Source organism: Shewanella sedimentimangrovi, from assembly GCF_017354965.1.
In the GTDB taxonomy this organism is placed as follows: domain Bacteria; phylum Pseudomonadota; class Gammaproteobacteria; order Enterobacterales; family Shewanellaceae; genus Shewanella; species Shewanella cyperi.
In genome coordinates this window covers 165343-223013 of record NZ_CP071502.1, presented here as the reverse complement: position 1 = coordinate 223013, position 57671 = coordinate 165343, and the positions used below count along the sequence as shown (strand labels likewise).

Below are 57671 nucleotides of genomic sequence, written 5' to 3'. Positions count from 1 at the left end.
CTCCAGTGTGGGTTACCCCTTCACCTTCAACGGCTTACAGAACGCTCCTCTACCGCGTACACGTTATCGTGCACACCCGTAGCTTCGGTGAATTGCTTAGCCCCGTTACATCTTCCGCGCAGGCCGACTCGACTAGTGAGCTATTACGCTTTCTTTAAATGATGGCTGCTTCTAAGCCAACATCCTAGCTGTCTAAGCCTTCCCACATCGTTTCCCACTTAGCAATTACTTTGGGACCTTAGCTGACGGTCTGGGTTGTTTCCCTTTTGACGACGGACGTTAGCACCCGCCGTCTGTCTCCCGGATAGCACTCTTTGGTATTCGGAGTTTGCAAAGGGTTGGTAAGTCGGGATGACCCCCTAGCCTTAACAGTGCTCTACCCCCAAAGGTGTTCGTCCGAGGCGCTACCTAAATAGCTTTCGAGGAGAACCAGATATCTCCCGGTTTGATTGGCCTTTCACCCCCAGCCACAAGTCATCCGCTAATTTTTCAACATTAGTCGGTTCGGTCCTCCAGTTGATGTTACTCAACCTTCAACCTGCCCATGGCTAGATCACCGGGTTTCGGGTCTACACCTAGCAACTAAACGCGCAGTTAACACTCGGTTTCCCTACGGCTCCGCTATTCGCTTAACCTCGCTACTAAATGTAAGTCGCTGACCCATTATACAAAAGGTACGCAGTCACGGTCTCAAGAACCGCTCCCACTGCTTGTACGTATACGGTTTCAGGTTCTATTTCACTCCCCTCACAGGGGTTCTTTTCGCCTTTCCCTCACGGTACTGGTTCACTATCGGTCAGTCAGGAGTATTTAGCCTTGGAGGATGGTCCCCCCATGTTCAGACAACATATCACGTGTGCCGCCTTACTCGTTTTCATCTCTGGTTAGTTGTCGTGTACGGGACTATCACCCTGTACCGTTGCGCTTTCCAACGCATTCCACTAACACCCCAGAGACTTAAGGGCTAATCCCCGTTCGCTCGCCGCTACTTAGGGAATCTCGGTTGATTTCTTTTCCTAAGGGTACTTAGATGTTTCAGTTCCCCTCGTTCGCCTCACTACACTATGTATTCATGTAGTGATGACAGCTTATGCTGCCGGGTTCCCCCATTCGGACATCGCTGGCTATAACGGTTGTTACTACCTCACCAACGCTTTTCGCAAGTTACTACGTCCTTCATCGCCTCTGACTGCCAAGGCATCCACCGTATACGCTTAGTCGCTTAACCATACAACCCAAATGAGTTTCACTTGAGCTGTTGCGACCAGCTGGTTTTACTTGGTCTCATTTCCAGGGTAGGAAATGGACCCGCCTTGAAGAATACCCAAAACACTTGATTGAAGTGTTTGAGAACTCAATTTTTGTATTAACTGAATCCATCTCTAAGAGAGGGTCCAGTTTCTACTATCAGCTTTCCAAATTGTTAAAGAGCGGGCTTAAAAAAGCCAAAGATAAATTCAATACTTATCTTTGGCGTCTCTATTCCTGAGACTGTCGCTGTGGCAGCGAAGTGGTGGAGCTATGCGGGATCGAACCGCAGACCTCCTGCGTGCAAGGCAGGCGCTCTCCCAGCTGAGCTATAGCCCCATTTCAGACAGCATCCGCCGTCATCACAGTCTGAAACAATGCGGGATGATTAATCTCATTCAGGCAAGGCGGGAACGGCGGAAGTTTACTGAAGTAAACGACGACGAGCCCAACGCAGCATCAATGAGATTGGTGGGTCTGAGTAGACTCGAACTACCGACCTCTCGCTTATCAGGCGAACGCTCTAACCACCTGAGCTACAGACCCTCACGCATTTGTCTCTTTTCATCTATCAAGCAATCTGTGTGAACACTCAACAGTGCGACGCATCGCTTAGGTAAGGAGGTGATCCAGCCCCAGGTTCCCCTAGGGCTACCTTGTTACGACTTCACCCCAGTCATGAACCACAAAGTGGTGAGCGCCCCCCCGAAGGTTAAGCTACCCACTTCTTTTGCAGCCCACTCCCATGGTGTGACGGGCGGTGTGTACAAGGCCCGGGAACGTATTCACCGTGGCATTCTGATCCACGATTACTAGCGATTCCGACTTCATGGAGTCGAGTTGCAGACTCCAATCCGGACTACGACCAGCTTTATGGGATTAGCTCCACCTCGCGGCTTCGCAACCCTCTGTACTGACCATTGTAGCACGTGTGTAGCCCTACTCGTAAGGGCCATGATGACTTGACGTCGTCCCCACCTTCCTCCGGTTTATCACCGGCAGTCTCCCTAAAGTTCCCGGCATGACCCGCTGGCAAGTAAGGATAAGGGTTGCGCTCGTTGCGGGACTTAACCCAACATTTCACAACACGAGCTGACGACAGCCATGCAGCACCTGTCTCAGAGTTCCCGAAGGCACCAAGGCATCTCTGCCAAGTTCTCTGGATGTCAAGAGTAGGTAAGGTTCTTCGCGTTGCATCGAATTAAACCACATGCTCCACCGCTTGTGCGGGCCCCCGTCAATTCATTTGAGTTTTAACCTTGCGGCCGTACTCCCCAGGCGGTCTACTTAATGCGTTAGCTTGAGAGCCCAGTGTTCAAGACACCAAACTCCGAGTAGACATCGTTTACGGCGTGGACTACCAGGGTATCTAATCCTGTTTGCTCCCCACGCTTTCGTGCCTGAGCGTCAGTCTTTGTCCAGGGGGCCGCCTTCGCCACCGGTATTCCTCCAGATCTCTACGCATTTCACCGCTACACCTGGAATTCTACCCCCCTCTACAAGACTCTAGTTTGCCAGTTCGAAATGCAATTCCCAGGTTGAGCCCGGGGCTTTCACATCTCGCTTAACAAACCGCCTGCGCACGCTTTACGCCCAGTAATTCCGATTAACGCTTGCACCCTCCGTATTACCGCGGCTGCTGGCACGGAGTTAGCCGGTGCTTCTTCTGTGGGTAACGTCACAGCTATAGGGTATTAACCTACAACCTTTCCTCCCCACTGAAAGTGCTTTACAACCCGAAGGCCTTCTTCACACACGCGGCATGGCTGGATCAGGCTTGCGCCCATTGTCCAATATTCCCCACTGCTGCCTCCCGTAGGAGTCTGGGCCGTGTCTCAGTCCCAGTGTGGCTGATCATCCTCTCAGAACAGCTAGGGATCGTCGCCTTGGTGAGCCTTTACCTCACCAACTAGCTAATCCCACCTGGGCCTATCCATTCGCGCAAGGACCGAAGTTCCCCTGCTTTCCCCCGTAGGGCGTATGCGGTATTAGCAGTCGTTTCCAACTGTTATCCCCCTCGAATGGGCAAGTTCCCAGGCATTACTCACCCGTCCGCCGCTCGTCACCTCAGGAGCAAGCTCCCTTGTGTTACCGCTCGACTTGCATGTGTTAGGCCTGCCGCCAGCGTTCAATCTGAGCCATGATCAAACTCTTCAATTAAAAGTTTTGGTGTTTGGCTTACGCCAAACTGCTCAATGAATTCTGTCGATTTTGCAACTGTTAAACAGTCGCAAACTGCATGTTTGCATGGACATCATTCACTGATGAATATCGTTGTCGATGTCATCAGCTCTGCGAGTGTCCACACAGATTGCTTGATAAATTGTTAAAGAACGTTGACCATTTCTCTTCTGGTCAGGGCTGCGTATTCTACGCTTCACCCATGTTGCGTCAAGCATTTTTTCTTCGCCTGACGCTGACTGGCTAAATTTTAGCTCAGCTGCTGTTGCGAACAACAGCGTCCCCGATTCAAGTATTTGCCCAACAGGCCCTTGTCTCCGGAACGAGGCGCATTATAGGGGGGAATAACGAGTCGGCAAGCACTAATCCGGTCTTTGGAGATCAACTGCTGATGTTTACGGCAAATTGCGGATAAAAGACGCGAATTGGCTGATTTTCACACCAGCAGGCTCTTCACACCGAAAATAAACTCAAATATTGCGACCTGACACGCTCATTTTTTCTCCACTCCGCTGGTTTAACCCCTGAGAATTCATTACCATATACCGGTTGTTAACAGTTATTTATCATTTTCATTTGATTAGAGACCAACTTTTTATGCAGAAATCATTTCTTATTGTTTTGATTGTTGCTGCGCTGGGAGCTTTTGCTATCTATCAGTTTATGCCGACCCTGCCGGCATACATAGCATTCGCGGCGGGCGCAATTATTGCCGGCGTGGTATTTATCTTGTTGCCGGATGCACAGGCGCAAGCAACCGAAACCGAGTACACAGGACCAACCATGACACTCTATGTAGGCAACCTGCCCTACCGGGTGCATGAAGGTGAAGTTAAAATCCTGTTTGGTGAATTCGGCCCGGTCAACTCGGTCCGTTTGGTGCGGGATCGCAAGACCGGCCGCCGTAAAGGCTTCGGTTTTGTGGAGATGTCTGAAGCTGGCGCCAAAAAAGCCATGACCAAGCTGAATGACTTTACCTTTCAGGAGCGCACCCTGAAGGTAAGGGAAGCCAAGACTCAAGACGGCGAAGGACAGGAAAAGGGCGACGAATAAGCCCTTTGGTCAGCGTCCTTCTATGCGATAAGGCGAGATAGCGTTAAAACCTAACGCCCAGAGGGACGTTGACAGACCTTCACTGATGGCATCTGTGGTATGCCAGGCGGTCAATTTACCCGGACCTGTTATTATGGCAGCCTCCCCGAGAAGGTGGACCACCCGCCTGGCGATTGCCTCCCCCGAATCCACCAGCCTGATTGTTTCCCCCAAAACCTGACTCAGCTCTTCGGCGAGCAAGGGGAAATGGGTGCAGCCCAATACCAGCACATCTATCTCTGTTTCCTTCACCGGCGCCAGTATTTTGCTTAACAGGGAAAGATCTACCGGCTGGCCCGCCATTTTGGCCTCTGCCATCATCACCAGCTCTGAGCTGCCAAAGAGATGTACCTGGCTATCTTTGGCATGACTGGCTATCAGTTCATGGGTATAAGCCCGCCTCACCGTCCCCGGGGTTGCCAATAGTCCTATATGTCCTGAGTGTGACATGGCCGCAGCGGGTTTAATCGCCGGCACCACCCCAACAACTGGAATACTCAACCGGGATCGCAAGGCCGGCAGCACCAAGGTACTGGCGGTATTGCAGGCTATGACCACCACAGCCGCACCACAACGGGCAACCATATCTTCAATCAGGCAAACACAACCGGAGATGAGCTCCTGCTCACTCAGCTCGCCGTAGGGCAGGCGGGCATTGTCAAACAGATAGCAGTATTCGTGCTCCGGCAAACGGGCACGGATTTCCTGCAGCACAGACAGGCCACCTATACCCGAATCGAATACCAAGATACTGTTACCCAAAGCTTATACACTCCAGCGCCATTGCGAGGCCGTCATTTTCCCACACCGCTCACGCCTCTGCCAGTATTGCCGATTGCCCAGAAAGCTGGACATCAACGTCATCTGGTATAAAATTTGCGCCCCCAAACAAGGCCAAGGTAAGTAACAATGAATTTAGCAGCAATGGATCCCCGGCAGTATGATGCCCAGTTGGCGGACAAGAGCCAGTCACTGATAGAGGCCTTTGCCGAATTCACACCTCCGGCATTGGAAGTCTTCGCCTCTGAACCGGCCCACTATCGGATGCGCAGTGAATTCCGGGTATGGCACGATGGAGACGATCTCTACTATTACATGTTCGATAATGCCCTGCAGCAAAAGGTTCGCTGTGACCAATATCTGCCGGCCGGCACGCTCATCAACCAGATGATGCTGGAGTTAATGACACATCTGCGACCCAATCCCGTGCTGCGCCACAAGCTGTTCCAGGTGGATTTTCTGTCCACGCTCTCAGGGGAAATTCTGGTCAGCCTGCTCTACCACAGGCAGCTTGGGGATGATTGGCTGGAGCAAGCCAAAGCCCTGAAAGCTGCGCTGTCTGACCGGTTCAAGGTTGACATTATAGGCCGCGCCAGAAAACAGAAACTGATACTGGACCGGGATTTTGTGGTTGAGACTCTGGATGTCAATGGTCGCCAATACCATTACAAACAGATAGAAAACAGCTTTACCCAACCCAATGCCAAGGTGGCGGTCAAAATGCTGGAATGGGCCATTGATGCCACCCAAAACAGTCAGGGCGATCTGCTGGAACTCTATTGCGGTAACGGCAATTTCTCCATTGCCCTGGCGCAGAATTTTCAGCGGGTATTGGCGACCGAACTGGCCAAACCGTCTGTGGATGCGGCCCAGTACAACATCGCCATCAACAACATAGCCAATCTGGATATAATCCGCATGTCAGCGGAAGACTTCACCCTGGCAATGCAGGGTGGTAAAAGCTTTAAGCGCCTTGAGGGTATCGATCTGCAAAGCTATGACTGCAACACCATCTTTGTGGACCCACCCAGAGCGGGTTTGGATGCGGAGACGGTCAAACTGGTGCAGGGCTATGAGCGCATTCTCTATATCTCCTGCAATCCTGAGACTCTGAAGGACAACCTGGCAGTGCTCAGCCAAACCCACGAGATCACTCGCTTTGCCCTGTTCGATCAGTTCCCTTATACCCATCACACCGAAGCGGGTGTGTTGCTGGAGCGTCGTAAATAAGCTCCTTCAAAACAAAACGGAGCCTTAAGGCTCCGTTTTGTTATTGATTGCAGACCTACCTGTTATCCAATTTGTGCTGCAATACTTCGGCGCCGGTCGCCACCATGCGCAGCTGCATCACCAACTGATCCGCCAGCACCTTGCGATCCGCCTTTTTCATGTCCAGGGCCGCAGCGCCGGCGTTGAATACCAGAGTCACCAGCGCTTCTGCCTGGGCCCTTGCCAAAGCGGGACTGCGATGGGCCGTCTCCTCTGTGTAATGGGCCAGCTCGGAAATAAAGTGTTCAATCTCACGGGCAACCGCCGCGCGAAAGGCGGCCGAGGTGCCGGAGCGCTCGTGGAGCAAGATGCGGAACACGTTGGGATTGGAGTCCAGCACTTCCATAAAGGTATCCACGGAAATGCGGATCACGCTGCCACCGGCCTCGGCCCTTTGGCGGCCCTTGCGCATCATCTGCCTCAAGGTCAGGCCGCCTTCATCGACCATGGTCAGGCCAAGCTCGTTCATATCTTTGAAATGACGATAGAAAGAGGTCGGCGCAATATTGGCTTCCCGGGCGACTTCCCTCAGGCTCAAACTGGAAAAACTGCGCTCGGCACTGAGCTGATTGAAGGCCGCATCCACCAGCGCACGGCGGGTTTTTTCTTTCTGCTGTGCCCGAATCCCGATACTCATGTCCTGTTCCATCCAAACCTATGATGTTGCAGATAATAACCCGTTTGCCGCAGAAACACAGCCCCGGCCGGCTTGACCCCATGGGGTCCTTGCAGGTAAATTAGCTTACAGTTGTACGCTTAAACGCGATTTGGAAACCGATAATGAACAAACCCCCAATCATCTGGCTCAATCTGATGCTGTTTCTGCTGACCTTCACCGGCGCCGCAGTGCTCATCCCCTGGCGCGCATGGTCCCATGGCATAGACGCCATAGAATGGCTGACCTTTGTGGTACTGGCCTTCTATAGCGGTATGTCTATCACCGCCGGCTACCACAGGCTCTGGTCCCATAAAGCCTATAAGGCCAATGGGGCGGTAAGGTGGCTGTATGCACTGGGTGGCGCCCTGGCACTGCAAAACAGTGCCCTGCACTGGTCTTCCGATCACAGGGTGCACCACAAGCATGTGGACGATAACGACAAAGATCCCTATTCAGCGAACATGGGTTTCTGGTACAGCCATATCGGCTGGATGCTGCGTGAATACCAGGCCCATCGCTATCACGACTATAACAACGTCCGCGACCTGCAGAACGATCCCATAGTCATGTGGCAGCATAAACATTATCTGGCGTTGGTGTTGGTGATGAACATAGGGCTGCCGGCATTGCTGGGTTGGTTCAACGGCGATGTCTGGACCATGTTGTTGGTGGCCGGTTTGCTGCGTCTGGTAGTGGTGCATCACTGCACCTTCTTTATCAACTCCCTGGCCCATATCTGGGGCAACCAACCCTACACCGACAGGAATACTGCCCGCGACAACGGTGTATTGGCTTTGCTGACCTATGGTGAGGGCTACCACAACTTCCACCATATTTTCGAAAACGACTACCGCAACGGCATACGTTGGTGGCATTACGATCCCACCAAGTGGCTGATCAAACTACTTTCCTGGTTGGGTATGGCCAGCGACTTGCGCAAGGTGCCCCAGGAACGCATCGAGGCCGCCAAATTGCAGATGCAACTCAAGCGCACCCAGCAGCGGATCACGCACAGGCAGGATTATGAAGAATTGTGGCAAACACTGCAGGGCGAATACGAGACGCTGAAACAGCAGCTACTTGAGTTCTATCAGGTAAAGAAAGAGCTGTTGGAGGCCAAGCGCCACAAGCTATGCCTTGAGGAGCTGCGCCCCAGATTCAACGAACTCAAGTCGCGCCTCAAGCTGCAACAGGCCAATTGGAACAGTCTGAACGCCGCCTATCGTTAGTCCTGTGACCACGGCCGCCTTGCATGGCGGCCGTAAGGTATTATCATGTTGGCCACTATCGTTAAAGCGGGCAACCTGAAATGTCACCATCACCCATCAAACTCACCGAATACAGCCATGGCGCCGGCTGCGGCTGCAAGATTTCTCCCAAGGTGCTGAGTACCATACTCGCATCCCAGTTGCCTGTCTTCGACGATCCCAAGCTGCTGGTCGGCAATGCCAGCCGCGATGATGCCGCCGTATACAAACTCAATGACACCACGGGCATCATCAGTACGACCGACTTCTTCATGCCCATAGTGGACGACCCCTTCACCTTTGGCCGTATCGCTGCCACCAACGCCATCAGCGATATTTACGCCATGGGTGGCACTCCGATAATGGCCATAGCCATTCTGGGTTGGCCCATCAACAAACTGCCGGCAGAAGTCGCCCAACAAGTGGTTGATGGTGGCCGTCAGGCCTGTGCCGATGCCGGCATTATGCTCGCCGGTGGTCACAGCATAGATGCCCCCGAACCCATTTTCGGCCTGGCGGTCACGGGGCAAATTGCGCTGGAACATCTGAAACAAAACAATACCGCCAAGGCCGGTGACAGACTCTTTCTCACCAAACCCATAGGCATTGGCATACTGACCACGGCCCAAAAGCAAAAGAAACTGGCCCTCGAGGATGAACACATAGCCCCCGAGGCCATGTGTCAGCTGAATAAAATCGGCGCCGACATTGCCAGGCTGCCAGGTGTCAACGCCCTGACCGATGTGACCGGCTTCGGACTTGCCGGTCATTTGCTGGAAGTGTGCCAGGGTGCCGGGCTGGATGCAGAAGTCGCAATAGACAAGATCCCGCTGCTGGCCAAGGCTGAACATTACCTTGGCCTGGGCTGCATTCCCGGTGGCACCCACAGAAATTACGACAGCTACGGTGAGCACCTGCCGACACTCAACGAGCGTGAAAAAGCACTGCTGTGCGATCCCCAAACCAGTGGCGGGCTCTTGGTCGCCGTCTCTGCCGAAGGGGAAGCCGGGCTAATGGCGCTGCTGCAACAACAGGGAATAGAAGCTGTGTGCATTGGCCAGCTCAAGGCCGGTAACGGCAAATTGGAGTTACGCAAATGACGCTCAAGCGTATCCCCAGGGAGCAATACCGGCAGATCTTCACCTCCGGCCATCCGATGATGGACGTACGCGCCCCGATTGAATTCGACAAGGGTGCCTTTCCCTCTGCCACCAATCTGCCGCTGATGAATGACAATGAGCGGCAAAAGGTGGGCACCTGCTACAAACAACAGGGACAAGAGGCTGCCATCGCACTGGGGCATTCACTGGTATGCGGTAAGGTCAAGGAAGCCAGGGTTGCGGCCTGGTTGGACTTCTTCCAGCGTCATCCCGAAGGCTACCTCTACTGTTTTCGCGGCGGCCTGCGCTCCCAGCTGACCCAGCAATGGCTCAAAGAAGCCGGAATTGAAGTACCTTTTATCGATGGCGGTTACAAAGCCATGCGTCAGTTCCTGTTGGATACCATAGAAATGGCACCCGCCAAGGGGCAGATGCAGATCCTCAGCGGCATCACGGGCTCGGGTAAAACCGAATTCATACAGAGCCGCAGCGAAGCGGTGGATTTGGAAGGCATTGCCAACCACAGGGGTTCAAGCTTCGGCAAAAACCACGAGGGTCAACCCAGCCAAATCAACTTTGAAAATAACCTCGCCATTGCGTTGCTGCATCATGAGGACAGAGCCGAGCCAAGCCTGTTGTTGGAAGATGAAAGCTTTTTGATTGGGCGCTCGGCCATTCCCAAGAGTTTCTACGACAAAATGCAAGCAGCCCCCGTATTGGTACTGGAAGAGTCCCTTGAGGACAGGCTGCCGAGGTTGTTGGACGACTATGTGCACAAGATGCATGCGGGCTACATCAGCAGACTGGGTGAAGAACAGGGCTTCAACGCCTTCAGCGACTATCTGTTCGCCAGCCTGAAAGGCATCTACAAACGCCTTGGGGGCAAGGTGCATGACGAAGTCAAAGCGCTGATGACCGATGCCCTGGCCACGCAAATCAGCAGCAACGATACAAGGGCGCACCTCAGCTGGATCACCCTGCTGCTGGAGGTGTATTACGACCCCATGTACCGCTTCCAGCTAAGTAAAAAGGAAGAACGCGTCATCTTCAGTGGCAGCCATCAGGCGATGGCAGAGTATCTGGATCAGCAAAAGCAGAACCGCCTCGGCTGAGGCGGCTCAGTGACAATTCAACACTGATTGCACTGTCCCAAACGTCCGGGCCAGTGCAATTGCCAATTTATGCCTCAGTCGGGCGATGCAAGCAATGCCGCCACTCGCTCTCTAAGCTGATGCCTGTCGGGCGCCACACCATCCAGGGCCGGAGCTATATCGATCCCAACCTTTGACCAAAATCGTTTGGGTCGGGTGGTGAGGGCGTGGCCATCCTTGTGGCTGAAATAGGATCCCCACAGGCCTTTCAGCGCCATGGGGATAACAGGTACGGGGCGACGGTTGAGGATCTGCTCCACACCAGGGCGAAATTCACCCAGTTCACCATCCGGTGACAGACGGCCCTCGGGGAAAATACACACCAGATCTCCCTGCGCCAGGGCCGCATCTATGCGCTCAAAGGCTTTCTCATAGGTTTGCGCACATTGTTTGGGTGAGCAGATGGGAATAACGCCGGCATGGCGGAACAGATACCTGAGCAGAGGCATTTCGCTGATGCTTTTGTCCATCACAAAACGGATCGGTCGGGTGGAGGCACCCAAAATCAGCAGCGCATCCACATAGCTGACATGGTTACACACGATCAGTCCGGCGCCTTCTTTGGGAATATTCGGCCTGCCCCGTACCGTGACCCGGTACAGCAGGTGGCTCAGCAAATAACTGACAAACCTTTGGGTAAACTCAGGCACCTGACGATAAACGTAGAAGGCGACCAGGGCATTCGTCAGCGCCAACATTAGAAACAGCTGCACTATGCTGAGGCCGACTACCCCCAACAGCACCATGGACAACAGGGCCGATACCACCATAAACAGGGCATTGACTATGTTGTTGGCGGCAATGGCGCGGGCGCACTCGCCCTTGGCGGCTCGGGACTGGATAAAGGCATACAGAGGGACAATAAACAGGCCGCCGCTGACACCCACCATAAACAGGTCGAACATCAACCTGTGATGAGCGGATTGGGCGACAAACTCCCGGGCGCCGTAAAGGGTTTCCGGTAATGTGCCGGGATCCGGCAGGGCCAACAACATATCGACACCAAACACAGTCAGCCCCAAGACACCAAAGGGCAACACCCCCAGCTCCACATGACCAAAGGAGAGTCGCTCACACAGGAAAGACCCGACAGCGATACCTATGGAAAACAGCGCCAGCAGCAGTGACACCACTGTGGCCCCCGAATGCAGGTGCATCTTGGCAAAATTGGGGAACTGGGTCAGATACGTGGCCCCCAGAAACCAAAACCAACTGATGGCCAGAATCGCCATCCAGATCGAAGGAGTGCGTTTCACCCTGCGGATACTTCCCCAGGCGCCGGAAAGGGGCCGAAAGTGAATTTGGCGAATTTTCCCTTGGGGAGGCAAGGCCGGAATAGCGCGGCTGGCCAAATAGCCCGCCAAGGCCAACATGAACACCACCAGGGCTGCCGTCCCGGCGGCATGCTCGCTCGACACTATGAGTCCCGCACTCAAGGTGCCCACCAGTATCGACAGAAAGGTGCCCATTTCCACCCAGGCATTACCAGTCACCAACTCGCTTTCCGCCAACGCCAGGGGCAACAGGGAGTATTTTACCGGGCCAAAGTAGGCCGACTGGCTGCCGGTAAGGAACAACAGCAGCAACATCATCAAATAGTTGTGACTGAGAATGGCCAACACGGCACAGCTCATGATCAGCAACTCCAGCATTTTCAGTCTGCGGATCAACAGTGCCTTGTCGATATTGTCAGCCACCACGCCGGCATGGGCCGAAAACAGGAAAAACGGCAAGATGAACACGCCGGCCGCCAGGTTGACGAACAGATCCACGCCAATAGGCAAACTGTCCACCTGGCTGTAGGTCACCAACAGCAGCAACACGTTCTTGTAAATATTGTCATTGAGGGCACCCAGGCACTGGGTGACAAAGTAAGGTAAAAAGCGGCGGCTGAAAAACATCAGGCGTTCCTCCCCGATTCAAATCCGGCGATCAGGGTTCGTACCTGTTGGCAGACCAGGCTGCCAAGGGTGTGTTCCCCACCAAAAAGCTTGTCTGTTAACGCCAGGCTGACCAATCCGTGAATCGCGCCCCACAGTAAGCGCGCCTCTGTGACCAGGGTATCGGCGTCACGGCGCAGCTGTGATGCCAGATGGGGCAAGGGCAAGGACAACAGCTGCTCGATCAGGGCACTGTGATGTTCCGGCAGGGGCTCTGCTATCGACAACTGCAATTCAAACAGCAATCTGAACCTGTCGGGAGCAGCAAGGGCGAACTCGGCATAGCGGCGGGCCATCTGTTCCAGTGCCGTCAAGGGGCTCGGGGGGGAGTCGCAAACCAGGTTGCCGAGCAGTTGTTGCAGGCTGGTTTCTGATACAGCCAACAGCAGGTAGTTATAACTGCCGAAGATGTTGATAAGGGTGCTGGGGGCGTAGCCTATTTGAGTGGCAATCCGGCGCAAACTGAGCTGGTCGCCTTCCCCTCTGGCCAATGCTTCTTGTACCTCGGCGATCGCCATTTGGCGAATTTCGTCGTGACTGTGTTCCTTGCGTCTTGCCATGTCTCGGTCTCCTCGACTGGAATGACCAAGAGGCTAACATTCGGCCAAATAAAAAACAATGTTCATAATAATGCTTTTCAGGGATCAGTCGGCATCAAGGCACAACAAAAGCCGGGGCTCGCCTGGGCCAAAGTAATCGCTCTCCTCTCCCGTGCGGATAAATCCCAGGCCAAGATAGAGCGCCAATACCGGATTATCCGGTGCCACAGTGAGCTTAAGACTGCTGTAGCGCTGCTGGTTCAACAAGTTTTGCATCAAGGCCTTGCCGGCACCGCGACCGCGGGCCTCTGGGATCACAGCCAAGGACATGATCCAACCGCAACCGGCCTCTTCAGCGCTGCTGCACAGGCAATATCCCAGCAGGAACCCAGCGTCATCAAAAGCGCCGAGTAACCCCAAGGGCCAGGCGTCGAGGGCCTGACGAAAGAAAAAATCCGGAAAACAGTGGTCGCCGAAACAGGCCTGCTCCACACGGAACACGGCCGCCATATCGGCTTTCTGGAGAGGGCGAATGGTCAGCAATTAATCTCCCACCAATATCTTGTCCCACGCCAGATTGGGTGAGCCCACCACGATAAAATTGGGGTTTTCGAAGGTCTCACGCTCGTTGTAACTCAGGGGTTGCAGCTCAATGTCCATCAGCTGACCACCGGCTTCTTCAATGATGATCTGCGCGGCGCCCGTATCCCACTCTCCCGTCGGTCCGACCCGCACATAGCAATCGGCACGGCCTTCGGCCACCAGGCAACTCTTGAGTGCAGCACCGCCCATCACCACCAACTCGCAATGCTTGGGTTGATGGAACAGCTTGAGGACTGATTGGGGATCCTGGCGCCGACTGACCGCCAATCGCAGCGGAATCTTGGCATCTGTAGCTATCTGCCTGCTGGTTATCCTGACTTCCATGCCGCCGCTGCGCTTGTAGGCCCCAAGACCGGCAATGGCGTAATAGCAGACCCCGGTCATGGGCACGTACACTATGCCCATCACGGGCCGGTTGTGCTCCACCAGGGCGATGATCACTGAGAAGTCGTAGCTGCCGGCGATAAACTCGCCGGTGCCATCCAAAGGATCCACCAACCAGTAAGCCGGCCAATGTGCGCGGTCCACCAGAGGAATGTCGGCCGACTCTTCCGACAGCACGGGAATATCCGGTGTCAGCGCCTTGAGTTGGTCCACTATGATCTGATTGGCTGCCAGATCGGCGGAGGTAACAGGGGTGTTGTCGGATTTCACTTCACGCTCGAAGCTGCCGGTCAAATAGATTTCCCGGATCTTCTCCCCTGCTGCCATGGCGATGTCGATGGCAGCTTCTATGAGTTGCTCTGGCTTCATAACCACTCCCGATGATGGCACGCCAGGGTACCATCACGAATACTGAAACTACTTTAGGTTAAGGTGTTTTTGCGCCAAAAACAAAGCGCTGACGCTGCGGGATTCCGAAAAATCAGCCAAATCCAGCAATTCCTGCCATTGTGCAAGCGGCCAGGGGATCACTTCTATGGGTTCGGGCTCGTCGCCTTCCAGGCGGCTTTCGTAGAGATCTTCGGCCAGGAATATCTGCATTTTGCTGGAGAAGTAGCCCGGTGCCAGGGAGAGCTCCTTGAGCAAGGTCAGCTTGGCTGCCCCAAAGCCTATCTCCTCCTGCAGCTCCCGGTTGGCGGCATCTATGGGCAACTCACCGGGGTCAACAAGCCCTTTGGGAAAACCCAGTTCGTAATTTTCCGTACCGGCGGCATATTCACGGGCCAGTAACAGCTTGTCGCCGCGCACAGGCACCACCATTACGGCACCACGGTTGCTGCCCTTCATGCGCTCATAATGGCGCTCGACCTGATTGGAAAAACGCAGATGCACCTGCTCTATCTGAAACAGACGGCTCTTGGCTACCACTTCTGTGTGCAGTATTTCCGGCTTTTTCTGCCGCTGGTGCATAGAGGCCCCTGAGGTTGTGCTATTTGGGAATGGAGATGAGATACAATCTTACTATCCTGTCTTCAATCTACAACCGGAATTTTTGCATGTTTCCTTGGGATCAAATAGACACAGTGCTGTTGGATATGGATGGCACCCTGCTGGATTTGCACTTTGACAATCATTTCTGGCTGTCGCTGGTGCCCCAGTGCCTGAGCGAGAGTCGCGGCATCCCCATGGAGCAAGCCCGCAAATTGGTGGAACAGGCCTATGCCGAGGTGGCTGGTACCCTGGAATGGTATTGCCTGGATTACTGGCAGCGAACATTGCAGCTGGACATACTGGCATTGCACCGTACCCTGGTCGAGCGGATCCAGCTGCGCCAGGACAGCATGCCCTTCCTCAACGCCCTGGGAAAGTGCGGTAAACGCCGGATCCTGCTCACCAATGCCCACCCGGACAGCCTGGCGTTAAAGCTGGAACACACAGAACTGGCCGCGGGTCTGGATGAAATCCTCTCCAGCCACAGCACGGGCCATCCCAAGGAAGCCCAGGCCTTCTGGCAGCAGGTCATCACCAAGTTTGGGCTGGATCCCGGCCGTTGCCTGTTCGTCGATGATAACGAAGCCATATTGGAAGCCGCCCGCCAGGCAGGCATAGGCCATCAATTGGGGATCAGCAATCCCGACAGTCGCCAGCCCCACAAACAATTTCAGGCCTTTCCCGCCATAGATGATTACCGGCTGTTGCTGGAAGATCTGCTTGCAGCGAGTAAAAATCCACCTGCATAGCAGGTGGCTTTGACACAGCCCCCTAAAAGGGGGCTTAAAAACTAACCTTCCAACCCTAACGCTATTTGCCGTTTCTCTTCTTCTTTGGCTGTCTTTTCCTGGTGCCGTACATATCTACGGATTATGTCTTCGTTTGCTCCTACTGAGTCCACAAAATAACCCCGTTGCCAGAAGTGATTCCCCCAGAGCTTGTGCTTTCTTAAATAAGGAAATTTGGCAAACATCCTGATCGCGGTTCTCCCTTTAACAAAACCCATTAAATCCGACACGCTTAGACTGGGTGGGGTTCTGACTACTAGATGGACATGATCTTCCTGAACATTTAGTTCCACGACTCTGCATTTCTTCATGTTGCAGTAAACATAGATACTTCGATAAAGCTCTCTGCCGAGATTACCTTTCAGGATTTTGTACCTGTACTTGGGTGTCCAAACGAGGTGATACTGACAACGATAGAATACGTGAGACGCGGATTCATATCTGCTCATGCTACTTACTCCTTGATTTGCTGGTAACAAACCGAGGGAGTATTTAGCATGGGCATTCTCCGGGCAAAGCCCCACCAGAACGATCACCACCTCCATAGGAGGTGGTTTTAGGGTGACAACAAATAAAAATGGCGCCCTGAGGCACCATTTTTATTGCGGCTAGTATAACCCCTACAGCCCCGGGATCTTGCCCTGGTATTCCAGAGGATAGTAACCCTCGGCATCTTTACGCCCCAGGAAGGCCAAAGCTTTCTTCATGTCTTCATTTTGGAAATCGGTTTCACGGATTTTGGCCTTCACCAGCAACTTATTGTCGGCCTGCAATTCCAAAGCCCCCACCAGCCCCAACTGGTTATCCTTTTCATCGGCCTTGAGCAATATCCGCCCCTCGATACAACCCAGGCCGAAACCCATATTGCCAAGATCGTACTCACCAAACTGGTTTTTCAGCCCGGCGCCCTGAATATTGAGTTTGCCTGTCAACTGCTCACACCAAGGGCTACCCTGTTTGAAGTTGGCCAAATACAGCTCCAGGTTTCCACTCACCTCGGCGCCAAACGGCAGGCGGCGATTGCCGATAAGAAAATCATGGGGTGCGCTAACCTTAAAATTGTGCGCGCCGACACCCGACATGGAAAGCGATAACTCGCCATTGGCCGTCACTGCGGATCGCCGATTGCCAACCTGCAGTTCCAGATTGGCGCTGCCAAGCAGCAAGGCCCAGGGCGACAGGGACCAGCGCACCTGATCCACTTGCCGACCTTGAAACGCAACCGAACTCGCCTCTCCCTGCCACAGGCTACCGGAAACGCCTTCGACGCTGACGTCCTTTGGCAGAGGAGCCAAGCCCAATGCCAGCCGCGCCGGGAACAACACCAGCATAAACAGCAGATAGAGCAGAATGCCAAGTACTACTTTCTTTACCACAATCACACCTTCGAATTCTTATTGTGCCAACTGTATACGTCTGACCTTGACCAGTCCGGGAGTGTCGGTTTGTGCCAGGTCCAGACTTTCCAGCGCCAGGCCCTTTTGCTGCACCAGCTCATTGAGAAAACCCAACAGTGCCTCAAAGGGCACATCGTCCATCCACAACTGCAACTTATCGCCCTGGGGCTGCATGCGGGTAATGGTCAGGCTGAATTTACCGGCCGTTTGGTTGACCACGTTGGTGATACTGCCACGAACAGTGGTCTTGCCACCGTTCTGGCGCAGGCCCGCAATCTGGTTGGCAGTTTGCTTCACAAACTCCAGTGTCTGTTGCTGAGCCCTGACCGCAGCCTGGGCATTGGCTTCGGCATTGGCTATGGGACTCCAAATTCCCCAGTACAGAAAGCCAAGCAGCACAAAGGCGCCACAGGCTCCCACCAGCTGTTGTTCCCTCTGGGCCAGTCCTTCCCACCAGGCGCGAAAATTATCCATCTTATTTGCTCCTCAGGGTCAGGGTGCTGTTAACCGAGTCTTCGCCACTGTTCATGGCCCCGGCCTCCAATTGGAAGTCCTTGGCCACCAACTCCTTGAATTTTTCAATCTGGGCATAATCCTTGGCACTCACCTGCAGTCTCAGTTCGCCGCGGGCGCTGTCGAACCTCAGACTGTCCGGCTTGAGTTCGGGGACCTTGGCAAAGGAATCCTTGAGTGCGGCCAACATGGAGAAAAACTCTGCTCCGCCGCCACTGCCGGCCAGCTTATTGAGTTCGGTGGTCAACTGGAATCTCAGGTTGGTAATTCGGCTGCTGCCGGGCACAACCTGGCGGAAGATGGCTTCATTCTGGGCCTTGAGTTCCGCAGCCTGAACGTTAAGTTGGTGAATGTTCAGCCCCTTATTAACCAGAGCCAACAAGACCGCCACCGCCAATACTACGGCAGCGCTCTTCCACTGCAACAGCTGCTTACTGATTTCCCGCTTGGGTTTGTAGAGGCCGCTGAGCAAATTCAGGGGCGCATGCAGCATACCCTTGGCGAGCACCAACATGGGCAATTCCAATGGCTGGGCTTCCACCCGGGTGCCGGGCAATGCCATCTCACTGTAGGTGGCGACTGAGGGGGCATCTTCCGGCGTCAACATCGGCAGTGTGGTTTCCAGCCAGTCGATGGGCAGATTGTGACCCGAGCCCTCGCCTGTCCGCAGCAGCAATTCACTGCCGAGTATCATGGCCGCCCATTGGCAGTTGGCGAGAGGCAACGCCAGGCAATCCGGCACCAAGCGCCGGGCCTTGAGACCCGCCTCGTGGATCCAATCCAACCACATTTGCATCTGTTCATGGGCCACGGCCACCACGGTCAGGTTATCGCCGTCGCGGGGACCGACCACAAAATGCATCTGCTCCACATCCTGGGCCAGGGATTCTTCCAGCATATAAGGCAAAGCCTTAAGCGCCTGGCGCTGGCCCTTTTCGGGCAAACTAATTTGACTCAGGGACATGGCGGACGCCGGTACCAGAATATCCACCGGGCGATTCGCGGCACGCTCACCCAGGGTTGCCAGTGCAGCCGCATCTGCCAGTTCACCGGAAGCGATGATCTCCTGCTCCTGTTCCGACCACACCAGCCAGCTACAGGGCTCGGAGGCCGTGGCCCCCAGACGGATAAATAAGCGTTCACTCACAGTCATTCTCCAACGGAGCTGTTGTTACTTTTGCCCACCATACTGGCGGGTCAAAATGTCCATTTGATTGTTACCTGCACGACGCAGCACACTGTCCAGACGGAATACCGCCTCGTTAACTTTGGCGCCGGCCTCCAGGTGAAAATACTTGCTGTCCAGCACTATGCTGGACTTGAGCTTGTCGTCGCTCTTGGCCGTGTTTGACGACACCAACTCCCAAAAATCATCAACACTATCGAATCCATCACCGGGGCGCTGATTGATCACACTTTCGGCCTCACCCACAGAGATACTGTTATCCAGCATAGCCGCCAACAGGGCCGCCCGCTCGACCTCCAGGGTGTTGATGTTCAACAATTGCCGCTCTTCCCCGGGAATGGCGCACACATAGGGTGCCAGTTTCAAATACACATCCTGGGTGAAACCCATCACGGCCCTGAGCTCGCTCCTGTGGCTCATCAGAGTATTTGCCGCCCTGTATGGCACATTGCGTGATTCATACTCAGCATCCTCGGCACCAAAGGGGCTGGTCACTGTATCCTCGTCCAGGTAATCCTTAAGTGTGTGGGTCAGGCGTTCGGCACCGAATTCATCCATACCCAAGGCCACCAACAGCGCCTTGAACTGCTTTGCCGCCAGGGTCATCTTGGGTTGGCCGTTTTCCAAATCACTGCTGCCCCGTGCCAGGGCATTGAGGTTAAAGCAGGAGCGCATGTCGGTGATCTTGCCGGCAATCTCTCCCTTTTCCACCGGCAGTACCACATCGGCCAGGGCCCAATACTGCTGAAGGTGAACCTTGCCCTCGCTGTCATCGAGATCCTGCTTCAGTACCTTTTTGGCCAGCTCTTCCGCCGACAGGGCATACCAATAGGCCTGGTCATACTGCACCTGATTAAGTGTCCGGCGCATCGACAACTGGTTTCGACCGGTAATATTGGTGGCTATGATGGCCACCATGGCCACGATAAGCAGCACCACTATCATGGCCACGCCACGCTGTCGTTGATAGCTCATGACCCCAGGTCCTCCTCATCTTCGGGCCTGTTGCCTCCGGTGTCGCGGCCATTTTCATCTTCCGAGCCGGAACCTGAGCCTGAACCTGAGCCAGATTCTTTATCTTCACCGTCTTTGCCTTCACCATCCTTGCCATCATCGTCTTTCTTCTCGCCCACGGGCGCGCCCTTGGGCAACAGAAACTTGCGCTGGATTTTGCCAAAGCCTTCTAAATCCACTTCCATGGCTATGGCTTCGGGCAGGGCTGTGGCCTCGATTTTTCGCTGCCAGGCTCCATCGTGATAAAAGGCGTATTGCACCTCAAGCACCTTATCCAACAGCACAGTCTTCAGCGGTTCGGCACCAAACTCAGGTTCGGGATAGGGGTAATACCAACGCTCCAGCCGGCCTTCCTTGACCACGTAGGCCACCGACTGCAAACTGCCGCGCGGCAGCTTGCCATCGGGATTGAGCCAGCCTATGCGATAGAACACCAGGGCCTCGGAGTCGCTGTCGAGCATATCCTTGCCGCTTTGCAATACAGTACTGCCGCGGCCGCCTTCGAGCAGCCTGGGGGTGCGGGCCACCATTTGCCCGAGATCCCTTTCAATGGCGCCAAATCCCTGCTGCAGGTACTGTAACCGGGCACTGAATTCAGTGGTGGCCTCATCATTTTTCAGGGCTGTGCTGAGTACGGCGTTAGCGGCCAGACCCAACATGGCAAAGATGCCAATGGCCAGCAGCATCTCAAGCAGGGTAAAACCCGTGACCTTAGTCGGTCTTGCGAACATAACTGCTGACCTCTGCCACTATGCGCTTGAATCTGTCATCGTCGCTGACACTGACCTTCAGCAGCCGAAAATTTTCATCTGTGGTCTTGATAGCTTCCAAACGCCAATACCAGGTTTGACCTGCCAGCTCGGTCTCCCCTTCCTTTTTGCCCACCGCAGGAAAGCCTTTAACCAACCGGGCTTCAACCATCTGGTTGTCGGCGACCCACTGTGCCAGGGTGCGCTGCTCCATCACCGGCATATTGGCCATCTGGTCGCCAATGCTCTGGATCATGGCCACGGCCGCAATGGCAAATACCGCCATAGCCACCATCACCTCCAAAAGCGTCATGCCTTTACTGCGCTTCATCGGCTCTCCCGAACGTCAATCTGCCGAGGGCATCTGCCACGATAAGAGATTCTTGAGGACCGGCCTCAGGATCCCGGGCACTGAAGGCAAGTTCAAAGGCATTCATTTCGCCGCTTGGGAAAATAATGATTTGTGGCTCGGGATACTTGCGCTTCTCTTCTTCGCTCTGCTCAATCAAGGGCTCTTCGAACCAGGACTCCTGCTCTTCGTCCTCCTGAACCAGGGGCAAGCCTTCCACAATGAGATTCAGGCTTACGCCCTGCTCCATCTCACGCTTGGCCAACAAGCGCTCCTGTTCCAGCGACTGCCATTTACCGTCCTTGTAAATTACATAGCGGTAGCTGTTGTCTTCGATGACCAGGCCCAGCATCTGACCACTGAGCACGGCTTCGTCCCGCACCATATCGGTAACGGCCATGAACTGACGGGCGGCCTTATCCAGCTGCTCTTTGATGCCCGAACCCGGCAGTGTCAGGGTAACCGCGGTCGCGGCCAGGCCTATCAACAACACCACCAGCAGGACTTCGACCAGGGTAAAGCCGCGTGCGCCTTTCATCTTATTGGAAATTCTGCAGGTTCCAGTTTCCGATATCGTCTTCGGTACCGGCTTGCATATCGGGGCCTGCGCTGAAGATGTCAATCTTGCCGTTCTGACCAGGGCTCAGCAGCATATAGTCATTGCGCCAGGGATCCTGGGGCAACCGCTTCACATAGCCGCCATCGCGGTAATTGCGTGGTTCGGGAGACATGCTGGGCTTGCTGACCAGAGCTTCCAGACCCTGCTCTGTGGTGGGATACACACTGTTATCCAGCTTGTACATGTCCAGGGCATTTTCCAGTGCCACTATGTCGGCCACCGCTTTTTGCTGGTCGGCCTTCTCCTTGTTGCCCAGTACGTTAGGCAATACCATGGAGGCCAGGATGCCGAGGATCACTATCACCACCATGATCTCCAGCAGGGTAAAACCTTGTTGCTTGTTTCGGAATTGCATTGTGTCCTTCTCCTTGAAAATTGCCTGGGCTCGCGCCCTGGCATACCGCAATGGCCTAGTGGCCTATCATGTTATTCATCGCCAAAATTGGCTGCAAAATGGCCAGTACAATAAACAGTACCACCACCGCCATGCTCACCACCAGCGCGGGTTCAAACACCCCCAAGGCCAGGTTAACATTGGCTTCAAACTCCCTGTCCTGGTTGTCCGCGGCACGCTCCAACATGCCTTCCAGTTCTCCGCTCTTTTCACCCGACGCTATCATGTACAGCATCATGGGTGGAAACAGCTTGGTATTGGTCAGGGCCGCGCCCAGACTGGTACCTTCACGCACCCTGGCGGTCGCCTCTTCCACCGCCTCCCGGACCCGCACGTTTTGCAATACCTCGCTGGCAATGCGCATGCCATCCAGCAGAGGAACCGAACTGGCACTGAGGATACTCAGGGTACGGGCAAAGCGGGCGGTATTGATGCTACGGCTGACCTTGCCGACCACGGGCAGGCGCAGCAGCAGCTTGTGATACTTCATCTTGAATGCCGGATTGGTCAACAGGCGCTGGAACAGCACCAGGCCAAAGGCAATGAGGCCAACGACCAGCAAGCCGTAGTTTTGGACGAACTCGGATGCCGCCATCAAGGCTTGGGTGGAGCCGGGCAGATCCTGGCCCATATGCTCGAACTGGGTGACCACCTTGGGCACCACGGCCGCCAGCAAAATGGAAACCACGGCCACCGCCACCAGTGTCAGGGTAATGGGGTAGATCATCGCCTGCATCAGCTTGGACTTCAGCTGTTGGCGCCGTTCCGTATAATCGGCCAAACGGTTGAGCACCACTTCCAGATGGCCCGACTTTTCGCCGGACGCCACCATGGCACGGTAAAGATCGTCAAATATGTACGGGAATTCGGCCATGGAATCGGCGAGGGAATAACCCTCGACCACCCGAGAGCGCACCGCCATGATCATGCTGGCCAAGCGGTCTTGTTCGCACTGCTGGCCCACGGCCTTGAGCGCCTCTTCCACCGGCAATCCGGCGGCAACCAGGGTCGCAATTTGACGGGTGATAAGTGCCAATTCGGCCACAGATATACCGCGCTGGAACAGGGAAATGCCGCCGCTCTTGGCCTTGGCTTCCTTTTCCACCACGGGCTCAATTTCCAGCGGCATCAAACGCATGTCGCGCAGCTGACTGCGGGCATGACGGGCGGTATCCGCCTCTATCACGCCCTTAAGCTGCTTGCCCTTGGTATCAAGCGCCTTGTATTCAAATGCCGGCATGCCTTACTCCTCGCGGGTCACGCGCAGCACTTCTTCCAGGGTCGTTATCCCGGCAAGCACCTTGCCCATGCCGTCATGGCGAATGCTGGGCACAAACTGACGTATGTATTTCTCGATGGCTAGCTCACCGCGACCACCGTGGATCAGTTCACGGATGTTGTCGTCAACCACCAGCAGCTCATGGATACCGGTACGGCCGCGATAGCCATTGTGACCACAGGCCTTACAGCCCTTGGCACGGTATATCACCTTGTCGGTTTCTGTGATCCCCAGCAGTTCACGCTCGCGCTCATCGGGGGCGTGGGCTTCCTTACACACGGGACACAGGGTCCGCACCAGGCGCTGAGCCAATACCCCGAGCAAACTGGACGACACCAGGAAGGGCTCAACGCCCATATCCTGCAAGCGGGTAATGGCACCCGAGGCCGTGTTGGTATGCAGGGTGGAGATCACCAGGTGACCGGTCAGGGAGGCCTGCACCGCAATCTGGGCGGTTTCCAGATCGCGGATTTCCCCTATCATCACCACGTCCGGATCCTGACGCAAAATGGCTCTCAGGCCACGGGCGAAGGTCATGTCGACCTTGGTATTGACCTGGGTTTGGCCTATGCCTTCCAGTTCGTATTCAATGGGGTCTTCAACCGTCAGGATGTTGGTGTCGCGGGAGTTGATCTCGGTCAGACCAGCATACAGAGTGGTACTCTTACCCGAGCCCGTGGGGCCTGTCACCAACAAGATGCCGTGGGGTTTGCGGATAAGCTCATCGAACTTGCTGCGGATCCCCTCGGTCATCCCCAATTGGCGCAGATCCAGGTTACCGGCATTCTTGTCCAACAGACGCAGCACGACCCGCTCGCCATGGCTCGATGGCATGGTGGAGACACGCACATCCACTGCCCGGCCGCCGATACGCAGGGAAATACGACCATCCTGGGGTACCCGCTTCTCGGCGATATCCAGACGGGCCATCACCTTGATGCGGCTCACCAGCAGTGAACTCAGCTTGCGATTGGGCTTGAGTACTTCCTTGAGCACGCCGTCGATGCGGAAACGCACCACCAGCTGCTTCTCATAGGTTTCGATATGGATATCCGAGGCTTCTTCCTTGATGGCTTCCGACAGCAAGGCATTGATCAGCTTGATGATGGGCGCATCGTCGTCGCCTTCAAGCAGATCCTCGGTCTGGGGCAGCTCTTCCGCCAGGGTAAAGAGATCCATTTCATTGCCAATATCTTCCATCAGCTGCTGTGCTTCGGACGAATTGGCCTGGTAGGCCTGGGTCAGTTTGGCCTCAAAGGCATTCTGAGCCAGTTTAACCAGGGGCAACACCTGACCGGCATAACGGCGCACTTCCAGCAGGGCCGTCAATGGCGTTTTGTCGGTGTGAAACAGGGTCAGGGCATCGGCTTCGCCCTTTGCCAGCACCAGACCATAACGGTGGGCAAAAGCAAAGGGCAAGCGATCGCGACTGGCAGAGTGAAATGCCTCATCGGCATGGGTCTCCGCTTCTATGCCCAACTCATGGGACAGGCCTTCGAGCCCGTCATTGTCGGTCTTTGGCAGATCACTCATTGCTGTCGTCTTTCGTATTCGGTTCTACGGATTGGAACTCGTCACCTTGTTTATAACGCTCCAACATCTCGCGCACTTCAGGGGGCAGCTCTTCGGCCTTTTCCCATTCCTGCAGCACAGGCACATCCGTCAGCGGCATCAGATTGATACCCCGGTCTTGCTGCTCCAGCTGCAAGGCGCGGAAGTAGTTGTATTTGCGACCGGCGATGCCTTCCATTGTGATGCCGTCACGGATAATGGTTGGCTTGATGAAGACCATCAGGTTCTTCTTCTTTTTACTGCTGGATGAAGACTTGAACAGGTGACCCAGAATTGGGATGTCACCCAGCAGCGGCACCTTCTGGATGCTTTCCTGCACTTCCTCGTTAATCAAACCACCCAGCACTACTATCTGTCCCGAGTCGGCCATTACCGTGGTGGTCAGACGACGGGTGGCAAAGGTCACGTCAACCCCGGTTTTACCGTTGATACCGGACACTTCCTGCTCGATAGCCAGCTTGACCGCGTTGCCTTCGTTAATTTGTGGCGTCACCTTGAGCTTAACCCCCACTTCCTTACGTTCCACCGTCTGGAAAGGGTTGGCGTTGCCATTGCTGGAGTTCTGGGCACCTGTCAACACCGGCACCTCGTCACCAACAATAAAAGAGGCTTCCTGGTTATCCAGGGTGGTGATAGACGGTGTGGCCAACACGTTGGAGTTGGTGTCGCTGGCAACCGCCTGCACCAAAACACCGAAGTCGCCTGAAGCCACACCCCAGGCCAAACCATTGACCTTACCCATCGCTTGGGCAAGCAGGGTGTAGTCGGCTTTCTTCTTCGGCGTGGTCGACACTACAGGGTCGCCCTTGTTGTCTATCGTGGTAATTGTAGAGCCATCTTCAACTTTAGCGGCCCAGATACCTGCACCCACTTCGCCTATAGTGGTTCCCAGGTTGTTGAACTGGGTACCCCCACCGGCCAGATGGGCCCACTGCACACCTAAGCCCACGTCATCCCCTTCGGCCACTTCGACTATGATGGCTTCCACCAGCACCTGGGCGCGGCGGATATCCAGCTGGTTGATCACGCTGTCGAGAGTGCGCATCTGGTCGGGCTCGGCACTGATCACCAGGGCATTGGTGTCTGTGTGGGCCATGATGGTGATTTCGTTGCGACGCTTGCTGGAGCCCTGTTGGGCGGCGCCATCCTTGTCGCTCTGCAGCTTCTGGGCGAATCCGGTCAGCACCTCCACCAGATCTTCGGCCTTGGCATAGCGCAGGTAACGCACCTTGGTGTTGCCCGTGGTGGCCTGCTCACCATCGAGTCGCTTGACCAGTTCCACTACCCGCTGACGGCTTTTCTCGTCACCGCTGACCACCACGGCGTTGATGCGCTCGTCTGCCACCACCTTGGGGGCCTGACCGGGCAGCTGGGCCTGGTTGGCAGAGGCGCGGTAAAGGGTATCTATGATCCGGACCATTTCGGTGGCGGAGGCGTATTGCAAGGGCACCACCTGCACTTCGGTGTCACCCTGCTTGTCGACCCGGCGGACTATGTCCACCAACTTGTTTACCACGGCGGCACGGCCGGAAATCATCAGCACGTTGGAGGGGTCATAGTTGACCACGTTACCGCCGCCGGCGTTGTCGTTCAGCTGGCGCAGCAGCGGCGCCAACTGTTTGGCCTCTGTGTTGTACAGGGCCACGATACGGGTCACCATTTCATCGCCAAGGCCAGGTTCCTTGTCGTCGGCCACACGAATGGCCGCCGTTTTGGCATCCTTGTCCTTGATGACCTTGATGACATTGTTTTCCATTTCCACTACGGCGTAACCGTATACCTGCAGCACGTTGAGGAAGAACTGGTAGTACTGTTCGTCGTTTAGCAGGTCGTAGGAACGGACGTTGATTTTGCCGCGTATGGTGGGATCAACGATGATGGTTTTGTTGAGGTTTTTACCGACTATGTTGATAAATTCCTGAATTTCAGTGCCTTTGAAATTGGCAGCGTATTGCTCCGACCAGGCCAGCGACGGTGCCATCAAGGCAGCACCGGCGACAATGGAGGCGATAAGCTTGTGTCGGATCCCTGTGTTATTCATTGTTGTTCTTCCCCTAATGCCTGTGCTTCTTATTGCGGCAAACTAAACATGATTTCGACCAATTGCCCTTCCCGCTCCACCATGACCGACATCTCGGTCAATTCGGATAACTGGGCCATCAGCTCCAACGCCTGGGAACCGACCGTCAGGTCATAGCCGTTAATGGATTTGGCCAAATCATTGGGCTTAAAGCCGGCCTGTTGAAACAATCCGGGATCTTTCCCGGGATTGAGTCGATATCCCACCAGCTCGTCACCTTGGTTGACGGGTGAGATAGCTATGTAATCTGTGATCTTGCTGGGATCGGCCAGCAACTCTTCGCGGGAGTCAGACAAACCTTCGCTGACCTCACGATCATGACGCCTGTCGACCTTGCGTACAGCAGCATCCGACTTGGCCTGTTGCAGCTGCGCGTTGACGTCGCTCTGGGTCGTGTATTGCAGACCATCAAGCATCAAGGTCTCGTATCGGCCACCGTTGGTGAGGATAACGCGGTCAGCATACACCTCCTTGAGGGAGGCTGAGGTGCCCTTGATCTTGTCACCCAGGGCATAGGTTTCCTGACCACCGGCCGAGTCAATGATCGCCAAACCATTTTGTTCAGAGGTGGACGCTACCACCCCGGTCAACTGGATTGACAGACTGGTCTTGGGCGCGTCGGTAATCACTTCGGCCACGGGTTCCGGCTTGGGTTGGCTGGTGTCGGCCTTGCCGAACAGCTGCTTAAGGCCGCTGATATCCACGGGGCCGGAATTCTGGCCCTGGATGGGTGATGGGCGCCATTGGCCGGATTCGGCGGGTGCAGGAACCAGCTTCCAACTAATGGCAGCCAGCAAATAAATGCACAGCACAAACCCTGCCCAAAAGGCCAGTCGACTCAGGTGCCGATGCGGTAGTGCATTGGCCTTTGCTAAAACATTGTCCAATAAATCCATATGATACGGACCCTCTATACAGGTCTCTGTTCTGATTGTTATCGAGAAATTCCATGCGCCATGCTAACCCAGTCGCAATTGGGCAACAAGCCCATAACAGCGCTGAAAGTGGCGAAAATTCGGCAAATGTGCTACGTTTGCGCGCCTAAATCGGCACCCTGGCTAGCCATTGACCCCAATATTCGCTGGCAGTTCAACGCAGTGACTTTGATTATGGGCCAATTTGCCGTGGAGACCATGATGGATTCAAAAAAATCTGCTGCTGAGCCCACTTCTGTCCGCCTGGACAAATGGTTATGGGCAGCGCGATTCTATAAAACCCGGGCCTTGGCCAAGGAAATGATCAACGGCGGCAAGGTGACCTACAACGGTCAAAGGGCCAAATGCAGCAGAAATGCTGAAGTTGGCGCCGTGTTGAAATTACGCCAGGGATATGACGAAAAAGAGATAGTGATAGAAAAACTGTCGGAGCAGCGCCAGGGCGCCGAAATAGCCCAAACCCTGTATAAAGAAACACAGGCCAGCGTTGACAAGCGTGCCCGCAATGCCGAGGCCAGACGCCTGAACCTGCACAATCCGGCGCCTGACAGCAAACCGGATAAGAAACAACGACGTGAGCTGCTGCGGATAAAAGGCGGCTCTGAGTAATCGAGAACCGAAATGAACAAAGACACACTTTACCGTTATCTTTTTGAAAATGCTGACGTTCGTGGTGAGTTGGTGCAACTGGCCAACAGCTATCAGGCCATAATCACTGCCCACAGCTACCCGCCGGTATTGCAACGCCTGCTGGGAGAGCTGCTGGCCGCCACCTCATTGCTGACCGCCACCCTGAAATTCAAAGGTGACATAGGGGTGCAATTACAGGGCAACGGCCCCGTGTCCATGGCCGTCATCAACGGCAATCATAATCAGGAACTTCGTGGTGTCGCGCGTTGGGAAGGCGAGCTGGCCGATGATGCCCCCCTGAGCCAGCTGTTTGGCAAGGGTTATATGGTTATCACCCTGACGCCGGAAGAAGGCGAGCGCTATCAGGGCGTGATCGCCCTGGACAAAGGGAATCTGGCGGCCTGCCTGGAAGACTATTTCCAGCAATCCGAGCAGCTGCCCACCATGATCAAATTGTTCGCCGATGGCAATGCCGCCGGCGGCATGCTGTTGCAGGTATTGCCAAGCGAAGACGGCAACCTGGCGGATTTCGACCATCTCAGTCAGCTGACCGACACCATTAAGCAGGAAGAACTGCTTGGTCTGCCAGCCGAGGAAGTGCTGCATCGCCTGTACCACCAGGAGCAGGTCAGACTGTTTGACCCCATAGATATCAGCTTCAAATGCACCTGTTCGCGGGAGAAGAGTGCCGCCGCTATCCGTACCCTCGACAGGGATGAAGTCATGCACCTGCTGGCCGAAAAGGGCATCATTGAATTGGGTTGTGAATACTGCAATAGCCACTACCGTTTTGATGCCATTGATGTACAGGCGCTTTATGCCAATGCCCAGGGACCGGACACACCACAGTGATCATGGTCACAGCATAAGACGGGCGTCAGTTTTGACGCCCGTTTTTTTAGCTGATTTTGCAGATCCAACTCACACATTGGCCGCCGATTCGGGTACAATCGCGCCTACGCCAGGCCCGCCCGACCCGGGCCCGTCGAAAAACAAAAACCGGCAACATAGATCGGTATCAACATTACACCTCGAACAAAAATGATGGAGACCTTACCTATGGCGGAAGGAGCTAACCGCGTACACCGTAATCCCACAACTGCCCTGCTTGTTGAACTGGCTCTGGCACGTGGCGAGGGAGAATTGACCGCAAATGGAGCTCTGGTTGCCAAAACCGGTGCCCGTACAGGTCGTTCACCCGGTGATCGCTTTATCGTAAGAGAAGCCTCATCCGAAAATGAAATCGAATGGGGTCCGGTTAACCAGGCCTTTGACGCAGAAGCTTTCAACCAGCTGTGGAATCGCGTTGAAGCCTATCTGGCCGATAAAGAAATCTTTGTTTCCGATTTGGAAGTCGGTGCCGACCCTGAGCACTATCTGCCGGTCACAGTGACCACAGAGTACGCCTGGCATCAACTGTTCGCCCGTAACCTCTTTATCATCCCTGAGCACTTCAACCAGGCAGGCAAGCCCACCTGGCAAATCATGAATGCTCCCGGATTCGTGTGCCAGCCTGAGCGCGACGGCACCAACTCCGACGCCACTGTTATCATCAATTTCGCCGAGCGCAAGGTGCTGCTGGCCGGTCTCAAGTACGCCGGTGAAATGAAGAAGTCCATGTTCTCGGTGCAAAACTTCCTGCTGCCTGCCAAGGGCGTGCTGCCAATGCACTGCTCCGCCAACGTGGGCCATGCCGGCGACACCACCCTGTTCTTCGGCCTGTCCGGTACCGGCAAGACTACCCTGTCCGCCGATCCCAAGCGCTTCCTGATTGGTGACGATGAGCACGGCTGGGCACCCCGCGGTGTGTTCAACATCGAAGGCGGTTGCTATGCCAAGTGTATCGACCTGAGCCAGAAGAACGAGCCGGTGATTTGGGATGCCATCCGTTTCGGCACTGTGCTGGAAAACGTGGTGATGGACGAGAATCGCGTACCAGACTACAAGAACTCCAGCCTGACCGAGAACACCCGCGCCGCCTATCCTCTGGAGCACATTGCCCAGCGCAAGGAAGACAACCGCGGTGGTGAACCCCATGCTGTTGTGTTCCTGACCTGCGACGTGTCCGGCGTACTGCCTCCCGTGTCCAAACTGTCAAAGGAACAGGCTGCCTACCACTTCCTGTCCGGCTACACCGCCAAGGTGGGTTCTACCGAGATCGGCTCTACCGCCGCCATCCAGTCCACCTTCTCCACCTGCTTCGGCGCACCTTTCTTCCCGCGTCCTGCAGGCGTATACGCTGAGCTGCTGATGAAACGCATCGAAAGCTTCGGCAGCCAGGTATACCTGGTGAACACCGGCTGGACCGGTGGTCCATACGGTGTGGGCAAGCGTTTTGACATCCCAACCACCCGCGCCATTGTTGATGCTATCGTCAGCGGCGAACTGAAGGATGTGGCCACCGAGCACCTGGAACAGCTGAACCTGGATATCCCGGTCGCCGTGCCTGGCGTAGACAGCAAGCTGCTGAATCCGGTCAACACCTGGGCCGATAAGGGCCAGTATGCCGAGTACGCCGCCAAGCTGGCCAAGTCCTTCCAGGACAACTTCACCAAGTATCAGGTGCCTGACTCCATCAGAAACGCCGGCCCCAAGGCCTGAATCTGATGTTGTGATACCGGTATTGAAAGCGGCTCCCCAGGGAGCCGTTTTTTATTGCAGCAAATAAAACCTGAAAATCCCCACACGGGCGCCATTCTGAGCTTGCGGCGAGGGGGTATTTATAGAAAGATAAGTTCCCAATAATTACAACAGCCTGCCTACTGCGGAGTGTGTCATGCGCCTGTCCTCCCTTTCTCTTATGTTATTTGCCCTGACCCTGCTGCCCGGCGCCAACGGCGCCGACCTTACCTATGTCAATGACGATATTCTGCCGCCGAAGATGGACTGGCAGGGGGCCAGCCTGGCACTGATGCGCGAGGCGAGCGATCCCTGGGCCACACCGTTCGAGCAAAGCGCGGGGCTTGATAGTCCCGACTATCAGACCACCATGATCTGGCTGGACAAATTGGTGGCCCAGAGCCCAATGCTGCAAAAGGTCAGCCTGGGCAAGAGCCCTCTGGGACGGGATCTCTGGATGATAGTGGCTTCCGCCGAAGGTGCAGACACGCCCAAAGCGCTGGCCGACAACGACAAGCCCACTGTGCTGGTGCAGGCAGGCATTCACTCAGGTGAAATTGATGGTAAGGATGCCGGCATGATGCTGCTCAGGGACATAGTCATGGGCACCAAGGCCGAGCTGCTTGATGGCGCCAACCTCTTGTTTGTGCCGATTTTCAGCGTCGATGCCCACGAACGCAGCAGCGAGTTCAACCGGGTCAATCAGCGCGGTCCCAAACACATGGGCTGGCGTACCAACGCCCGCAATCTCAACCTCAACCGCGACTACGCCAAGGCCGACACCCGGGAAATGCAGTTGATGCTGAGCGCCATCAACGACTGGCAACCCCAACTCTACATAGATGTGCATGTGACCGACGGCATCGATTACCAATACGATGTCACCTTCGGCTACAACCTGCCCCAGGGTCTGAGCCCGGCCATCTATGGCTGGCTCGACAGCCATTATCGCCCGGCGGTGGAAACCGCCCTGAGCGACGCAGGCCATATCCCCGGCCAGTTGGTTTTCGCCCTCGATGACTCGGATTTATCCAAGGGTATGTCCTGGTGGCGCGCCACGCCCCGCTTCTCCAACGGTTACGGCGACGCCCGCCATCTGCCAACCATTCTGATTGAAAACCACAGCCTCAAACCCTTCAGGCAAAGGGTGCTCGGCACCTATGTGATGTTGGAACAAACCCTGAAAACCGTGGCTACGGAGGCCACGGCATTAAAGGCTGCGATAATGAAGGACAGTTTTCATTACGCCCAACTCATCACCCTCACCTGGGATGCGGAAATTCAGCCCAAGGGTTGGGACTTTAAGGGCATAGATTATCAGGTCGAGACCAGTTCCATTTCAGGCAGCAAGGTAGTGCGCTGGCTGGGTGAACCCAAGCTCTATCCGCAATTGCCAGTGCTGGGCAGCACCAAGGCGGGCATCAAGGTCAGTCGCCCGGCGGCCTACTTTATTCCGCCCCAATGGCAAGAGGCTATCGCCCGTCTGCGCCTCCATGGCATCAGGATGACGGAACTGAAGCAAGATACACAAATGAAATTGCAGCAGTACAGGTTCGCCAACCCTGTATTCGATACCAAGGATTTCGAGGGACGCCACCGGGTTAAGGCCGACAGCAAGCTGGAAAAAGTCAGCGTGACCCTGCCCGCCGGTACGGTGAAGATCCCAACGGATCAACCGCTGGGTGATCTCGCCATCATGCTGCTGGAGCCCCAATCACCGGACTCCCTGCTGCAATGGGGTTTCTTCAACCCCATTTTCAGCCGAACCGAGTACATGGAAGACTACGCCGTGGAGCCCATGGCCGCCAAAATGCTGCAAGATAATCCCGGCCTGAAGGCCGAGTTTGACCAGGCATTGCTGGATCCGGCCTTTGCCGCCGATCCCCATGCCCGTCTGCGCTGGTTCTATGAGCGCAGCCCCTACTATGACAACCAGTACCTGCGTTATCCCGTATACCGGGGCCGCTGACACCTGACCGGCGGCAGGTTCAAGCCCTGCCGCCAAGCTCCGCTCTGGCCTTCACCGCACCCGCAAACAACAACAGCAGGGTCAAGACGCCCACATAAAGTGGCATACCCGCCTGCCAACTCTGCGGGCTATTTACTCCGAAGTAGTCCATATACAAGGTGGCATGCAACGGACCTATGTACCACAGCGCCGGATACAGGATTTCAAAGGTACGGCGCGTACCGGTAATCCGCCCGCAGGCGTGGGCCAGCGCCAGGGTAAAGCCCACGGCAATCAGCATTTGCAGCACTATCGGCCACTGGGCCTGCCACAGCATCCTGAGCAAGGCGCCACAGGACGCCAGCAACAACAGGGCTGCAGCCGCGCTCAGCAGCGGCGACAAGCGCAGGCCGCCACCATACAGCAACAGCTCCTTGGTATTGGCAAGACGTGCCTGCAGTCCCAGCTGTGACAGCACCAACACGCAAAACAGCCAGGAAAGGGGGATGAGGGTATTCATCAGCACCTCTTGCGGGGCGAAAAGCTGCGCCAGATTCAGGCCAATAAATCCCAGATACCAATAGGGGTTTTGCCCCTTGAGCAGCAACAGGAGTTCAAGGCGGAACATGCGGCCGAAGCCGGATGCCTGGGTCACAGCCCTCAGGGCCGAATCACACCAATTACCGGTCCGGGACAGGCTTCGAGCGAGCAAGGATGGTACCTTGAGGCCAAGCCCTTGAGCGGAGGTGTGCCGGAAGCGATCGAAGCACACTACGGCGAGGCAAAGGGCCAATACCGTGAGCAGCAACAAGGGCACACTGCTGAGCAGCAACTGATTGGTGATCTCAACGCCCTGCCAGACAAAGGTTTTCACCGCCATACCGCCTTCATGTACCGTGATCCCCAGGTTGGTCGCGTACTGTTTCTCACCAAAGCGTTGTTCCACCTCGGTTTCCAGCTGTTGCATTACCATGCCGAGGCCGGAGGCGTTCTCAGCCATGCACACTATCGATCCCGTCCAGAGGAAGAAATACAGCAAGTTACCCAAGCCACCGCGTAGCCAGGACACGGATTCGAACAGCAGGGCCACGGCGGCGATCAACAGCAACATGGGCACCACGAACACCAGTTGCGGCCAAAGTATCAACCAGGGTTCAATCTCGCGGCTCTCACCGTAGTAGAGCTGGATAAACACCAGGGTCAGCATCATCACCATGACTATGCTGAGCAGCACGCCAACGTTAACCGTCCATTTCGCCAGCAGGTAAGCGCTCTTGCTCACCGGAGTGGCGGCAATAAGCTCACCTATGCCCGCGTTCCGATCCGTACCTATGGCGTTTTTAATCAGATAGAAACAGATAATGGGCAGGAACAGGATGTTCAGCATGGCCAGGCAGATCCCAAGCCAGGCGCTGTTATAAATACCGCGGTAATCATTGATGATCAGTGTCTGGTATTCAGAGTCCGTGGACGGGAAAAACAGCATGGTCAGCACGGCCATCAGCAACAGGGTGGCCAGAAAGCTCTGGCGCCGGATGCGCTGCCGGTAGTCCGCCATAACGGATTGCAGGAATCTGTTCATCAGGCCACCTTGGTCAGCGCGCGCTGGCCGGGTTTGTTGGCCACAAAGTACAGGTAGGCGTCCTCCAGGCTGGGTGCCCGGCGCTGCGCCCCGGGACGGGGGCACAGATCTGCTACCAGATTCACCAGCAAGCCGTCCCCCTGACGGGTGCTGTGGCTGACCACAAAATCCCGTTGCAACTCTGTCAGCTCAGCCGGTGAAGCAGTACATTGCCAACACTTGTCGGCCACCTTGGCCTGCAGCGCTTGGGGTGAACCCAGTTGGATAAGCTTGCCCGCCGCCATGATGGCTATGGTGTCGGCAATGGATTCGACGTCGGAGACTATGTGGGTCGACAGGATCACCAGGCGCTCTTCCCGACCTTCGCTGAGCAACTGGCGAAAGCCCGCCCGCTCCTGGGGATCAAGACCCACTGTCGGTTCATCCACTATCAACAGTGCGGGATCGTTCAACAGCGCCTGGGCTATCCCTATACGCTGGCGCATTCCTCCCGAATATTGACTCAGCGAGGTATCGGCCACCGGCAGCAGATTCAACCTTGCCAACAATTCGCTGATTTGTCTGTCCGCATCTGCGTGTTTGAGTCCCTTCATACCGGCGAGGTAATGCAGGAATTCACGGCCGCTGAGCTGATCATAAACGCCGAAATACTGTGGCAGGTAGCCAAGCTCGCCACGGAGCTGCGCCGGAGATACGCCTATATCCTGACCGCGCCACAGGGCCTTGCCGGAGCTGGGTTGGCTGATGGTCGCCAGGATGCGCATCAATGAGGTTTTGCCCGCGCCATTGGGGCCAAGCAGCCCCAAAATGCCGGCTCCGGCCGTCAATGACAGCTGGTCTATGGCCAGCTTGCCGCCTTTGTAGCTTTGTGTGAGTTCCTGAATGTCCAGAAGCATAGGAGAGTCCGTTCTGTTGTGAAGTGAGCGGACAACAGCAAATCATATGCCAACAAATAAAACAAATTAATATCAATGATTTGTATTTAAGCCGGTTCATGATTCCGCTGTTTCGACAGAGGAATAAACCAATAGATGGTGAATTTCACCGCCCGGATGAACCTTCAAAGACTGTGTGGTTTCGCAATCAGTGCTTTAGGATCAGCATGGTGCCACACACCGTCAGTATAGCGCCGAGCCAGGCACCCAGCGCCGGGCTGCGTTTGTATACCAGCCATAAGAGTGGCAATACCAGTACCGGGCTGACAGACGAGAGTATGGCCACCATACCGGCGTTGCCATGGCGCAAGGCCAGCAATATCAGGGTCATGCCGAGAACCATGGACAGGGCCGCATTGCCGACCACCAGGGCGAACACCTTTTTGGTCATGGGTCTGTAGGCCCTGGCCACCTTCACGCCCAGAAGCAGCAACAGGAAATGGGGCACAAAGGCCGAGGTCATACGCATCGCCGAGGCGGCGATGGCATCTATCTCTGTGGCCATCAACGGCTTGAGCATCAGGGTGGACACAGCCTGACACAGGGCCGACAGCAGCCCGAGTGCCACCCCCGTGTGCAGCTTGCCACTGTCGGCCTCCCAGGCATGTTGCTCACTCTTACGCTTGCCAAAGAACACCGCCGTCATCACCCCGCTGATCAGCATGGTACTGCCGAGCAAGGTCCAGCCCCAGAGGGTTTCGCCAAGAAACAAATAGGCCAGCACCAGGGAGAAAAGCGAGTGACTGGCAAACAGCACCCCGGCACGGCGGGGACCAAGGCGATTCATGGCGGCAAACAGCGAGGTGTCGCCGATGAAAATCCCTATGACACCCGACAGCGCCAGCAACCACAGGTTGTCGGCCCCCAGGCTGTGCCAGCCGCCACCGATAATCGCCAGGATCCACAGCATCAGGCTGGCACTCAGCATGCGCCAACGGGTAAAGGCAAAGGATCCCAAATGGGTCGAGGCATTGGCAGACATCAGACTGCCGACGGCCCAACAGGCGGCCGCCAGCAGGGCCAGGTATTCGTAGCTCAAGATAAGGGTCGCAGGCACAGGACAAAAGGAGCGTCATTATAGCGGGCCGAGCAATAAAAAGCGCCTGCGGACTGCGGGCGCTTCAGGCTTATTCATGGCGCGCGGCTAGAGCGCCGTTAACCGGTAGCTGTCACCATCGCGAGTCAATACCAGGCTGAGGTTTTGGTGACTGTCCAGGGAGAGTGCCAACCGGGCAAGCCGCGACAGGGTGCCATTGTCATCGGTGGCGATCACCAAGACCTCGTAGCTGCCGGACGGCAGCGTCAACGACGGCCGCTCACTGAAATCCCAATTGCTAAGCTTGTACTGCGCCGAGTCCAGGGTCTCATCCTCCGTCAGGAAGTAGATGCTGAGATCCTCACTGTCCGGCACCAGGTTGACCGCAGTCAGCTGGTAATCGAAGCTGCGGGGCCGCAGATCCTCGGTCAGTGCCATGGCCTGAATACCATCCGTTCCGGGGTAGATCACCAGGGTGCGACTGTCATCCTGGTTAAAGGTTAGCAGCAGATCCTGAATTCCTTGATTACCGGCTTCGTCCCAAATATTGAGATCATAATCATCGAATGGCAGCACCTGATACTCTGAGATAGCCCCCGCGGCAACAGTGAGGCTGGACTGAACCTGCTGGTCCTTGCCGAGCTCCAGGGTACGCTCGGCGCCACAGGCGTTATACACCCGGTACTGGGCCGCGGCCGCCGCATCCGTCACAGACAGGGGGGCACCCGTGGAATCCACCGCATCAATTCTGAGTTTGAGACTGTCCGGGCCAAAGCCGGGGCGCAACATCAACTTTTGAACCGTCTGCTGACTGAAGTCGAGTACCGCTGAGCTGAATACAGGCGTCGTGCCTCCGGGCTCGGTCAAAAATACCCGGTAGTAGCCGGTATCCAGCAGCAGGCTGTCACTGTATTGACCATAGGCCGGGCTTCCCAGCAACTGCGCCGAACTGAAATCCACCCCATCGGCTGCTACATAGACTTCATAGGCAGGCAAGCCCGGCGCCACATGGGCCACCAACACCTGAGTCTTGTCTTCCCCTTCGTCGTTAAGCTCATCCAACTCATCACGGTTGTAGACCAGATCCATCAGTTTGCTGTCGCCATAGTCGCCGTAGAGCACCAGCAAATGGTTATCGCCATCGACGAACGCCAGGCTTTGCTCATGCAGACTCAGCTCATCACCGGCCGCGTCCACACCCAGTAGCGCCACATCCAGGGTCTGGGGGCTCACACCATAGCGAGGCAGACTGTCACCAAATTCCACCGCCGAATAAGCATACTCGTCGAGTGTCAAGGTCACCGCTGGGCTGTTGGCCGAAGCATTGTAAAATTGCACGTAGGCAATACTGTCGCTGCTGTCATCACTACTGCTACCGCCACAAGCAGTCAGCATAACTGACAACAAGGCCGTCAGGCCCATCTTCATTGAACTTCTCACACAACCTCCCGTTAACGTTTTTATTGCAAGTTCGGGAGTTCAGACAGGCGGGGAATGTAAATCACAGTCAAGGGACGCAAAGCTGTGCAAACCTCAGGGGCGAGCCAGCGGCAGCCAGAGTTCCGGCCGCTGCAAAGGGGTCGACTCCGGCAACAGGGCATTGGTCAGTCGGAACCTGAGACTGTCGTCAAAGCGGGCCAGAGGAAACAGCCCGGCGGTGGTGGGGTGACTGAAGAGAAAATGTCGCAACTCACCACTGGCGGCCATGGCCTCAAGGGAGGTGCTCAGGCGTTGGTACAAAGCCTCGTTGTCCTTGGCGACAAAGAAATACATGGGAAAGGGGTAAGTTATCAGCACATCCTCATAGGCCATCAGGTCCTGCTGGCCGACTGCCGCCAATTCAGCACCGACCTCATTGAGCCCCCGGGGAAAGTAGTCACAACGCCCCTGCTTGAGCATGCTGTACATAAGATCAAACTTGGCTATCCGGGTTACTCTGAAACCATTGGCCTCCAATATGTCCGAATCCGGCCATTGCGACCCTTGGCACGCCAGCAGCCCTTGCCAGTCGACCAAGGTTTGATAACCGCGAAACTCTGCCAACCTGTCCCGGCGGATCACCGGCACCCTAACCCCCAGTAAACCGGCAAACAAGGGTACCTCTATGGCCCTGAATCTTTGTTGTCTTTGCTTGCTGGTGCCGGCCCAGAACACATGCAACTGGCCACTGTTGAGTGCGGCAAAGGCCCGGGATTGGGAGAAATCACCGCTCACCTCTTCGACCTTGGCCTCGCCCCACCGCTCACGACTGTTGTTCAGCGCCAGTTGCAGTAAATCCACATAGAAATCATGACTGGCATCCCGTGCCGAACGCTGTGACTCCACCAGCACAATCTGGCTGGTAGTTCCAGGTGCCGACCAGGCTTGTGCCATGAGCAGGCAGAACAATAAGGGCAACAGGCTATAGGGTGTCATTCTTTCTCCCGGCAATCCCTGCACTCCCCCGGCAAGCGTCCGGGTACACTCTGAGCATAGTGGCAGGCCCTGAGGGGCGCCAATCAATCCACTTTACAGAACATGCAAAGACCGACCGGGAATGGGAGCGGGACAGCTCAGGGCTTGCGAGCTTGCAGGGAAAACACCATGGGCACCACCTTGCCATTGAGTCGCTGGCGATAACGGCCCGGCTCTTCCTCGATCAGGTTGGCAAAGCAATTATAGGGGCTGAAATCGTGCTCCCGAAAAGTCTCTACCACCAAGCCCGCCGCCAGGAGTGCCGACAATATGGCCCCCAGATCGTGGGACCAGCTGACCAGAGTTGACTTGGTATCACGACTGTTTTCCGTGTAACTGCCATCCTCCTCCACTTCGGCCAGCCCGGTGTGGAAATAGTCATAGCCATCCAGCAGCGCCTTGGCAGGATGAAACTCCGCCAAATACAGCATACCGCCGGGCTTGAGACAGGAGGCCACGGTCTGGGCCCAAGCCGTTAAATCCGGCAGCCACAACAAGGCGCCATAGGAAACAAATACCAGATCAAACTCCCCCTTCACCAGGGTTCTGGCCTGCAATACATCTCCGCAGACGAAACTGGCATCAATGTCCGCCTGGGCCGCTATCTGCCGGGCGGCCGCTATGGCCTTGGGCGAGAGGTCGAGCCCGGTCACCGAGGCCGCACCCCGGCGTTTCCACGACAGGGTGTCCAGACCAAAATGACATTGCAGGTGCAACAAATGCTTGCCCCGCACGTCCAATTCCGCCAGCTCGATTTCCCGCAAACTGGTGTTTCCCGCCAAAAAGCCAGGCAGGTCATAAAATTCAGATTCAAGGTGCAACTCGGTGCGGGTATCCCAGCCATCGCGGTTCAGGGCAAGAAAGTCTTCCATGGTGTATTCCTTGTTTATCAGAGTTGTTGCCAAGGCAGTGTTATACCCCAATACGAGCCGAGCCGCCGCAGATCTTGCGCAACTGCAGTGTAGTTCTTACGCAACGTTGATCGGTCAGTTCAAGATGCAACATAAAAGAAGGCGCCATGGGCGCCCTCTTGTGCTGGGTTAAACAGACAACATCAGAAGCGGTAGCTGAGTCCCACCGACCAATCGTTCACGGTTTCATCCAGGTGGTAGTACCGATAGCGTACCGACGCCGACCACTGGGGTGACCAGTGGTAGCTGGCCCCGGCGCCAACGTACATGTCGGTGCCGTCGAAGTTGGTCTTCAGCGTCTCAGTGCCGTTGCTGCTCTTCACCTTCGACTCCCAGAAGAAGGCGCCCGCTTCGGCAAACAGCGAGAACTGCTCCGCCACCTGGAAGCGCAGGACACCGCCGAGCGTCACCCCTTCGGCCAGCAGCGGTGCTACTTCACGCACCTGCTGGTGATAGGCCTCAGGCGTGATGGTGTCGGTCTGCAGCACCAGGGTGCCCTCGCCCTGGTCCACATACCCCAGGGTCAAGCCGAAGTCGTCCGTCAGGGCGTAACCGAGCTCCACTCCCCAACTGGTGTCATTGTCATCAACACTCACTATATCGGCACTCTCTATGTCAGCACTGTCGCCGCGAAGGTCCGTCGAGGCCTGACCCAGCCACAGCCCCAGCTCGAAGGGCTCAGCCGTCACCGCCGTGCTCCACAGTGCCAATACGATTAACCCTGTCCCTATTCTCATTTGGCATTGACTCCCTGTTTATTGTTTTTCGACTGACGGCGCCAGAGGCCCAGCAGCAGCGCGCCCAGCGTCCAGAAGTGCAACGCACCGCCGGAGGAACGGTTGGTAATGGTCACCGTCTCCATCGCCGATACCGTTATGGTCACAGTGCCTTGCGCTTCGCCGCCGTCACCGTCGCTGATGCTGTAGCTCAGCGTATCCGTGCCGTCATAACCCACTGTCGGCGTATAAGTCAGGCTGTTGCCGGCGTTGATCACCACGGTGCCATGGAGCGCACTGGCCGCAGTCACCGTCAGCGCATCCGCATCCGGGTCGCTGTCGTTGGCCAGCACCTCGATAACCACGCTGTTGCCACTATGCACCGAGGCCGTATCAGGAGCCGCCACCGGCGCCTGGTTCGGCAACACAGACACGGTCACCTTGCCGCTGGCCGAGCCACCCTGGCCGTCACTGACACCGTAGCTCAGGTTCGCCTCACCCAGGTGGCCGGCTTCGGCCACATAGTGCAGTTGGTTGTCCACTATGCTCACCTGACCCAGGTCGGCATTCACGCTGGTCAACATCAGGCTGTCGCCGTCAACGTCGGTGTCATTGGCCAGCACATCAATGTCGATACTGGCGTTGCGCTTCATGGTCACCACATCGGCGGTCGTCATTGGCGCATTGTTGCTGCCGGCCGGCACCGCCAGACCACCCGGATCGTCGATGGCGCTGTTCACTTCGCCGTCGGCATCGTTCGGACCACCGTCCTCAATGGTCAACTGCACGCACCAGTGGCCTTCGGTCAGACCTGTGCTGTAAGCCGCATCACCCGGTGGTGGGCAGTAACCCTCGGCACCGGATGCCGAGGCCACGGCGTTGTTGGCATTAACCACGAAGTCCTGCCAACCACCCGGCATCAGCTTACGGTACACAGCATTGGCCGGCACCGGCGCAAACTGGGCCACCACTATGTTGACCGATTGACCCGACAGCGGCAGTTCCTCTACGTTGAAGTCGAACATACCGTTGCTGTAGCTGAAGCCGGTGTCGTCCGATGCACCTGCGCCCCCATGGCCATGGGTCCCCACATCGCTGTTGCTGACACCTGTGTCACTGCCGTTGGCGCGGAACGCCACATCCCCCAGGCTCAATGCCAGACCGGGTTCGGTTTCCATCAGGAAGCTGTTGCTGCTGCCCGGAGTCTCCTGCACCACGTTGCGGGCCAGGTTGACCGCATCCAGGTAATCCGGGATACCGTCACCATCCTTGTCACCCGCGCCTTCATCGTTATCGTTGATGCCGTCACCGTCGCTGTCGCCGGTATCCAGTGTCGGCAGCGCCGCCTCGACCCGCAGCTTCAGCCGGTCCATGCCTGTCTTGTCGCCGTCACTCACCGCCACCCGCAACTTGTAGAAGCCAGGTGACAGCGCCGATGGGTCAAAGCTGAAGGTGGTATCGTCACTGTCGCTGTCGACCAGCGCGTTATCACTCTGCGACCAGTCAAAGATGTGGCTGTCACTCGTGTTGGGGTCGGTGACAGTGGCTGTCACAGTCACCAAGCCACCGTCCTGACTGACAATGCGGGTCTGACTATCGCCCTGGGTGGCACTCAGTACCACACTGGGCGCCACGTTGCTCTCCACTATCGTCAGGGTATGACTGGCCTTGGGTCCGAGCACCGCATGGGTCGGGGCGCCCAGGGTCACCACCAGGGTCTCTGTGCCTTCGGTGCTGCCATCGTCCACCAGGTGCAGCGACACGGTTTTCTCCAGTTCACCCTGGTTGAACATCACGCTGCCATCCACCAAATCGTGATCTGCCCCATTGGTGGCTGCCGTGCCGCCAATGCTGTAGGGCACTTCCACCGGATAGCTCACCGCATTACCGTTCAAAATCACCCGGAAGCTCACGTCACTGCCTTCGGTGGCGGTCTGGTCTTTGCTCAGGCTCACCTGAGGCACTACGTTCACCGCCTGGGTCACAGACACAGTAGTGTCAGCGTCGGCGGCAGACCAGGTCACCTTGTGGGCGCCGGGCCGGAAGAAGCCACTGCTGTCCACCGTTACCGGCAGGCTCTCACCACCGGCCGTGGCCACCGCTGTGCCCATCTCAACCTTGGTAAACAAGCCGGAGGCATTGACGGTCACATCCGCCGGTGGTGTCAGCACTATCCCCGCTGCCGTGGAGCTGACAGTCAGGGTCGCCACCGCACTGCTTTCGGCCTTGGCCGCATCCCGCACTGTGTAGTTGACCACCACAGAGCCCTGATAGCCCAGGGGCGCACGGTAGCTGAGCTGGTTATCCACCACCTTGGCCTCGCCCAGGTTGGTGCTGACCTGATACAGGGTCAGGGCATCGCCATCGATGTCGGTGTCGTTGGCCAGCAAGTTGAAGGCGCTGAACTGCCCCGAATCACTGCCGAGCTCAAAGGCATCCGCCACCGCCACCGGCGCGTCGTTGACCGGGGTCACCATGATGCTGACCGTAGCTGTGCCTGAGCTCAACGAGCCATCGGATACGCTGTAGCTGAAGCTGTCATCGCCGTTAAAGTCGGCATTGGGGGTGTACAGCCACAGCGACCCTTGCTGCAGCAGCTCACCGTTGACAGGCTCGGTCACCAGGGTCACTGTCAGGGTGTCCTGGTCCGGATCTGTCGCATCCAGCTCTATCGCTATGCTGCTGTCTTCATCGACACTGACCTGGCTGTTATTGGCCACCGGCGCCTTGTTGGCCGCCACCACCGCCTCGGTCTGGGCCGAGTCGACGGCTTCGGCGGTACCATGGCCGTCGGTGTAACCGGCGCGAACGCTGATGCGGCTGCCAATATCGGCGGCAACCAGCAGATAGCTGCTGCCACTGGCGTTGGCAATCACGGCGTTCTCGCGCAACCACTGGAAGCTTACGGCTCCCAGACCGTCATCGTCGGCCAGGTTGTGGCTGGCGGTCAGGGTTTCCCCTTCCAGCGCCACCCCGCTGATGGACACAGTCCCGGTGGGCGCATCGTTGATGTTGGTCACCGCCGCCGTCGCGGCCGAGGTCACACTCTCGGACGTGCCCTGACCATCTGTGTAGCTGGCGGTCACAGTCATCAGGCCACCCACGTCCACATCACCCAGCAGATAGCTGGCGGCAGTAGCACCCAAGACAGGCACGCCGTTGCGGTTCCACTGGTAGCTGATGGTGCCCAGACCCTCCACGTCTGCGAGCGTGTTGCTGGCGGTGAGCATGGCATCCTCAACGGCCATTCCTGAGATGGTCACACTGCCGGTCGGCGCATCATTGACCGGGGTCACGCTGACCGTGGCCTGACTCATGCTGCCGTTTGCCAAGCCATCGCTCGGTGCGGCGCTGAGGACGATGTTCACGGTTTGATCCTGCGCTGTGGTAATGGCCACCGCGTTGGCGTTGTCGAGGAAGGTATTCAGATCTGCCGCCAGCCCTGTCAGCACCATGGCATCTGTGCCCGAGCCCACTACTGTGACATTACCGCTGTTGCCCAGGGGCGATGTCAGGGTACCGCTGTCCACCGACAACACCAGGTTCAGCAGGTCATTATCGGCATCGGCCAGTACCACAGCCGACAGGTCGATATTGCTGACCTCATCTTCCACTATGGTGAAACTGGCAGGCATGCCCGTCAGGGTTGGCGTCCGGTTTTCATTCACAGTGATGCTCACCGACTGGGCAGTCACCTCGGTGGCATTGCCACTGGAGACAGAGTCGATGTCGACCGCAATGGTTTCGCCGTCATCACTCACCACGTCATCAATGGCGGTGACACTCAGGGTGCTGCTGTCTGAACCTGCGGGTACGGTCAGGGTCAAGGTACCCTCGGTGAAGTTGCTGCCAAGCAGACCGTAATCGCTGTTCAATGTCGCAGTGCCACTCAGGGCCAATATCACGTCCACATCCGACAGGGCGACAAAGGCATTGCCACCGTCGTCCTGCAGCGACAGGGTCACTGTTGCGGTTTCGCTGTGGGGCTCACTGATCTCTGTCTTGTCGACACTGAGCACCAGCTTGGGTCGTACCAGGAAGTTGAGTGTGGTGTCATCATTGATACCCGCATAGGCATTGCCGTTGCTGTCGGTGATGGCGCCGCTGTCAATATGGATGGCGTAATGCTTACCGGTCCGCAGCGCCGCACCGGGGGTGATGGTCAGGGCACTGCCCAGCACCGCCACCGAGCCGCCGTTATCGCCCATACCTGTGCCGGCATCAAAGCTCTCGAAGCTGCTGCCGCCCGCCTCTTGCAGGCTGATGCTGCCGCTGCCAAGTTGTACCGTCTCACTGAAGTTCAGTACCGGCGTGACCGTAGTGGCCACATTGACCTCGTCATCGAAGGGCGATGAGCTACTTAAGGTCGGTGCCGACACATCGGCGTTGATGCTGAACTGGGTCGCGGCCGTGTTGCCGTTGCCGGCCGCATCGGTAAACACACCACCTGCCACATCAACCGTCACAGAACCATCAGCGCTTGGGGTCACGACCAGGGTGTAACTGGTGCCACTGCCACTGAAGCTGCCCTTACTGCCGTTGCCGACCGTGATGTCATCCACGGTGAAGTCTGAGCTGCTTTCACTTAAGGTGAAGGTCACATCAAATTGACCGTTGACCGTGCCGGAAGCCGTACTGGAAATGGCCACGCTGGGGGCAGTGACATCGGCCGCAATACTGAACTGGGTAGCGGCGTTGTTGCCATTGCCGGCTGCATCGGTAAAGGTACCACCTGCCACATCGACAGTGACAGCGCCATCGGCGGAAGGCGTCACCGTCAGTGTATAGCTGCTACCACTGCCACTTAAGGCGCCCTTGGTGCCGTTACCCACCGTGATGTCATCCACAGTGAAGTCGGTGCTGCTCTCGCTCAGGGTAAAGGTCACGTCAAACGGGCCGTTGACCGTGCCGGAAGAACTGGAACCAATAACCACACTGGGCCCAGTGACATCTGCGGCGATGCTGAACTGGGTTGCCGCCGTGTTGCTGTTGCCGGCCGCATCGGTAAACACTCCGCCCGCCACATCAACCGTCACCTGGCCATCGGCGCTTGGGGTCACAGTCAGGCTGTAGCTGCTGCCGCTGCCACTCAAGGCGCCCTTGGTGCCATTGCCGACAGTGATGTCGGCCGCATCGAAGTCTGTACTGCTTTCGCTCAGGGTAAAGGTCACATCAAACTGACCATTGACCGTACCCGAGGCGGTGCTGGAAATTGCAATGCTTGGTGGGGTGATATCGGCATTGATGCTGAACTGGGTCGCAGCCGTGTTGCCGTTGCCGGCCGCATCGCTGAACACGCCTCCAGCCACATCAACCGTCACCGCGCCATCGCCTGAAGGGGTCACAGCCAGGGTGTAACTGGTGCCACTGCCACTGAAGCTGCCCTTACTGCCGTTGCCGACCGTGATGTCGGCAGCAGTGAAGTCGCTGCTGCTTTCGCTCAGAGTGAAGGTCACATCAAACTGACCGTTCACTGTTCCCGAGGAAGTGGAGCTGATGGCAACGGTCGGGACAACCGCATCCACCAGCACACTGGTGGTTGAACCCACAGAATTCAGCGTCAGGTTCATATCGTTGCCAACGGAGTCTTTCAAGGTGCCACCGTTGGCTGCAAGAGCGCCTACCGCAATACCATTGATATCTTCATCACCGGATTGCACTGTGTATCTGAACAACAGGGCACTGGTGCCGCTGCCCGAGACATAGACGGCCTGGCGGGTGGTTGCACCTATGGTGATGGCCATTTGTGGCGTGCCGCCGCCTGTGTTGACCGTGACGTTTTCACTGGTATTGACGGTGAAATCCAGGTTCTGTCCGGCGATATAGGTGCCGTTGGCAGGCACACTGACCGAGGACACTGTAGGTGCAACTGCATCCACCAGCACACTGGCAGTTGATCCCACCGAATTAAGAGTAGTGTTGAGATCGTTGGTTGCGGCATCACGCAGGGTGCCACCGTTGGCTGAGAGTGAACCTACGGTAATGCCATCGGTATCCAGATCGCCCGATTGCACTGTGTATCTGAAAACCAAGGCACTGGAGCCACTGCCCGCCAGGTAGGTGGCTTGCCGTGTTGTTGTGCCTATGGTGATGGCTATTTGCGGCGTGCCACCGCCGGTATTCACCGTTACGTTATCATCCATGTTGACGGTGAAATCCAGATTCTGTCCGGCGATATAGGTGGCGTTGGCCGGCACGCTGACCGAGGACACTGTCGGTGCAACCGCATCCACCAGCACACTGGTGGTTGAAGCTACCGAATTGAGGGTGGTGTTAAGATCATTGGCTGCGGCATCCCGCAAGGTGCCGCCATTGGCGGAAAGCGCCCCGACAGCTATGCCATCGGTATCCAGTTCGCCCGATTGCACTGTATATCTGAATAGCAGCGCGCTGGTGCCGCTGCCCGAGACATAGACGGCCTGACGCGTCGTGGCGCCTATGGTGATGGCAATTTGTGGCGTGCCACCGCCGGTGTTCACCGTGACAGCCTCGCTGGTATTCAGGGTGAAATCCAGGTTCTGCCCGGCAATATAGGTGCCGTTGGCCGGTACACTGACCGAGGACACCGTCGGTGCTAACGCATCCACCAGCACACTGGTGGTTGAACCCACTGAATTCAGCGTCAGGTTCATATCGTTGCCAACGGAGTCTTTCAAGGTGCCACCGTTGGCTGCAAGAGTGCCTACCGCAATACCGTCGCTGTCGGCGTCGCCTGACTGTACTGTGTAACGGAACACCAGGGCACTGGTACCGCTGCCCGACTGGTAAACTGCCTGCCGGGTGGTTGCACCTATGGTGATGGCCATTTGTGGCGTGCCACCGCCTGTGTTCACTGTGACGTTTTCACTGGTATTGACGGTGAAATCCAGGTTCTGTCCAGCGACGTAGGTGCCGTTGGATGGGACTGTCACCGAAGAAACGGTAGGCACTATCGCATCCACCAGGACGTTGGTGGTTGACCCCACGGAGTTTAAGGTGACATTCATATCGTTGAGGGCGGCATCACGCAGGGTGCCACCGTTGGCTGATAAGGTGCCAACGGCAATGCCATCGCTGTCCAAATCGCCCGACTGTACTGTGTATCTGAAAACCAGCGCACTGGTGCCACTGCCCGACAGGTAAGTTGCCTGACGCAAGGTGGCGCCTATGGTGATGCCCAGTTGTGGTGTGCCACCTCCGGTGTTAACGGTCACAGCCTCACTGGCGTTAATGATGAAGTTCAGATTCTGTCCGGCGATATAAGTGGCGTTGGCCGGCACGCTGACCGAGGACACTGTCGGTGCAACCGCATCCACCAGCACACTGGTGGTTGCCCCCACCGAATTGAGGGTGGTGTTGAGATCATTGGCTGCGGCATCCCGCAAGGTGCCGCCATTGGCGGAAAGCGCCCCGACAGCTATGCCGTCGGTATCCAGTTCGCCCGATTGCACTGTATATCTGAATAGCAGCGCGCTGGTACCACTGCCCGAGACATAGACGGCCTGACGCGTCGTAGCGCCTATGGTGATGGCAATTTGTGGCGTGCCACCGCTGGTGTTCACCGTGACAGCCTCGCTGGTATTCAGGGTGAAATCCAGGTTCTGCCCGGCAATATAGGTGCCGTTGGCCGGTACACTGACCGAGGACACTGTCGGTGCTAACGCATCCACCAGCACACTGGTGGTTGAACCCACAGAATTCAGCGTCAGGTTCATATCGTTGCCAACGGAATCTTTCAAGGTGCCGCCGTTGGCGGACAGTGCCCCTACCGCAATACCATCGCTGTCGGCGTCGCCTGACTGTACTGTGTAACGGAACACCAGTGCACTGGTGCCGCTGCCCGACTGGTAAACTGCCTGGCGGGTGGTTGCGCCTATGGTGATGGCCATTTGTGGCGTGCCACCGCCTGTGTTCACTGTGACGTTTTCACTGGTATTCACTGTGAAATCCAGGTTTTGTCCGGCGACATAGGTGCCGTTGGCCGGAACAGTCACCGAAGAGACTGTAGGCACTATCGCATCCACCAGGACGTTGGTGGTTGACCCCACGGAGTTTAAGGTGACATTCATATCGTTGAGGGCGGCATCACGCAGAGTGCCACCATTGGCTGATAAGGTGCCAACGGCAATGCCATCACTGTCCAAATCGCCCGATTGCACAGTGTATCTGAATAGCAAGGCACTGGTGCCACTGCCCGACAGGTAAGTAGCCTGACGCAAGGTGGCACCTATGGTGATGCCCAGTTGTGGTGTGCCACCTCCGGTATTCACGACCACAGCCTCACTGGCGTTAATAATGAAGTTCAGATTCTGTCCGGCAATATAAGTGGCGTTGGCCGGTACACTTACCGAGGTCACGGTTGGGGCGATTTCATCCACATCTGTGACCGTAATTGTGATGTTCTGATTGGTTGAACCATCACTGTCCGTCGCAGTGATGGTCAATTGATACACATTGTCCGTATTGCTATCCGTGGGGCTTTCAAAATTCGGCGGCGAAATAAAAGTCAGCACCCCCGTGCTGGAATTCAGGTTAAAAACACTGGCATCCGTCCCGCTCTTGCCGTAGGAAATACCGGAATCGGCGCCTCCACCATCACCGTCGTTTGCATTGATATCCAAAACTGTCCCGGTGCCATTTTCGGCAAAGTTTGCGCTAGCGGCATTGGTAAACACAGGATTGTTGCCGCCGACGGCACAGCTGTTGTTGGTTGGGAACCATTGTCCGCCAACCGCAGCGGTACAGGTTGTTTGGTTATACCAGGTAACACAGTTGTTGCCATTGACCAAACAGGACGCAGCAAACTCTTTTCTAAGCCCTTGATCACCACTCACACTGGAATCAAGACTGTGCTGAACCTCAAGCAGGCCTTGTTGTTGCAAAAACGCCAGGGTGGCTTGGGCCGTCGATAGGTCTTGGGTACGCTGAGCTCCGGTAAAGGCCGCAAATGGGTTAGGTGTTAACTCCACTTGTCGCGTGGTGTTGATTTCGGCGCTGGCAGAATGGCTTGTTCTGCGGCTGGAGCTGACACCGGCAAAGGCACCGTTGGCCAACAATGCCGGAATCAAGGCACCCAGCATCTTTTTCTTTGATGCCAACAATGTCATAACCTTATCTCCTGTCTGAATTCAAACAGATGCCGAGTCAGCGCATCTTCCTGGCGGGCCAATTCAGGCACCCGACAATGAGGGATCACGGCAATGTCATAAATTTGCTCAACATCACCTGTAAATTGCAGGTTGGCCAATTGAGTGCCTGTTTCAGGGTCAAGCAACCAAATGCCACAAATACTATTTCCCGGGGGAAGTTCTGTCTGAAGAGGAATCGTTGCGGCTCGTTCCGATGCTCTTAATTTGCTGGTGCAGACCAACATAAGTTCGCCGACAAAAGTGATTCCCCGGGTAAATCCCGGTAACTTGCACAGGGTGCGGGTTTGCCTGTTTTTGGGGTTATATATCTGAATCTCGCCCGTGCCCGAATTGCAGAAATACACCTGACCGGCATAACAGCGGGGCGAATGCGGCATGATAAGGCCGGTTAGCAGTGTTTCCCCGGACTTGACGTCAATGAGGGTGCCATCCAATTGAGGGGACTCTTGCCATGAATCCTGGCTGTTCGCCTGATTGAATGTGGTGACATACCTGGGCTCGCCGTCGAGCATGGCCATGCCATTCAGGTGGCACCTGTCTTCGGGTTGCAATTCGGTGATAAAAGGTGGGATCCAGCGTGCAATAAAATTGTATTCAGGATCCAGAGTCGCCAAACAGGAAAAGGTGGAATTAACGACCCACAGTCCCTCGTTGCCCCAAGCAATGTCGTGGATATTGATCATGCCCGTATTCAGGGATGCCCGTTGCACAAACAAGGCGTCGGCATTTTTAATTTCGTCCAGCTGTTCGGCTCTTCGGGCAAGGTATTGCTGAACAGAATCGCTATCACGCTCCTGCAATTTACTCGGCAACTGACTCGAGTCATCCAGCAGGCCATCTCTGATCTTGTGCAATATGCTGTCGCTGCGTTTGAAATCTATGACCTGATTAAGGGTGCCAAGAGTAATACGTTGCCCATCGGAGTAGATCCCCATAGGTCTGGGATAAGTGTTTAGATTCGTATCGAGCCGACCTTCTTGGGTTCTGATCAGTATCAGTTGCTGGGACTGGTAGCTGGTTACGGCCAGGGATATGTTAAGAGCATCCAGAATAGCGGGCAGGTTGTCGCTATGGCGACTTGAAAAATTGAAATCCTCTTTGATGACTTCGCTGGATAGCGCCACATTGTTATTATTATCCATGGATTTATTGACCTTCCTTAGCCTCAATATTTTTTGGCTTGCCGATTCAGCCCGGATGCTGACTGCCGGCTTTACATTATTTGCACCCGGGCATAATCCAATTACACCAAGCCCAAGTATTCATTTTTATGTATGCATTTAACACGCTAGTTAAAATTAGAAGGGGTTTGATAGAGACGCAAGGTATAACAAAGAGAAAGAAGTAAATATCATCTGGCCACGTCGGGCTTTCCGAGCTGATTCATCACCTCAACCAATTCACTCCGGGAAGGTCTGCGCCCCAAGCGCAATTGATGGGCTATCACACCGGATACAAATGCGGCCGAAGAGGAAGTGCCACCTAACAGGCCATAGCCCTTGGGCGTAACACTTTTGAGGCCAAAGGGAGCATAGAGATCAACACAGTTTCCGCGGTTTGAAAAAGCCGCAACGTCACCATTGCGATTTCTGGCGCCAACGGTCAACACGGATGCAATAGTGGTCAATGCGTTTTTTTCACACGCATCCAGGCCGAGATTTCCGGCCGCGACCACTATATAAGGCGCACTGGGTTCCTTAAGCATGTCCTCCAGCAATTCCGCCAGGGGCTGGGGCAAGAAAGGCAGAGTCCAGCTGACATTGATAATATCGGCGCGCATCATTCTGGCCACCGAAAACGCCAGTATCATGTCGGACGTCCAGGTGCTGACCTGACGAATGGCAATGATACCTGCATCCGGAGCCAGACCTTCTGCACCTTTATTATCCTGTTTGGCACCAAGAATACCGGCAACCATGGTACCGTGAAAATCTGCCGGGCTTTTGGGTGAGGCATCGGCCTGCCGGGTGTCTGCATCGTAGGAAAACAGCACCTCCAGCTCGGAAAACTCGTTGTGATTGAAGTCAAAACCATCATCAATAATGGCAATGCGCGCTTGGTAGCAGTGCGGGTTACATGGGGGTTGGGGGATAAAGGGCTGCAGTGGTGAAACCTGAGCTGTGCTCTGAGTTGTGGCAGAGTAATTTTTGGCTTCTTGCGCCAGATCGGGCTGCACAAGACGGATCCCGCGGTGCTGCGCCAACAAGGTGAATACCTGAGTCCTGGCGCCCGGAGTCAAGGTCAGCAAAAAAACGTCTTCTTTTGCCAGGCTCGCAAGTTGTTGCACTTTCACTATGCCGGGATGGACTTGCTGGAGGGTGTCGGCGCCAAGCGATGTTAGAACGATCAAGCGTTCGCTGACCTGAAACTTAATCCCCAGACTGCTCTGAAAAAAAGGCGCATCTTCATTGCGGCTCAGCTCAATCCTCTCTCCAAGATTGAAAAAGCCTATGGTTTCATCGGCTTCTTTTGCGGCCAATTCTCCCGAACAAAGAGGCAATAAGGGAAGCGCGGCCAGCAAGTACATTAATCGACAGGTCACATACATGGTATTCAATTGCTATCCAAGCGCACTTAGTTCAAGAAAACAATACAGAAAAGGGTATTGATGTCATAGCTTCAATACCCTTTTCTGTCACAGCGGCATGATTCGGCAGCCACATTTATCCCGGTGAAAAGGCCTTCGGCAACCATAACGCCGAAGGCCACACGCTTAACTGCGGGGAGGAAAGTAGCCATCCATGGCAATCATAAATCTTAGTGCCAGGAAGGGTTGACGGTTTTCATGTTCGGCGGCGTATGGCTGACTGCTACAGTTGCCAACAGCGTCGTTGTCAAACATGGTTTGACCTTCACCGGGCGGATTACGCAAATAGCTGGGCGTTGACGCACCGGTACCGTCAAATGCGGTAGAAATAAAACTGTTTTCAGCAATTGAGGTTTGTTCACCGAAATTGCCCACTCGGGCCGCAACACTATGCTCATGACTCGGCAACTCGCTCTCACTCAGTGCGACAAAGGGGGTGCCATAGTTCTGAGCCAAAAAGCGTTGGGTTAAACCGGGGCTGGCCCCCGCAGAAAATACGGTTCTGCCCATCAGGTTGGGTAATCCGAAGCTAACCCGACCGTCACCGCCATACAGGGTTCCTATAATGGCAAACAGTGCTTGATTCTGAGATATCGGTACAACCTGCCCCTGACAGCTGCTCCACAGGTAGGGGGTAAAGTTGGCGGCGGTTATCCGCACTTCTCCTATAAAACAATCGGCCATTTTCTTTGCTCCTTAACTTCTGGATGGGTATGTGCCGACAATACACATAATGAAATTCAAACACAGTGTCGGCATGACATTTGAGTGGGCATCCCCGGTTCCAGAGGAAGTAATGATTCCATTGTACATAGGGCCACTAAAACGCGACTCGGAAGTGCTTGCCAAAAAATGCTCCCCTGAACCCAAGAGCGCCTGCTGTGCGCTGAGCAGATTCGCATCCTCGTTACTGACATTAAGCGGGTGATTGTGAGCCGGAATTTGCTGCTCAGTCAGTGTCACCCTTTCGACCCCCATCACGGTGCCGGCAGGGTACGTGGTGCTGCCTGCGGGCCCGGAACCTGCTATCCCCTGCCCCACGGGAATGTATCCCCTGTAGTCAGGGAGCCTGAACGTTGTGCGGCCATCACCACCGAAGCTGGTACCAAGCAAAGAAAATAATGCCTCATTGCCACTTATCTGCAGCAACTGACCTTGGCAAAAGGTCCACTTTGCGGGCGCGTAAGAACCCGCGAATAACGTTATTTGCCCGAGAAAACCTTCCATTGTTTGTCTCCTTTAATTCCGGCTCGGATAAATGCCATCAATTGCTATGGCAAAACGAATCGACAGACTGGGCTGCACATTGAAGTGTGATTGGCCACCGCCAGTTGAGCTAATACTCGCATCATTCAACTTGGAAGTAGCACCGCCGTTACGTGCATATAAAGGCGTCACCGGAGGTGTCGCAAACTGGAAACTGCTGCTCGAAAGGATGGGAAGTGCAATATCTGCCGTTGAGGAACTTGCCCACATCTCGTGATTATGGGCTATTTGATCTGTATCCAGGGTTACCTGGCTCAGGCCACCGGCTTGCCCTTGATCATAGCTGAGCATGTAGCCTGGATACGGGTAGTTTCCGATACCAAGAGGCGTTCGACCTCTCAAGTCCGGAAGTGCAAAATTGGTCCTGCCATCGCCGCCGTACATTGAACCCAACAGACTGAACAATGCGGGCTGAGAAGCGGTGGTGATAAGCTGTCCTTCACACAATGACCAGTCCACAGGGGCAAATATTGTTGCCCACATGTTGATCTGACCGATAAAAGGCTCTGACATGGTATTTCTCCTTACTCGTTCCGATACGCTGGTTTTCGTTGGCTTAGCTGGTCTTCTTCCTTGAGACTATGATTTGGTACTTATCTATGTCGTAGGGGGACATATACAAAAGCACCTCACCAAAGGCGTCATGCTTGAACAGGTAGGTCGATTCAGGAAGGTGCGCCTCAGGCAGGCCCGACAATTCAACCGACATACTGCTGAATTCAGCCGAGTTCAATTTGCCATCGGACACTTTTTCCACTACCAGTTCGGCCAATTCCCCGCCGCTGTCTGCTTTGCAGGCCGTGATGCTCTTTCCAATCAAACCCTCGAGTGTTTCCTTGGTGAATTTTTCCATCATCCTTTTTCCTTTGTTGACGGTTCAGACAAGGCATAAGCGACCAACATCGCAATTACTGGCGCTTTTGCCGCAGGTTTTTAAAGCTTGTTTTCTTGCTTCAGCTGCTGCTCGCGACCTTATTGACCGGTGGATACCAGCTCATCAGGTAATAGGGCTCCTGATAGCACTCCACGGTAAAGCCAAGCGCAGCATAGAGTTGCATTGCAGCCTGATTTTGCTGCAATACGGTCAGAGTCATGGGCACACCCGACTGGGCAGCCGCCTGTTGGAAAGACTGGATTATCGCGCGACCGAAGCCATGTCCCCTGGCCTGGGGCATGAAGGCAATATCGACGAGTCTGACCTCATTGTGTCCGAAATCCACCGTCGCCTTGCCTATGGGCTCCCAATGTTTCTCTATGATGAAGTACATGGCATTGGGGTATTTATCACCATACCCTTGGGTTTGTGCCCGGTATTGCATAGCCAGGATAGATTCAATGAAGTCACGCTCACCGTCGATCAATTGCAGATCCTGTCGGCTGGCATGGTGAAGCTTTTCCAAGAACACTTTATCTGTGGGACGGGACGGACGAATGTGTAACCCGTTTGGGGGGATGAATTTTTGCATCTGCTTCCCTGCTGCATTTTTATTTTCTTGAAGCAACAAACAATTGCTGCTTGGGTGTAAATAACTGTAGAACAGGGTTTGAGAAATGCAGGAAATTTTTAAATTGGCCGATTTTTCTTGCTGTGGTCGCAAGGCTTATCGGGAATGCCGGCCGCTTTTGCTCCGGCATTTTATCCCTCGTCTGCCCTTTACAGTCGCTGACTGCCGTTCCATCTAAAAGCAATCTGTGATGCGGCCAACATTAAAGGCAGGGTTTATTTGAGCCGAGGGAGAAAGGGAGAATCTGGGTAGTTGAAATACCGGATATCCCTGGCACAGAGGCGCGCCACAGCCTGAAAGGGATACTCACTATAGGCCTCTGGCAACGACGAGCCTGCAACATCATTAAGGTGCGGAATAGTCACCCCTTCCAGCCCCAAGTCGCTGCACAGCCGAGTCACCTCTTGCCGATAATTCTCAAATCTGAGCACTTTGTTAGTGATGAGGCGACCAGAGCGGCTCAGGATGTAGTCCAGCTGATTGAAATGGAAATTGTCGACTTGGTGCATGCGGGGCTTTTGATGTTCAAGGGCCTGGATAAAATCATCAAAAGTCTGGTTGGGCCTGCAAAGCGCAGGTGCATAGTGGTTGATTAATTTGTACCAAGAATAAATTCTGCTCCAGGGACTTCGGATCACCGTAAAGATGAGATAGCTCTGATAGGACTCGAAAAAAGTCTCACCTTCGGTATGTGCACCACTATGCTGAAACCCAAGCGGTTGGCAATCCTTCACCCGCGCCAGCAATAGCTGCCTGAGGCTGGTACCTCCGGTTCTGGGAATGTGGATGAAGATGAAGCGCTTTTGATGGCTGATCAACACGACACTTATCTCAGCGGCCGCATGTTGAGGTATTGCACCAAGCGTGGTCGACTCGCTCGATTCGGACTGCTGCCATGGGGCAGCGCCTGGTGCCAGACAATCAAACTGCCAGCCTCGGCCGCAATGGGTTTGACGTCCCAAAGGCGCCAGTCCTGGTCTTGGGGATCGGCGCCCTCAGGCAGACTTTTCAGCCAGGTGTCGATTTTGCGATGAAACCCCGGCACGCAGCAGAAGGCACCCTGATCAGCGGCCACATCGGCCAAATAAAGCAATCCCTGGGTACCGAAAGCTATCGGCTTGCTGAAATCCAAGTCCCAATGCAGGTCTGGTCCGGGAAACTGCCAGGCCGGATTTTCCGGCGGGTTGAATCCCATTCTGTCGGTACTCATCCAGAGTCTGTCCGTTTGCCACAGATCTTCGAATATGGCGCGGATTGCAGGTGTATTTCTGATCTCATCCTGAAGTGGATGCTCAAACAGCTGCACCATGATCTTTTGCATTTTTCCTGTCATCCTGTACCAGGTGTCCGGTTTGTCGGGCTGCATTTCCAGAAAGTCGTACAGCATTTGACATGCCCGTTCACAGAGCCCCTTGTCCAGCACATTTGGGATCACCAAAAAGCCATGCTCCTGCCAATGCTCCAGCTGCTCCCGGGTCAGGACCTGGCGTGACTCGACCGGATTACTGCCTGACGCTGCGTGAGCAGCATAAAATTGACTGACCCGCGCGTTTACCCCTGCTACCAGGGCTTGGTCGAACGCTACGCCCAGGCTTTGCAACGCCCCAAGCTCAAACTCCTCAAAGGTGCGGCAGCTGTACAGGGCCTGCAGTCCCGGTTCCAACCCCAGTCTCAGTTCATCAAACAGCATCAGATCCAGTGCCCACTCGCTCTCCCTGATGGTCTGGTCCAATAACCCCTTCTTGCTCAACTGGCATTTGCCGAACATCCGTTTGAGCTGATACAGCCCCGAAGTGCCTGTTTCTTGATAGTCAGGCAACACAGGCTTGTGCTCAGGGTAATGCCAAATGAACTCGGGAAACGGCTGCTGTCGGTAATTGAACTGCAGCAGATCGCCGGGCTGAAACGTTTGATCGTGCCGATAAACGGGCAGGTTCAAGCTGCACTGATTTTCAGACAGGCTGTGGTCGCCATACACCTCTATATCCGTGGTCAGCTTGAGGCTGGGCTGGGCGGGAATGGCGTCGGGTATGACCAAGGTGCCAGACAAACATTCGCGTTTGCCCTGGTGCAGCTGCGCCGCGCTGTGCCGGTCAAGGCGGAAAAAAGTGCCCATATTGAGCAGGCTCCCACTTGTCCCCAAACCATACAGCCAGGCACCCAGACGGATTTCCTTGGGGATCAGCTCGCCGTCAGGATGCAGAAATTGCTGCAGATGGCTGAAGATCCACACCTGGGGCTCGCGCCACAGCAGGGTGTTCATGGTTTCGGAAACGATCAGATCAAACGTCTCTCCG

Annotated in this window: 47 protein-coding genes, 2 tRNA genes and 2 rRNA genes (2 of these 51 only partly in view); 10 read left to right on the top strand and 41 right to left on the bottom strand. The window is 55.6% G+C overall.

The window, feature by feature from the left end:
* The 4 genes from JYB85_RS00950 to JYB85_RS00935 all read right to left on the bottom strand — a co-directional run.
* Positions 1-1228: ribosomal RNA gene (locus tag JYB85_RS00950) — 23S ribosomal RNA — on the bottom strand; it reaches 1665 nt to the left of the window's first position.
* Positions 1229-1511: 283 nt separating this feature from the next.
* A tRNA-Ala gene (locus JYB85_RS00945) sits at positions 1512-1587 on the bottom strand.
* Positions 1588-1717: 130 nt separating this feature from the next.
* A tRNA-Ile gene (locus JYB85_RS00940) sits at positions 1718-1794 on the bottom strand.
* A gap of 71 nt (positions 1795-1865) precedes the next feature.
* Positions 1866-3408 (bottom strand): 16S ribosomal RNA (locus tag JYB85_RS00935).
* The 16S and 23S rRNA genes sit together here with 2 tRNA genes alongside, the layout of an rRNA operon.
* A 618-nt stretch (positions 3409-4026) precedes the next feature.
* Between JYB85_RS00935 and JYB85_RS00930 the strand changes: the two genes are divergently transcribed.
* A complete protein-coding gene (locus JYB85_RS00930; protein ID WP_207380687.1) occupies positions 4027-4482 on the top strand; it encodes an RNA recognition motif domain-containing protein in 456 nt (151 codons plus the stop codon).
* 9 nt (positions 4483-4491) lie between these two features.
* Here the strand turns inward: JYB85_RS00930 and murI are convergent, their stop codons facing one another.
* Positions 4492-5283: a glutamate racemase gene (murI, locus tag JYB85_RS00925; RefSeq protein ID WP_207380686.1), complete on the bottom strand. Its 792-nt coding sequence runs from the start codon at positions 5281-5283 to the stop codon at positions 4492-4494.
* A 147-nt stretch (positions 5284-5430) separates the two neighbouring features.
* On the opposite strand from murI, the gene trmA reads away from it, so the two are divergent.
* Positions 5431-6531, top strand: a complete 1101-nt coding sequence (gene trmA, locus JYB85_RS00920) for a tRNA (uridine(54)-C5)-methyltransferase TrmA (RefSeq protein WP_207380685.1) — start codon at positions 5431-5433, stop codon at positions 6529-6531.
* Positions 6532-6586: 55 nt separating this feature from the next.
* On the opposite strand, the gene fabR is transcribed toward trmA, so the two are convergent.
* Complete coding sequence (fabR, locus tag JYB85_RS00915) at positions 6587-7201, bottom strand: HTH-type transcriptional repressor FabR (protein WP_207323059.1); 615 nt, start codon at positions 7199-7201, stop codon at positions 6587-6589.
* Positions 7202-7350: 149 nt separating this feature from the next.
* Here fabR and JYB85_RS00910 point away from each other — a divergent pair, with 149 nt between their 5' ends.
* From JYB85_RS00910 to mnmH, 3 genes are all read left to right on the top strand, one after another.
* A complete protein-coding gene (locus JYB85_RS00910; protein WP_207380684.1) occupies positions 7351-8457 on the top strand; it encodes an acyl-CoA desaturase in 1107 nt (368 codons plus the stop codon).
* Positions 8458-8537: 80 nt separating this feature from the next.
* Positions 8538-9575 (top strand): selenide, water dikinase SelD, encoded by a 1038-nt coding sequence (gene selD, locus JYB85_RS00905; protein ID WP_207380683.1) that lies wholly within the window; start codon positions 8538-8540, stop codon positions 9573-9575.
* The gene (gene mnmH, locus JYB85_RS00900) at positions 9572-10687 is read left to right on the top strand and encodes a tRNA 2-selenouridine(34) synthase MnmH (protein ID WP_207380682.1); all 1116 of its coding nucleotides are present in this window, start codon (positions 9572-9574) and stop codon (positions 10685-10687) included. The genes selD and mnmH overlap by 4 nt, the downstream gene beginning before the upstream one ends.
* 74 nt (positions 10688-10761) lie before the next feature.
* Here mnmH and JYB85_RS00895 read toward each other — a convergent pair whose 3' ends face one another.
* The 5 genes from JYB85_RS00895 to nudE form a co-directional block, all read right to left on the bottom strand.
* Positions 10762-12627, bottom strand: coding sequence for an MFS transporter (locus JYB85_RS00895; protein ID WP_207380681.1), 1866 nt, complete (start codon positions 12625-12627; stop codon positions 10762-10764).
* Positions 12627-13226, bottom strand: coding sequence for a TetR/AcrR family transcriptional regulator (locus JYB85_RS00890; protein WP_207380680.1), 600 nt, complete (start codon positions 13224-13226; stop codon positions 12627-12629). Before JYB85_RS00890 ends, JYB85_RS00895 begins: the two co-directional genes overlap by 1 nt.
* Before the next feature lie 84 nt (positions 13227-13310).
* Positions 13311-13748, bottom strand: coding sequence for a GNAT family N-acetyltransferase (locus tag JYB85_RS00885; RefSeq protein ID WP_207380679.1), 438 nt, complete (start codon positions 13746-13748; stop codon positions 13311-13313).
* Positions 13749-14561 carry a 3'(2'),5'-bisphosphate nucleotidase CysQ gene (cysQ, locus tag JYB85_RS00880; protein WP_207380678.1) on the bottom strand — a complete coding sequence of 271 codons (813 nt, stop codon included), beginning with the start codon at positions 14559-14561 and terminating at the stop codon, positions 13749-13751.
* 48 nt (positions 14562-14609) lie between these two features.
* Positions 14610-15161, bottom strand: coding sequence for an ADP compounds hydrolase NudE (gene nudE / locus JYB85_RS00875; protein ID WP_207380677.1), 552 nt, complete (start codon positions 15159-15161; stop codon positions 14610-14612).
* Positions 15162-15247: 86 nt separating this feature from the next.
* Between nudE and yrfG the strand changes: the two genes are divergently transcribed.
* Positions 15248-15931: a GMP/IMP nucleotidase gene (gene yrfG, locus JYB85_RS00870; RefSeq protein ID WP_207380676.1), complete on the top strand. Its 684-nt coding sequence runs from the start codon at positions 15248-15250 to the stop codon at positions 15929-15931.
* 41 nt (positions 15932-15972) lie between these two features.
* Here the strand turns inward: yrfG and tnpA are convergent, their stop codons facing one another.
* The 13 genes from tnpA to gspC all read right to left on the bottom strand — a co-directional run bounded on the left by tnpA (position 15973) and on the right by gspC (position 28018).
* A complete protein-coding gene (tnpA, locus tag JYB85_RS00865; protein ID WP_207381940.1) occupies positions 15973-16419 on the bottom strand; it encodes an IS200/IS605 family transposase in 447 nt (148 codons plus the stop codon).
* Positions 16420-16590: 171 nt separating this feature from the next.
* Complete coding sequence (locus JYB85_RS00860) at positions 16591-17301, bottom strand: type II secretion system protein N (protein WP_407695881.1); 711 nt, start codon at positions 17299-17301, stop codon at positions 16591-16593.
* Positions 17302-17364: 63 nt separating this feature from the next.
* Entirely contained in the window at positions 17365-17841 is a 477-nt protein-coding gene (locus JYB85_RS00855; RefSeq protein WP_207380674.1) for a type II secretion system protein M, read from the bottom strand.
* A gap of 1 nt (position 17842) precedes the next feature.
* Positions 17843-19027 (bottom strand): type II secretion system protein GspL, encoded by a 1185-nt coding sequence (gspL, locus tag JYB85_RS00850; RefSeq protein ID WP_207380673.1) that lies wholly within the window; start codon positions 19025-19027, stop codon positions 17843-17845.
* A gap of 24 nt (positions 19028-19051) precedes the next feature.
* Positions 19052-20041 carry a type II secretion system minor pseudopilin GspK gene (gspK, locus tag JYB85_RS00845; RefSeq protein ID WP_207380672.1) on the bottom strand — a complete coding sequence of 330 codons (990 nt, stop codon included), beginning with the start codon at positions 20039-20041 and terminating at the stop codon, positions 19052-19054.
* Positions 20038-20811 (bottom strand): type II secretion system minor pseudopilin GspJ, encoded by a 774-nt coding sequence (gspJ, locus tag JYB85_RS00840; protein WP_207380671.1) that lies wholly within the window; start codon positions 20809-20811, stop codon positions 20038-20040. The genes gspK and gspJ overlap by 4 nt, the downstream gene beginning before the upstream one ends.
* Positions 20792-21160 (bottom strand): type II secretion system minor pseudopilin GspI, encoded by a 369-nt coding sequence (gene gspI, locus JYB85_RS00835; RefSeq protein ID WP_207380670.1) that lies wholly within the window; start codon positions 21158-21160, stop codon positions 20792-20794. Before gspI ends, gspJ begins: the two co-directional genes overlap by 20 nt.
* The gene (gene gspH / locus JYB85_RS00830) at positions 21147-21716 is read right to left on the bottom strand and encodes a type II secretion system minor pseudopilin GspH (protein ID WP_207380669.1); all 570 of its coding nucleotides are present in this window, start codon (positions 21714-21716) and stop codon (positions 21147-21149) included. The genes gspI and gspH overlap by 14 nt, the downstream gene beginning before the upstream one ends.
* A 1-nt stretch (position 21717) precedes the next feature.
* Positions 21718-22152, bottom strand: coding sequence for a type II secretion system major pseudopilin GspG (gene gspG / locus JYB85_RS00825; protein WP_207380668.1), 435 nt, complete (start codon positions 22150-22152; stop codon positions 21718-21720).
* A gap of 55 nt (positions 22153-22207) precedes the next feature.
* Positions 22208-23431: a type II secretion system inner membrane protein GspF gene (gspF, locus tag JYB85_RS00820; protein WP_207380667.1), complete on the bottom strand. Its 1224-nt coding sequence runs from the start codon at positions 23429-23431 to the stop codon at positions 22208-22210.
* A gap of 3 nt (positions 23432-23434) precedes the next feature.
* Positions 23435-25003 carry a type II secretion system ATPase GspE gene (gene gspE / locus JYB85_RS00815; protein ID WP_207380666.1) on the bottom strand — a complete coding sequence of 523 codons (1569 nt, stop codon included), beginning with the start codon at positions 25001-25003 and terminating at the stop codon, positions 23435-23437.
* Positions 24996-27083 (bottom strand): type II secretion system secretin GspD, encoded by a 2088-nt coding sequence (gspD, locus tag JYB85_RS00810; protein ID WP_207380665.1) that lies wholly within the window; start codon positions 27081-27083, stop codon positions 24996-24998. Before gspD ends, gspE begins: the two co-directional genes overlap by 8 nt.
* A gap of 29 nt (positions 27084-27112) precedes the next feature.
* Positions 27113-28018, bottom strand: coding sequence for a type II secretion system protein GspC (gene gspC / locus JYB85_RS00805; RefSeq protein ID WP_207380664.1), 906 nt, complete (start codon positions 28016-28018; stop codon positions 27113-27115).
* Positions 28019-28258: 240 nt separating this feature from the next.
* Here gspC and hslR point away from each other — a divergent pair, with 240 nt between their 5' ends.
* The 4 genes from hslR (at position 28259) to JYB85_RS00785 (ending at position 33275) form a co-directional block, all read left to right on the top strand.
* The gene (hslR, locus tag JYB85_RS00800; RefSeq protein ID WP_207380663.1) at positions 28259-28666 is read left to right on the top strand and encodes a ribosome-associated heat shock protein Hsp15; all 408 of its coding nucleotides are present in this window, start codon (positions 28259-28261) and stop codon (positions 28664-28666) included.
* 12 nt (positions 28667-28678) lie between these two features.
* Entirely contained in the window at positions 28679-29539 is an 861-nt protein-coding gene (gene hslO / locus JYB85_RS00795; protein ID WP_207380662.1) for an Hsp33 family molecular chaperone HslO, read from the top strand.
* A gap of 207 nt (positions 29540-29746) precedes the next feature.
* On the top strand, positions 29747-31288 hold the full coding sequence (locus JYB85_RS00790) for a phosphoenolpyruvate carboxykinase (RefSeq protein ID WP_407695869.1): 1542 nt from the start codon (positions 29747-29749) through the stop codon (positions 31286-31288).
* A gap of 199 nt (positions 31289-31487) precedes the next feature.
* Positions 31488-33275, top strand: coding sequence for a M14 family metallopeptidase (locus JYB85_RS00785; protein WP_228730241.1), 1788 nt, complete (start codon positions 31488-31490; stop codon positions 33273-33275).
* Between the two features lie 19 nt (positions 33276-33294).
* Here JYB85_RS00785 and JYB85_RS00780 read toward each other — a convergent pair whose 3' ends face one another.
* The 17 genes from JYB85_RS00780 to JYB85_RS00700 form a co-directional block, all read right to left on the bottom strand.
* The gene (locus JYB85_RS00780; RefSeq protein ID WP_207380659.1) at positions 33295-34836 is read right to left on the bottom strand and encodes a hypothetical protein; all 1542 of its coding nucleotides are present in this window, start codon (positions 34834-34836) and stop codon (positions 33295-33297) included.
* Positions 34836-35732 carry an ABC transporter ATP-binding protein gene (locus JYB85_RS00775; protein WP_207380658.1) on the bottom strand — a complete coding sequence of 299 codons (897 nt, stop codon included), beginning with the start codon at positions 35730-35732 and terminating at the stop codon, positions 34836-34838. Before JYB85_RS00775 ends, JYB85_RS00780 begins: the two co-directional genes overlap by 1 nt.
* Positions 35733-35919: 187 nt before the next feature.
* Positions 35920-36810 carry a DMT family transporter gene (locus JYB85_RS00770; RefSeq protein WP_207380657.1) on the bottom strand — a complete coding sequence of 297 codons (891 nt, stop codon included), beginning with the start codon at positions 36808-36810 and terminating at the stop codon, positions 35920-35922.
* Between the two features lie 105 nt (positions 36811-36915).
* On the bottom strand, positions 36916-38247 hold the full coding sequence (locus JYB85_RS00765) for a DUF4397 domain-containing protein (protein WP_207380656.1): 1332 nt from the start codon (positions 38245-38247) through the stop codon (positions 36916-36918).
* 93 nt (positions 38248-38340) lie between these two features.
* Positions 38341-39222 (bottom strand): substrate-binding periplasmic protein, encoded by an 882-nt coding sequence (locus JYB85_RS00760; RefSeq protein ID WP_207380655.1) that lies wholly within the window; start codon positions 39220-39222, stop codon positions 38341-38343.
* Between the two features lie 137 nt (positions 39223-39359).
* Positions 39360-40133 carry a class I SAM-dependent methyltransferase gene (locus JYB85_RS00755; RefSeq protein WP_207380654.1) on the bottom strand — a complete coding sequence of 258 codons (774 nt, stop codon included), beginning with the start codon at positions 40131-40133 and terminating at the stop codon, positions 39360-39362.
* Between the two features lie 182 nt (positions 40134-40315).
* Entirely contained in the window at positions 40316-40909 is a 594-nt protein-coding gene (locus JYB85_RS00750; RefSeq protein ID WP_207380653.1) for an outer membrane beta-barrel protein, read from the bottom strand.
* Positions 40906-49974 (bottom strand): Ig-like domain-containing protein, encoded by a 9069-nt coding sequence (locus JYB85_RS00745; protein ID WP_207380652.1) that lies wholly within the window; start codon positions 49972-49974, stop codon positions 40906-40908. Before JYB85_RS00745 ends, JYB85_RS00750 begins: the two co-directional genes overlap by 4 nt.
* Positions 49971-51158 (bottom strand): TIGR03032 family protein, encoded by a 1188-nt coding sequence (locus JYB85_RS00740; RefSeq protein ID WP_207380651.1) that lies wholly within the window; start codon positions 51156-51158, stop codon positions 49971-49973. Before JYB85_RS00740 ends, JYB85_RS00745 begins: the two co-directional genes overlap by 4 nt.
* 209 nt (positions 51159-51367) lie before the next feature.
* Positions 51368-52495 carry a S8 family peptidase gene (locus JYB85_RS00735; protein ID WP_207380650.1) on the bottom strand — a complete coding sequence of 376 codons (1128 nt, stop codon included), beginning with the start codon at positions 52493-52495 and terminating at the stop codon, positions 51368-51370.
* 234 nt (positions 52496-52729) lie between these two features.
* Positions 52730-53287 (bottom strand): phage tail protein, encoded by a 558-nt coding sequence (locus JYB85_RS00730; protein WP_207380649.1) that lies wholly within the window; start codon positions 53285-53287, stop codon positions 52730-52732.
* A 12-nt stretch (positions 53288-53299) separates the two neighbouring features.
* On the bottom strand, positions 53300-53830 hold the full coding sequence (locus tag JYB85_RS00725; RefSeq protein ID WP_207380648.1) for a phage tail protein: 531 nt from the start codon (positions 53828-53830) through the stop codon (positions 53300-53302).
* Between the two features lie 12 nt (positions 53831-53842).
* The gene (locus tag JYB85_RS00720; protein ID WP_207380647.1) at positions 53843-54382 is read right to left on the bottom strand and encodes a phage tail protein; all 540 of its coding nucleotides are present in this window, start codon (positions 54380-54382) and stop codon (positions 53843-53845) included.
* A 43-nt stretch (positions 54383-54425) separates the two neighbouring features.
* Positions 54426-54722: a DUF6916 family protein gene (locus JYB85_RS00715; RefSeq protein ID WP_207380646.1), complete on the bottom strand. Its 297-nt coding sequence runs from the start codon at positions 54720-54722 to the stop codon at positions 54426-54428.
* Between the two features lie 100 nt (positions 54723-54822).
* The gene (locus JYB85_RS00710; RefSeq protein WP_207380645.1) at positions 54823-55335 is read right to left on the bottom strand and encodes a GNAT family N-acetyltransferase; all 513 of its coding nucleotides are present in this window, start codon (positions 55333-55335) and stop codon (positions 54823-54825) included.
* Positions 55336-55589: 254 nt separating this feature from the next.
* Positions 55590-56195 carry a sulfotransferase family 2 domain-containing protein gene (locus JYB85_RS00705; RefSeq protein ID WP_207380644.1) on the bottom strand — a complete coding sequence of 202 codons (606 nt, stop codon included), beginning with the start codon at positions 56193-56195 and terminating at the stop codon, positions 55590-55592.
* 5 nt (positions 56196-56200) lie between these two features.
* Positions 56201-57671 carry the 3' portion of a phytanoyl-CoA dioxygenase family protein gene (locus JYB85_RS00700; protein WP_207380643.1) on the bottom strand. It continues 500 nt past the right edge of the window, so the window shows 1471 of its 1971 coding nt (coding positions 501-1971); the start codon falls outside the window, past its right edge; the stop codon is at positions 56201-56203.

Coding starts and splice junctions, on each gene's coding strand:
- JYB85_RS00890 (WP_207380680.1), bottom strand. CDS start 13,226: ATGGCAAGACGCAAGGAACACAGTCACGACGAAATTCGCCAAATGGCG.
- JYB85_RS00895 (WP_207380681.1), bottom strand. CDS start 12,627: ATGTTTTTCAGCCGCCGCTTTTTACCTTACTTTGTCACCCAGTGCCTG.
- JYB85_RS00760 (WP_207380655.1), bottom strand. CDS start 39,222: ATGACACCCTATAGCCTGTTGCCCTTATTGTTCTGCCTGCTCATGGCA.
- JYB85_RS00755 (WP_207380654.1), bottom strand. CDS start 40,133: ATGGAAGACTTTCTTGCCCTGAACCGCGATGGCTGGGATACCCGCACC.
- JYB85_RS00790 (WP_407695869.1), top strand. CDS start 29,747: ATGGCGGAAGGAGCTAACCGCGTACACCGTAATCCCACAACTGCCCTG.
- cysQ (WP_207380678.1), bottom strand. CDS start 14,561: ATGAAGCCAGAGCAACTCATAGAAGCTGCCATCGACATCGCCATGGCA.
- JYB85_RS00860 (WP_407695881.1), bottom strand. CDS start 17,301: ATGCTGGTGTTGTTCCCGGCGCGGCTGGCATTGGGCTTGGCTCCTCTG.
- gspI (WP_207380670.1), bottom strand. CDS start 21,160: ATGAAGCGCAGTAAAGGCATGACGCTTTTGGAGGTGATGGTGGCTATG.
- gspG (WP_207380668.1), bottom strand. CDS start 22,152: ATGCAATTCCGAAACAAGCAACAAGGTTTTACCCTGCTGGAGATCATG.
- yrfG (WP_207380676.1), top strand. CDS start 15,248: ATGTTTCCTTGGGATCAAATAGACACAGTGCTGTTGGATATGGATGGC.
- JYB85_RS00725 (WP_207380648.1), bottom strand. CDS start 53,830: ATGGAAGGTTTTCTCGGGCAAATAACGTTATTCGCGGGTTCTTACGCG.
- trmA (WP_207380685.1), top strand. CDS start 5,431: ATGAATTTAGCAGCAATGGATCCCCGGCAGTATGATGCCCAGTTGGCG.
- nudE (WP_207380677.1), bottom strand. CDS start 15,161: ATGCACCAGCGGCAGAAAAAGCCGGAAATACTGCACACAGAAGTGGTA.
- gspE (WP_207380666.1), bottom strand. CDS start 25,003: ATGAGTGATCTGCCAAAGACCGACAATGACGGGCTCGAAGGCCTGTCC.
- tnpA (WP_207381940.1), bottom strand. CDS start 16,419: ATGAGCAGATATGAATCCGCGTCTCACGTATTCTATCGTTGTCAGTAT.
- JYB85_RS00930 (WP_207380687.1), top strand. CDS start 4,027: ATGCAGAAATCATTTCTTATTGTTTTGATTGTTGCTGCGCTGGGAGCT.
- gspK (WP_207380672.1), bottom strand. CDS start 20,041: ATGAGCTATCAACGACAGCGTGGCGTGGCCATGATAGTGGTGCTGCTT.
- gspC (WP_207380664.1), bottom strand. CDS start 28,018: ATGGATTTATTGGACAATGTTTTAGCAAAGGCCAATGCACTACCGCAT.
- JYB85_RS00910 (WP_207380684.1), top strand. CDS start 7,351: ATGAACAAACCCCCAATCATCTGGCTCAATCTGATGCTGTTTCTGCTG.
- gspH (WP_207380669.1), bottom strand. CDS start 21,716: ATGAAAGGCGCACGCGGCTTTACCCTGGTCGAAGTCCTGCTGGTGGTG.
- gspJ (WP_207380671.1), bottom strand. CDS start 20,811: ATGTTCGCAAGACCGACTAAGGTCACGGGTTTTACCCTGCTTGAGATG.
- mnmH (WP_207380682.1), top strand. CDS start 9,572: ATGACGCTCAAGCGTATCCCCAGGGAGCAATACCGGCAGATCTTCACC.
- JYB85_RS00750 (WP_207380653.1), bottom strand. CDS start 40,909: ATGAGAATAGGGACAGGGTTAATCGTATTGGCACTGTGGAGCACGGCG.
- hslO (WP_207380662.1), top strand. CDS start 28,679: ATGAACAAAGACACACTTTACCGTTATCTTTTTGAAAATGCTGACGTT.
- JYB85_RS00780 (WP_207380659.1), bottom strand. CDS start 34,836: ATGAACAGATTCCTGCAATCCGTTATGGCGGACTACCGGCAGCGCATC.
- JYB85_RS00740 (WP_207380651.1), bottom strand. CDS start 51,158: ATGGATAATAATAACAATGTGGCGCTATCCAGCGAAGTCATCAAAGAG.
- JYB85_RS00785 (WP_228730241.1), top strand. CDS start 31,488: ATGTTATTTGCCCTGACCCTGCTGCCCGGCGCCAACGGCGCCGACCTT.
- hslR (WP_207380663.1), top strand. CDS start 28,259: ATGGATTCAAAAAAATCTGCTGCTGAGCCCACTTCTGTCCGCCTGGAC.
- gspD (WP_207380665.1), bottom strand. CDS start 27,083: ATGAATAACACAGGGATCCGACACAAGCTTATCGCCTCCATTGTCGCC.
- JYB85_RS00775 (WP_207380658.1), bottom strand. CDS start 35,732: ATGCTTCTGGACATTCAGGAACTCACACAAAGCTACAAAGGCGGCAAG.
- JYB85_RS00720 (WP_207380647.1), bottom strand. CDS start 54,382: ATGTCAGAGCCTTTTATCGGTCAGATCAACATGTGGGCAACAATATTT.
- JYB85_RS00745 (WP_207380652.1), bottom strand. CDS start 49,974: ATGACATTGTTGGCATCAAAGAAAAAGATGCTGGGTGCCTTGATTCCG.
- JYB85_RS00715 (WP_207380646.1), bottom strand. CDS start 54,722: ATGGAAAAATTCACCAAGGAAACACTCGAGGGTTTGATTGGAAAGAGC.
- JYB85_RS00730 (WP_207380649.1), bottom strand. CDS start 53,287: ATGGCCGATTGTTTTATAGGAGAAGTGCGGATAACCGCCGCCAACTTT.
- gspF (WP_207380667.1), bottom strand. CDS start 23,431: ATGCCGGCATTTGAATACAAGGCGCTTGATACCAAGGGCAAGCAGCTT.
- selD (WP_207380683.1), top strand. CDS start 8,538: ATGTCACCATCACCCATCAAACTCACCGAATACAGCCATGGCGCCGGC.
- JYB85_RS00710 (WP_207380645.1), bottom strand. CDS start 55,335: ATGCAAAAATTCATCCCCCCAAACGGGTTACACATTCGTCCGTCCCGT.
- JYB85_RS00855 (WP_207380674.1), bottom strand. CDS start 17,841: ATGGATAATTTTCGCGCCTGGTGGGAAGGACTGGCCCAGAGGGAACAA.